At 61.9% G+C, this 46,599-nt stretch carries 41 protein-coding genes, 2 tRNA genes, 2 rRNA genes and 2 pseudogenes; 26 read left to right on the top strand and 21 right to left on the bottom strand.

Features of this window, described 5'->3' with window-relative positions; translation table 11 throughout:
• A partial coding sequence (locus BG842_RS22465) for a flippase-like domain-containing protein (RefSeq protein ID WP_139136242.1) occupies positions 1–584 on the top strand: 584 nt, incomplete at its 5' end.
• Positions 585–679: 95 nt separating this feature from the next.
• Here BG842_RS22465 and BG842_RS22460 read toward each other — a convergent pair.
• Together BG842_RS22460 and BG842_RS22455 are read right to left on the bottom strand one after the other, a co-directional pair.
• On the bottom strand, positions 680–1,576 hold the full coding sequence (locus BG842_RS22460) for a ketopantoate reductase family protein (RefSeq protein ID WP_069452540.1): 897 nt from the start codon (positions 1,574–1,576) through the stop codon (positions 680–682).
• Between the two features lie 52 nt (positions 1,577–1,628).
• Positions 1,629–1,952, bottom strand: coding sequence for a rubredoxin-like domain-containing protein (locus BG842_RS22455; protein WP_069452539.1), 324 nt, complete (start codon positions 1,950–1,952; stop codon positions 1,629–1,631).
• Positions 1,953–2,135: 183 nt separating this feature from the next.
• On the opposite strand from BG842_RS22455, the gene BG842_RS22450 reads away from it, so the two are divergent.
• The 4 genes from BG842_RS22450 to BG842_RS22435 all read left to right on the top strand — a co-directional run bounded on the left by BG842_RS22450 (position 2,136) and on the right by BG842_RS22435 (position 4,358).
• Positions 2,136–2,432: a hypothetical protein gene (locus BG842_RS22450; RefSeq protein ID WP_254663398.1), complete on the top strand. Its 297-nt coding sequence runs from the start codon at positions 2,136–2,138 to the stop codon at positions 2,430–2,432.
• A gap of 48 nt (positions 2,433–2,480) precedes the next feature.
• The gene (gene pheA / locus BG842_RS22445; protein WP_007982257.1) at positions 2,481–3,287 is read left to right on the top strand and encodes a prephenate dehydratase; all 807 of its coding nucleotides are present in this window, start codon (positions 2,481–2,483) and stop codon (positions 3,285–3,287) included.
• Positions 3,288–3,421: 134 nt separating this feature from the next.
• Positions 3,422–3,859 carry an Hsp20/alpha crystallin family protein gene (locus BG842_RS22440; protein ID WP_069452537.1) on the top strand — a complete coding sequence of 146 codons (438 nt, stop codon included), beginning with the start codon at positions 3,422–3,424 and terminating at the stop codon, positions 3,857–3,859.
• A gap of 46 nt (positions 3,860–3,905) precedes the next feature.
• The gene (locus BG842_RS22435; RefSeq protein WP_069452536.1) at positions 3,906–4,358 is read left to right on the top strand and encodes a peroxiredoxin; all 453 of its coding nucleotides are present in this window, start codon (positions 3,906–3,908) and stop codon (positions 4,356–4,358) included.
• A gap of 25 nt (positions 4,359–4,383) precedes the next feature.
• Here the strand turns inward: BG842_RS22435 and BG842_RS22430 are convergent, their stop codons facing one another.
• Complete coding sequence (locus tag BG842_RS22430; protein ID WP_069452535.1) at positions 4,384–4,851, bottom strand: hypothetical protein; 468 nt, start codon at positions 4,849–4,851, stop codon at positions 4,384–4,386.
• 54 nt (positions 4,852–4,905) lie between these two features.
• Positions 4,906–7,584 (bottom strand): annotated as a pseudogene (gene leuS / locus BG842_RS22425) (leucine--tRNA ligase).
• Positions 7,585–7,727: 143 nt separating this feature from the next.
• On the opposite strand from leuS (BG842_RS22425), the gene leuS (BG842_RS22420) reads away from it, so the two are divergent.
• A complete protein-coding gene (leuS, locus tag BG842_RS22420; RefSeq protein ID WP_069452534.1) occupies positions 7,728–10,724 on the top strand; it encodes a leucine--tRNA ligase in 2,997 nt (998 codons plus the stop codon).
• Positions 10,725–10,801: 77 nt separating this feature from the next.
• Entirely contained in the window at positions 10,802–11,077 is a 276-nt protein-coding gene (locus tag BG842_RS22415; protein WP_069452533.1) for a hypothetical protein, read from the top strand.
• 40 nt (positions 11,078–11,117) lie between these two features.
• Here BG842_RS22415 and BG842_RS22410 read toward each other — a convergent pair whose 3' ends face one another.
• Complete coding sequence (locus BG842_RS22410) at positions 11,118–11,330, bottom strand: hypothetical protein (RefSeq protein WP_069452532.1); 213 nt, start codon at positions 11,328–11,330, stop codon at positions 11,118–11,120.
• A 74-nt stretch (positions 11,331–11,404) separates the two neighbouring features.
• Between BG842_RS22410 and BG842_RS22405 the strand changes: the two genes are divergently transcribed.
• From BG842_RS22405 to BG842_RS22400, 3 genes are all read left to right on the top strand, one after another.
• Positions 11,405–11,629, top strand: a complete 225-nt coding sequence (locus BG842_RS22405) for a hypothetical protein (RefSeq protein ID WP_069452543.1) — start codon at positions 11,405–11,407, stop codon at positions 11,627–11,629.
• A 199-nt stretch (positions 11,630–11,828) separates the two neighbouring features.
• A complete protein-coding gene (locus tag BG842_RS32165) occupies positions 11,829–12,317 on the top strand; it encodes a hypothetical protein (RefSeq protein WP_254663397.1) in 489 nt (162 codons plus the stop codon).
• A 57-nt stretch (positions 12,318–12,374) separates the two neighbouring features.
• Positions 12,375–14,348: a right-handed parallel beta-helix repeat-containing protein gene (locus BG842_RS22400; protein WP_254663396.1), complete on the top strand. Its 1,974-nt coding sequence runs from the start codon at positions 12,375–12,377 to the stop codon at positions 14,346–14,348.
• Between the two features lie 30 nt (positions 14,349–14,378).
• On the opposite strand, the gene BG842_RS22395 is transcribed toward BG842_RS22400, so the two are convergent.
• The 6 genes from BG842_RS22395 to BG842_RS22370 form a co-directional block, all read right to left on the bottom strand.
• Complete coding sequence (locus BG842_RS22395; RefSeq protein WP_069452531.1) at positions 14,379–15,365, bottom strand: ornithine cyclodeaminase family protein; 987 nt, start codon at positions 15,363–15,365, stop codon at positions 14,379–14,381.
• A gap of 330 nt (positions 15,366–15,695) precedes the next feature.
• A complete protein-coding gene (locus BG842_RS29285) occupies positions 15,696–15,917 on the bottom strand; it encodes a hypothetical protein (RefSeq protein ID WP_139136241.1) in 222 nt (73 codons plus the stop codon).
• 290 nt (positions 15,918–16,207) lie between these two features.
• Complete coding sequence (gene thsB / locus BG842_RS22385) at positions 16,208–17,857, bottom strand: thermosome subunit beta (RefSeq protein WP_069452529.1); 1,650 nt, start codon at positions 17,855–17,857, stop codon at positions 16,208–16,210.
• A gap of 318 nt (positions 17,858–18,175) precedes the next feature.
• Complete coding sequence (locus tag BG842_RS22380; protein WP_069452528.1) at positions 18,176–18,736, bottom strand: hypothetical protein; 561 nt, start codon at positions 18,734–18,736, stop codon at positions 18,176–18,178.
• 73 nt (positions 18,737–18,809) lie between these two features.
• Positions 18,810–19,427 carry a CAP domain-containing protein gene (locus BG842_RS22375; RefSeq protein WP_069452527.1) on the bottom strand — a complete coding sequence of 206 codons (618 nt, stop codon included), beginning with the start codon at positions 19,425–19,427 and terminating at the stop codon, positions 18,810–18,812.
• Positions 19,428–19,505: 78 nt separating this feature from the next.
• Positions 19,506–20,462: an ABC transporter permease gene (locus tag BG842_RS22370; RefSeq protein ID WP_069452526.1), complete on the bottom strand. Its 957-nt coding sequence runs from the start codon at positions 20,460–20,462 to the stop codon at positions 19,506–19,508.
• 311 nt (positions 20,463–20,773) lie between these two features.
• On the opposite strand from BG842_RS22370, the gene BG842_RS22365 reads away from it, so the two are divergent.
• The 3 genes and pseudogenes from BG842_RS22365 (at position 20,774) to BG842_RS22355 (ending at position 24,427) form a co-directional block, all read left to right on the top strand.
• A complete protein-coding gene (locus tag BG842_RS22365; RefSeq protein ID WP_069452525.1) occupies positions 20,774–21,979 on the top strand; it encodes an ABC transporter permease in 1,206 nt (401 codons plus the stop codon).
• Positions 21,976–23,001 (top strand): ABC transporter ATP-binding protein, encoded by a 1,026-nt coding sequence (locus BG842_RS22360; RefSeq protein WP_069452524.1) that lies wholly within the window; start codon positions 21,976–21,978, stop codon positions 22,999–23,001. The genes BG842_RS22365 and BG842_RS22360 overlap by 4 nt, the downstream gene beginning before the upstream one ends.
• Positions 22,998–24,427 (top strand): annotated as a pseudogene (locus BG842_RS22355) (ABC transporter ATP-binding protein). Before BG842_RS22360 ends, BG842_RS22355 begins: the two are co-directional and overlap by 4 nt.
• Positions 24,428–24,638: 211 nt before the next feature.
• Here BG842_RS22355 and BG842_RS22350 read toward each other — a convergent pair.
• The 5 genes from BG842_RS22350 to BG842_RS22330 form a co-directional block, all read right to left on the bottom strand.
• Positions 24,639–24,720 (bottom strand) — tRNA-Ser (locus BG842_RS22350).
• A 42-nt stretch (positions 24,721–24,762) separates the two neighbouring features.
• Entirely contained in the window at positions 24,763–24,951 is a 189-nt protein-coding gene (locus tag BG842_RS22345; RefSeq protein WP_069452523.1) for a hypothetical protein, read from the bottom strand.
• Between the two features lie 2 nt (positions 24,952–24,953).
• Positions 24,954–25,334: a Rid family detoxifying hydrolase gene (locus BG842_RS22340; RefSeq protein WP_007982282.1), complete on the bottom strand. Its 381-nt coding sequence runs from the start codon at positions 25,332–25,334 to the stop codon at positions 24,954–24,956.
• Between the two features lie 69 nt (positions 25,335–25,403).
• Positions 25,404–26,615 (bottom strand): threonine ammonia-lyase, encoded by a 1,212-nt coding sequence (gene ilvA, locus BG842_RS22335; protein WP_069452522.1) that lies wholly within the window; start codon positions 26,613–26,615, stop codon positions 25,404–25,406.
• Between the two features lie 162 nt (positions 26,616–26,777).
• A complete protein-coding gene (locus BG842_RS22330; RefSeq protein ID WP_254663393.1) occupies positions 26,778–27,305 on the bottom strand; it encodes a hypothetical protein in 528 nt (175 codons plus the stop codon).
• 165 nt (positions 27,306–27,470) lie between these two features.
• Here BG842_RS22330 and BG842_RS22325 point away from each other — a divergent pair, with 165 nt between their 5' ends.
• Positions 27,471–29,813, top strand: coding sequence for a DEAD/DEAH box helicase (locus BG842_RS22325; protein WP_069452521.1), 2,343 nt, complete (start codon positions 27,471–27,473; stop codon positions 29,811–29,813).
• 290 nt (positions 29,814–30,103) lie between these two features.
• Complete coding sequence (locus BG842_RS22320; protein ID WP_083252702.1) at positions 30,104–31,087, top strand: hypothetical protein; 984 nt, start codon at positions 30,104–30,106, stop codon at positions 31,085–31,087.
• Positions 31,088–31,146: 59 nt separating this feature from the next.
• On the opposite strand, the gene BG842_RS22315 is transcribed toward BG842_RS22320, so the two are convergent.
• Positions 31,147–31,803, bottom strand: a complete 657-nt coding sequence (locus tag BG842_RS22315) for an HAD family phosphatase (RefSeq protein ID WP_069452519.1) — start codon at positions 31,801–31,803, stop codon at positions 31,147–31,149.
• An 81-nt stretch (positions 31,804–31,884) separates the two neighbouring features.
• On the opposite strand from BG842_RS22315, the gene BG842_RS22310 reads away from it, so the two are divergent.
• From BG842_RS22310 to BG842_RS22295, 4 genes are all read left to right on the top strand, one after another.
• Positions 31,885–32,634 carry an endonuclease NucS domain-containing protein gene (locus BG842_RS22310; protein WP_069452518.1) on the top strand — a complete coding sequence of 250 codons (750 nt, stop codon included), beginning with the start codon at positions 31,885–31,887 and terminating at the stop codon, positions 32,632–32,634.
• A 119-nt stretch (positions 32,635–32,753) separates the two neighbouring features.
• The gene (gene endA / locus BG842_RS22305) at positions 32,754–33,785 is read left to right on the top strand and encodes a tRNA-intron lyase (RefSeq protein ID WP_069452517.1); all 1,032 of its coding nucleotides are present in this window, start codon (positions 32,754–32,756) and stop codon (positions 33,783–33,785) included.
• Positions 33,782–35,344, top strand: a complete 1,563-nt coding sequence (locus BG842_RS22300) for a tryptophan--tRNA ligase (RefSeq protein ID WP_069452516.1) — start codon at positions 33,782–33,784, stop codon at positions 35,342–35,344. The genes endA and BG842_RS22300 overlap by 4 nt, the downstream gene beginning before the upstream one ends.
• Positions 35,345–35,403: 59 nt before the next feature.
• Positions 35,404–35,643 (top strand): hypothetical protein, encoded by a 240-nt coding sequence (locus tag BG842_RS22295; RefSeq protein ID WP_069452515.1) that lies wholly within the window; start codon positions 35,404–35,406, stop codon positions 35,641–35,643.
• 32 nt (positions 35,644–35,675) lie between these two features.
• Here BG842_RS22295 and BG842_RS22290 read toward each other — a convergent pair whose 3' ends face one another.
• The gene (locus BG842_RS22290) at positions 35,676–36,332 is read right to left on the bottom strand and encodes a trans-aconitate 2-methyltransferase (protein ID WP_254663392.1); all 657 of its coding nucleotides are present in this window, start codon (positions 36,330–36,332) and stop codon (positions 35,676–35,678) included.
• Between the two features lie 329 nt (positions 36,333–36,661).
• Between BG842_RS22290 and BG842_RS22285 the strand changes: the two genes are divergently transcribed.
• From BG842_RS22285 to BG842_RS22275, 3 genes are all read left to right on the top strand, one after another.
• Positions 36,662–38,170, top strand: coding sequence for a phenylalanine--tRNA ligase subunit alpha (locus BG842_RS22285; protein ID WP_069452513.1), 1,509 nt, complete (start codon positions 36,662–36,664; stop codon positions 38,168–38,170).
• On the top strand, positions 38,170–39,984 hold the full coding sequence (gene pheT, locus BG842_RS22280) for a phenylalanine--tRNA ligase subunit beta (RefSeq protein WP_069452512.1): 1,815 nt from the start codon (positions 38,170–38,172) through the stop codon (positions 39,982–39,984). Before BG842_RS22285 ends, pheT begins: the two co-directional genes overlap by 1 nt.
• 78 nt (positions 39,985–40,062) lie before the next feature.
• Complete coding sequence (locus BG842_RS22275) at positions 40,063–40,524, top strand: GNAT family N-acetyltransferase (protein ID WP_069452511.1); 462 nt, start codon at positions 40,063–40,065, stop codon at positions 40,522–40,524.
• Positions 40,525–40,544: 20 nt separating this feature from the next.
• On the opposite strand, the gene BG842_RS22270 is transcribed toward BG842_RS22275, so the two are convergent.
• From BG842_RS22270 to BG842_RS22260, 3 genes are all read right to left on the bottom strand, one after another.
• Positions 40,545–40,853, bottom strand: coding sequence for a hypothetical protein (locus tag BG842_RS22270; protein WP_069452510.1), 309 nt, complete (start codon positions 40,851–40,853; stop codon positions 40,545–40,547).
• Positions 40,854–40,986: 133 nt separating this feature from the next.
• Complete coding sequence (locus BG842_RS22265) at positions 40,987–42,045, bottom strand: quinone-dependent dihydroorotate dehydrogenase (protein WP_069452509.1); 1,059 nt, start codon at positions 42,043–42,045, stop codon at positions 40,987–40,989.
• 35 nt (positions 42,046–42,080) lie between these two features.
• Positions 42,081–42,278 carry a hypothetical protein gene (locus tag BG842_RS22260; RefSeq protein ID WP_007982308.1) on the bottom strand — a complete coding sequence of 66 codons (198 nt, stop codon included), beginning with the start codon at positions 42,276–42,278 and terminating at the stop codon, positions 42,081–42,083.
• Between the two features lie 242 nt (positions 42,279–42,520).
• Between BG842_RS22260 and BG842_RS22255 the strand changes: the two genes are divergently transcribed.
• From BG842_RS22255 to BG842_RS30725, 4 genes are all read left to right on the top strand, one after another.
• Positions 42,521–42,829, top strand: a complete 309-nt coding sequence (locus tag BG842_RS22255) for a non-histone chromosomal MC1 family protein (protein WP_069452541.1) — start codon at positions 42,521–42,523, stop codon at positions 42,827–42,829.
• 1,065 nt (positions 42,830–43,894) lie between these two features.
• Positions 43,895–45,367, top strand: a 16S ribosomal RNA gene (locus tag BG842_RS22250).
• A gap of 125 nt (positions 45,368–45,492) precedes the next feature.
• Positions 45,493–45,564 (top strand) — tRNA-Ala (locus BG842_RS22245).
• 216 nt (positions 45,565–45,780) lie between these two features.
• Positions 45,781–46,599 (top strand): 23S ribosomal RNA (locus BG842_RS30725); the annotation flags it as partial.

Genomic DNA, 46,599 nt, shown 5'->3' with positions numbered 1-46,599 from the left:
TCGGCCTGAGCTACCTGCTCATCCGCGCGTCGCTCCCCGACAATGCGAAGACGCTCGCGCAGGGACTCGTGTGGCTGGCGTTCGGCGTCCCGGCGATTGCATACGTCGGATGGCGGTATCGACAGCGCGTCGAGGACCTCGTGATTCGACTTGCGGCACCGATTGCGACTCGCACGTCTCGCATCACCGTCGAGGGGATTCGAAAACGCATCGACCGCTTCTACAATTCCCTCGAACGAATCGCGAACGAGCCGCGCGAACTGCTGTTCGCGCTCGTCTTCTCGTACACCGGTTGGATTTTCTTCGCTCTGCCGCTGTACTTCGCGGGGCGGGCGCTCGGCCTGCCGCTCCCGCTGGTGCTCGTGCTCTTCATCGTTCCGGCGAGCACGTTGGCCGGACTGACGCCGACGCCGGGCGGACTGGCGGGCGTCGAGGCGGCGCTGACCGTCCTCATCGTCGCGCTCGTTCCGGCGATCCCGTGGAGTTCGGGCGTGGCCGCCGCCATCGTCTATCGCGTGGCGAGTTACTGGTTCGTCCTCCTCATCGGCGGCATCGCGTCCCTGTTCGTCATCATGCGCTCATAAGACCCACCGCACTCCCTACGTTCTGCACCTCTCACGCTCTGCACCTCTTACGTTCCGCACTCCTCACGTTCTGTACCTCTCACGTTCTGTCCTCTCTACGGTCCGTTCTCCCGCTCCCACGCTTTCACGAGTCCGGCGAGCGTTCGGTTGACGGGCGTGTCGATATCCCGCTTTTCCCCGCGTGCGACGACGTAGCCGTTTATCGCGTCGATTTCGGTTCGGCGGCCCGCCTCGACGTCTTGGCGCATCGAGGAGGTGTTCGCGGCGGTCGCCTCGGCGACCGTCCGCACCGCCGCCACCGCGTCCTCGTCGGGTAGTTCGACGCCCTCCGCTCGGCCGACGGCGGCCGTTTCACGGGCTGCCGTCGCGGCGATTCCCTCTGCGTCGCCGGAGCGAAGCGCACCGTTTTCCACCTGTGCGAGGGCCGTCGTCGGGTTGATGCCCGCGTTCACGGCGAGCTTTTCCCACAGCCGTCGGGGCATGTCGTCCGCGACGGTCGTCTCGATTCCCGCCACGGAGAACGCGGTCCCGATGCGGTCGGCCGGGTCGGACTGCCCGCCGTCGCGTGCCCCGAGGACGACCTCGCCGATTCCGGTACATTCGACGCGGCCCGGTTCGGTCAGGACCGCACCGTAAGTCGCGGTTCCGGCGAGAACGGGGCAGTCGAGGTGCGCCGCAAGCAGGTCCTCGTTTCCCATCCCGTTCTGGAGCGACAGCACGGCGTCGAACTCGCCTGTCGCCAACTCGCGCGCGGCGGTTTCGGTGTGAAACGCTTTGACGGTCACGATGGCACAATCGGCGCGGCGGTCGGTTCCGTCGGTGGTCGCGTCCGCCCCCACGAGGAAGTCGAATTCGCCCGCGACGGAGAGCCCGGATTCGCGGACGGCGGTCGCGTGCGGGTCGCGGGCGACGAGCGTCACCGCGTGTTCGCGGGCGAGCAGGCCGCCGACCAGCGTTCCGAGGCTTCCCGCACCGAACACGACGAAGTTCATACTTGACCGAGGAAGCGGTGGGTGAAAAAGTAGGGCGTCTGCCGGTGTCGTCTCAGTCTTCCGTCCAGTAGTAGAGGTCCTCTTTCGGCGCGCCGCAGTTGGGACAGGTGTTCGGCAGGTTGTCGTCCAAGTTGCCCATCTCGCCGCAGTCCGAACAGCGCCACATCAGTTCCGCTTCACCGAAATCGTGGCCAGCGCGTGCGTGACCGATGGAGAGTGCTTCGTAGCCCTCTCGCATCGTGACGTAGAACCCGTCCTCGTCGAACCCACGGATGGTACCGAGTTTGTTTCCGTCCTCGTCGTGAACCGGCTGTCCGAGTTCGACTTCTTCCACGTCGATATCCTCGTCCGGCGTCTCTCCTGAATCACTCACCATGGTTGACTCTTCTCCGTTCTTCGCCTTAAATCCGACCGCCGTCTCGGGTTTCGTCGGCGTCTCGTTCCCCTCGATATCGGGGTCGGGAAGCGATAATAAACCGTCCCTGAATGTGCAACCACGGAACTCACGCCGAAATCGGCCGAATCAACGGTCGAACCGAGAACACTCATGTCGCGCGATGTGACCGATACGATTTACGGGCAGGTGACGACGAATCACGAGACGATAACGAAGTGGGTGGAAAAACACGACGGCAGTCCGGCAACGGCCGAGACGTGCGACCACAGCGTCGGGTATCTTCGAATCAAATTCCCGGACACGGACGACGACGAGCTATCGACCATCAGTTGGCGCGAATGGTTGCGGGAGTTCGAGGCCGAAGAACTCGCCTTCGTGTATCGGGACCGGGAGGACCGAGACGGGGCGAGCGGCTTCTACGAGTTGGTGGACCGGACGACCGCGGCGGAACACGCATAATCTACCGTCCCCGACGGGCTTTTGACCACCCGACCGAAATTCCACGGCATGCAAGCAGTTACCCTCGGACCGGCGGGCACGTACTCACACCGGGCCGCGAGCGCGGTCGCGGAGGACGTCGAGTTTCTGGAGTCCGTCACCGGCATCGTCGAGGCGGTCGCCGACGGCGACTATCCCCGCGGCGTCGTCCCCATCGAGAACAGCATCGAGGGAAGCGTTACGGGAACGCTGGACGCCCTCGCCGACAACGACGTCGCGGTCGTCCGCGAACTCGTGACGCCGATTCGCCACGCCCTGATGGCACAGAGCGCGGAGTTCGATACGGTCGCCAGCCACGCGCAGGCGCTCGCCCAGTGTCGGTCCTACCTCGAAACCGAGTACCCCGACGCGAAGCGGGAGGCGGTGACGAGCACCGCCCGCGGCGTCGAACACGCCCGCGCCGACTCGTCCGTCGCCGCCATCGCTCACCCCGACAACGCCGAGGAGTTGGAGGTTCTGGCGGAAGACATCCAGGAACGAACGTCGAACGCGACCCGTTTCTTCGTCGTCGCGCCCGCAGACGAGCGCTCACGCGCGGGAGGAAAATCCTCGCTGGTCGTCTATCCCGGCGCGAACTATCCGGGTCTGTTGCTCTCGCTCCTCGAACCGTTCGCAGAGCGCGCAATCAACCTCACTCGCGTCGAGTCGCGCCCGAGCGGCGAACGACTGGGCGACTACGTGTTCCACCTCGATTTCGAGGCGGGGCTGTACGAGGAGCGCGCGGAGGAAGCCCTCGCGGAGGTCGAACCCCTCGCCGAAAACGGGTGGGTGCGTCGCCTCGGCTCGTACGATACCCAACACGTTCTCGACGGCTAACGGCCGTCTGTCGGTCGCTGTGTGTCGGTAGTGGCGCTCGCTGTGACCCTGTGGTGGCGCTCGCTGTGGTCGCTGATGTCGGTCGGCGTGAATTTTTAAGCCGTCGCGCGTCGAACGTCCGACGAGGCGATACAATGGCCGGACGAAGAAATCCTTTCGACGAAATCGAAGAGTTGTTCGAACGAATGGGCCGCCAGTTCGAGACCATGGGTGACCAGTTCGGTTCCAAGGGAATGGGCTGGCAACCCGGCGGCATGTCCCTCGACGTGGCGGACCACGACGAGAAGTTCGTCGTAACCGCCGACCTGCCGGGCTTCGAGAAGGACGACATCGACATCTCGCTTCGGGGCGACCGCCTCCGAATCGCGGCCGAGAGCGGGGCCGAAACCGAGGAGGGCGACGAGGATTACCTCCGACGCGAGCGACGCCAGCAGTCGGTGAGTCGAACGCTGACGCTCCCCGAAGCGGTGGACGAATCGAGCGTCTCGGCGGAGTATCAAAATGGCGTGCTGACCGTGACGCTTCCGAAGGCGAGCGGCGGCGACGAGTCCCACGACATCGAAGTCCACTGATTCCGGGACCACAAACGGCTTGTCAATTCGGCCGCAATCGCCGTGTATGACGCTCGATGCAGGCGACGACGCACCCGAGATAACCGCGAAGAACCAGCACGGCGAGACGGTTTCCCCGTCCTTCGAGGAACCGACGGTCGTGTACTTCTATCCGCGCGACGACACGCCGGGATGCACCGTCGAGGCGAAGCAGTTCAACACGGAACTGGAGACCTACCACGACGCGGGCGTGACCGTGTACGGCGTCTCCACCGACGACGTGGAGAGCCACGAGGCGTTCGCCGAGAAGTTCGACCTCGATTTCGACCTGCTGGCCGACCCCGATGGCGACATCGCGGACGCATTCGGCGTCGAAGTCGAGAATGGCTTCACCCCGCGAACGACGTTCGTGGTCGCGGACGGCGAAGTGCAGGCGTTCTACCCCGGCGTGGACCCCGACGGGCACGCTCGGGACGTCCTGCAGGAGATGCTCGACGACGAACTCGTCGCCTTGGAATAAGCGCCGCTGATTTTCCCCGACCGACTCAGATATCTCGAACGATTTCTCGAACCGTCTCGTCCGCGACGGCCCGCCACCTGTCGGGCCACTCGCCACCTCGCTTCGGCGGTTCGAGTCCGAACGTCACGGGGGAAAACGAGACGTGCTCGAACGAATCGGCCGTGACGGTCCCGACGAACTCCGCGATTTCGCGCTTCGAGGAGACGCCGCCCGACGACAGGTCGTAGTACCCCGTGAACACCTGTACGACCGAAATTCGGTCGTATCCGTCCAATTCACCCGAATCGACGTAGTAGAACAGTTTCGCCGTGTTGTTCACGGGGTCGGCCCTGCGCCACTCCAGTTCGACGGCGACGAAGCGGTCGTCGGTTCGCCCGACGACATCGACGGGTGTTCGCCGGATGCGATGTTCGGTCTCCCAGTCGAACCGCGGCAGTCGCTCGGCGAGGGTATCGCGGACGTAATCGCGTACGGTCTCGGCGAACTCGCCCACGAGCTGGCCGACGGAGCGGGTCCCTAAAAACGTTACAGTCGAGAGACGGGTCGCTCAGTCGATGTGTATCGCGGGGCGACCCGGACGGGCCTTCGACGCCACGTCGCCGTCGGCCTCCTCGGCCGTCAGCAGACGAACGTCGGCGCCGAACTCGCGCTGGAACAGCCAGTTCGCCCGTCGAAGCGCGACCTGCTCTCGCTCCGGCGAGAGCGTTTCCGGGAGCGACTGTCGCTCCTGTTGGAGTTCCTGTCCGTACTTCGCGGCGGCGTCGCCCTGCTTTCGTATCTCGTCTTCCTGCATTATTTCGCCGATGACGTTGTTGGCATCGGACTCGCGGGCCAAATCGAGCGCCAGGAACTGCCACGGCGCGGCGACGACGATATCGATGCGTTCGGGGTCGTCGATGTCCGCGACGCTGATGATGTGCCGGACGTCCTCTTGCGTGTTCTCGACCAACTGTCGGGCGAGTTCGAGTTCGGTGGGGTCCGACTCCGGTTCGGGCCACTCAGCCTCGACGACGAAGCCCTCGCCGCCGAGGTCGCTCCACAGTTCCTCGCAGATGTGCGGGGTGACGGGTGCCAGCAGTTTGACGACGGTTCGCAGGCCGCGTTCGAGCGTCGGGCCGTGCGGCGACGTCTCCTCGCGGTAGCGTGCGAGCAGCGAAGTCAGTTCCTGCGTCTCGCGGAGCGCGCCGTTGAACGTCAGCGATTCGAACTCGTCGTTTGCGATGGCGACGGTGGCGTCGATTTCGCGCTCGACGTATTCGGCGATTTCGTCGCGGTCGCCGTCGAACGTCGAGTCGGCGAACGATTCGACCGCCCCGGCGAGGCGCTGGAGGAACTCGTAACTCGACTTGACGCCCTCTTCGGTCCAGTCGAAATCCTTCTCCGGTTGTGCGGCCTGCATCGTGAACAGGCGCGCCGTGTCCGCACCGTACTCCTCGACGATGCGCTGCGGCGAGACGACGTTGCCCTTGCTCTTCGACATCTTGTCGCCGTCGAGCAGGACCATCCCTGCGTGACGAGATTCGTGAACGGTTCGCGGTGGTCGAGCATGTCCATGTCCGAGATGACCTTCGTCACGAACCGCGAGTACAGCAGGTGCATGACGGCGTGTTCGATGCCGCCGACGTACCGGTCCACGGGCATCCAGTCGTCCGCCTGTTCGGTGTCGAACGGGGCGTCGTCGAGGTGCGGCGAGACGTACCGCAGGAAGTACCACGACGAGTCCATGAACGTGTCCATCGTGTCCGTTTCGCGCCGCGCATCGGCACCGCATTCGGGACAGTTCACGTGCTTCCACTCCTCGGCTGCATCCAGCGGGTTACCGGTCGTTTGCACGAACTCCGGCAGTTCAACCGGCAGGTCCTCGTCCGGGACGCTGACGGGGCCACACTCCTCGCAGTGGATGATGGGTATCGGCGTTCCCCAGTAGCGCTGGCGCGAGATTCCCCAGTCGCGGAGGCGATACTGCACGTCGTGGGCGGCGCTCTCGATGTCGCCCTCCAACCGTTCGCGGGCTTCGTCGCTGTCGAGGCCGTCGTAGTCGTCGCTGTTGACGAGCACGCCGTCCTCCGTGTAGGCCGCCTCGCTCACGTCCGGCACGTCGTCCTCGCTCGGCGCGACGACGGGAACGATGTCCACGTCCATCGACGTTGCAAAGGCGTGGTCGCGGGAGTCGTGACCCGGGACGCCCATCAGCGCGCCCGTTCCCACGTCCGAGAGCACGAAGTCGGCGACGAACACCGGAATCTCCTCCCCCGTCGCGGGGTTCGTCGCGGTCAGGTCGGTGGGGCCCTTGCGGTTCGTCACCCTCCGGGTCGGCGATCTCCTCCACGAAGTGTGCGATATCGTCGTCTTCCGCGGCCAGTTCCTCGGCGATGGGGTGGCCGGGTGCGAGCGCGAAGAACGTGACGCCGAAGATGGTGTCGAGTCGTGTGGTGAACACCTCGACGGGGCCGTAGTCTCGCGGCTCGCCCTGCTTGCCGCTCGACGTTTCCGAGGCGGCTGCCTCGCTCACCTCGAACTCGACGGTAGACCCGTGCTGGCGACCGATCCAGTTTCGCTGCATCTGGCGGACGTTGGACGGCCAGCCGTCGAGGTCGTCCAAGTCGTCGAGGAGTTCGTCCGCGTACTCGGTTATCTTGAGGAACCACTGGTCGAGTTCGCGCTGTTCGACCGGGGTATCACAGCGCCAGCAGAGTTCCGCGTCCCCTTCGACCTGCTCGTCGGCGAGCACCGTCTCGCACGACGGACACCAGTTGATTTCGGCGGCCTCGCGCTCGACGAGTCCTTCCTCGCGGAATTGGGTGAACAGCCACTGGTTCCAGCGGTAGTAGTCGGGTTTGCAGGTCGTGATTTCGCGCTCCCAGTCGTATCCGAAGCCCATCCCTTCCATCTGCTCGCGCATCGTGTCGATACACGAGAGCGTCCAGTCGCGCGGGTTCGTGTCGCGTTCGATGGCTGCGTTCTCGGCGGGGAGACCGAACGAGTCCCAGCCCATCGGGTGGAGGACGTTTTCGCCGTCCATGCGCTTGTATCGGGCGTAGGCGTCCGTTATCGTGTAGTTACGGACGTGGCCCATGTGGAGTTGGCCGGAGGTGTAGGGGAACATCCCGAGGACGTACGTCGGGTCGGTCGCCTCGTCCGGGATGTGGAAGACGTCGGCGTCGTCCCACGCCTCCTGCCAGCGATGCTCGATTTCCGTGTGGTCGAACTGTCGTCGTGTTTGCATGCGAGAATCCGGGTTGTTCACTATTTGTTCCGTTCGGCTTCTATACGTTGTCATCTGTGAGCGCCGTTTGCCCCCCACTCCGTCCGTTCACAATTATCTGTCAGGTAGACACTTCTTTTACCGTCGCACGTCTCCGATAGGGTATGAGTGACTACGAGCCACGGGAAATCGAGTCGAAGTGGCAGTCTCGATGGGCGGAAGATGGTCGATACGAGGTTGATCCATCCCAGTCTGAGGCCACCTTCGTCACGGTCCCCTACCCGTATCCGAGCGGGGGAATGCACATCGGCCACGCGCGAACCTACACCGTCCCGGACGTGTGGGCACGCTACCGTCGTCTGCAGGGCGACAACGTACTGTTCCCCATCGCGTGGCACGTCACCGGGACGCCAATCGTCGGCGCGGTGGAGCGCCTGAAAAAGCGGGAACCCGAACAGATGTCCGTGCTGCAGGACACCTACAATGTCTCCGACGAGGACCTGTCGGAGATGGAGACGCCGATGGGGTTCGCCCGACACTTCATCGAGGACAGTTACAAGAAGAACATGCAGTCGCTGGGACTGTCCATCGACTGGCGGCGCGAATTCACGACGAACGACGAGCGCTACTCGAAGTTCATCACGTGGCAGTACGAGACGCTGAAGGAGCGCGGCCTGTTGGAGAAGGGCCTGCACCCCGTCAAATACTGCACGAACGAGCAAAACCCCGTCACGACCCACGACCTGCTGGAGGGGGAGGAAGCCGAGTTTCAGGAGTACACGCTGGTCAAATTTGATTGGCACGCGGAACGGAGTTCCGCGAACCGTTCGAGCGGAGAGCGAAGCGAACCGCGAGCAATCACGGTCCCAATGGCGACCCTGCGCCCGGAGACGGTCCACGGCGTGACGAACGCCTACATCGACCCGGACGCGGAGTACGTCGAGGCTGCTGTCGATGGAGAGCCGTGGCTCGTCTCGGAATCCGCGGCGGAGAAACTGGAACTGCAGGCCCACGACGTCGAAATCCGAGACCACTTTAGCGGCGAGCGACTCGTCGGCGAGCACGTCACGAATCCCGTCACGGGCGACGACGTGCTGGTCTTGCCCGCGAACTTCGTGGACGCGGACAACGCGACTGGCGTCGTCATGTCCGTCCCGGCGCACAGCCCCGACGACTGGGTGGCTTTGCAGGAGGCCAAGAGCGCGGCGCGACGGGCCGCGGAACAGTCGAGCGGGCAGAGCCCGCGAGACGCCGACGACGCCCGGATGGAGAAGTACGGCATCGACCCCGAGGAAGTCGCGGAAATCGAACCGAAGGCCATCATCGACGTGGAAGGCTACGGCGAGTTCCCGGCGGAGGACGCCGTAGTGGAACACGGCATCGAGGATTCATCTGACCCCACGCTGGAGGACGCCACCCAAGAGGTGTACAACCGCGAGTTCCACAGCGGGAAACTTCGTGGGATGTACGGCGACTACGCCGGGGAAATCGTGGAAGACGTGCGCGACGACCTCAAAGAGGAGTTCCAGGAACAGGGGTCGTTCGACACGATGCACGAGTTCAGCGAGGAGGTCGTCTGTCGCTGCGGCGGGGCCGTCGAAGTCGCCGAACAGGACACGTGGTTTCTGCGGTACAACGACGAGGCGTGGAAGGCGAAGGCCCACGAGGTCGTCGCCGAACTGGACGCGATTCCCGAGAACACCCGCGAGCAGTACGACCACACCATCGACTGGTTGAACGAGTGGCCCTGCATCCGCAACTACGGACTGGGCACGCGCCTGCCGTGGGACGACGAGTTCGTCATCGAACCCCTGTCGGACTCGACCATCTACATGTCCTACTACACCATCGCCCACCGGATTTCGGACGTTCCGGTGGAGGAACTGGACAAGGAGTTCTTCGACACGTTGTTTTATGGAAGCGAGGCGCAACGCGCCTCGGAAAGCGCGCGCGGTGATGAACCGCGAGCGAGTGAAGCAGTGGACGACCCCAACGAAACCGCCCTCGCCCTGCGCGAGGAGTGGGATTACTGGTACCCCGTCGATTACCGCTGTTCCGCGAACGATTTGGTCAGCAACCACCTGACCTTTTTCCTGTTCCACCACGCCGAGCTGTTCGACCCGGCGAACTGGCCACAGGGAATCACGGTGATGGGCATGGGTCTGCTGGAGGGCGAGAAGATGTCCTCCTCGAAGGGCCACGTCGTTTTGCCCGAGAACGCCATCGAGAAGTACGGTGCCGACACCGTGCGATTCTTCCTGATGAACAGCGCGGAACCGTGGCAGGATTACGACTGGCGGAGCGAGCAGGTTGAGAGCACGGGGAACCAACTGCGGCGGTTCTGGAATCGCGCGAACGAGATTATCTCGGCCCCCGAGGGCGAACGCGACCTGCAACGCATCGACCGCTGGTTGCTGTCGAAACTGCAGAGAACCGTCCGCGAGGTCACCGACGCGATGGACCGGTTCGAGACGCGGACCGCCAGTCAGGCCGCCTTCTACGGCTTCGAGGAGCACCTGAAGTGGTACCGAAAGCGCACCGACACCGACCGGCCGGGCGCTCGCTGGACGCTCCGGACCGTGCTGAACGCCCGCCTGCGCCTGCTGGCTCCGTTCATCCCGTTCATGGCGACGGAACTGCACGAGCGCCTGACGGGGAACCCCATCGCGGAGGCCGAATGGCCCGACGTGGATTCGGACTTCGAGAGCACCGTCACCGAAATCGAGGAGTCGCTGGTCGAAGGATTGACCGACGACGTGCGCGACATCGTGAACGTGACCGACACCGACCCCGAGACGATTCGGGTGTACGTCGCCGCCGACTGGAAGCGACAAGTGCTCGCCGCCGTCGTCGATACCGGTTCGAATGTCGGTGCGGTGATGGGCGAGGTCATGCAGGACGAAGAGTTGCGCGAGAAGGGAGACGAGGTGAACCAACTCGTGCAGAAACTCGTCGAGGACGTGCGTGAACGTCCCGACGAACAGGTTGCGGTGCTGGCCGACCTGAACGAGGTCGAGGTGTACGAGGACGCGCGGGACTTCTTCGAACGCGAGTTCGAGGCCGACGTCGAGGTGTACCGCGAAGGTGAGGACGCGTCCGACCCCGAGGACAAGGCGCAACACGCCACCCCGCTCCGCCCGGCTATCCATCTGGAAGGCTGACGTCGTTCGTCCGTCTCCGTCCCCCCAGTCGGACGGCTACACAAGATTCATTGCGTAGCGATTTTCATCGTGAGGGTATGTCGTCCGACAGACCGTTTTTCACCGCTCCCGAGGAGGAACTCGATACGAATCAAATACTGTACGAAGCGCTCCCCCTCGCCAAACTCGTCGTGGCCGTCGGTGTGGTCGCGTTCATCCCGATACTCCTGCGAACCACCCTGTTTGAAATCCTCGGGTTGGCTTCCCTCTTCGAACTCCTATTCACGTTCCTGACACAGCTCGTCCTCGCCGTCGGGTCCGGTATCGTCCTGCTGTATATCATCGTCCGGGCCAACCAACTCGCCGACGAATAGATCACGACCCAACTACCCCACCGCCCGTCCGATTCTCCTGTCACGTCTCTATCGTCCGTGACACCCATCCAGTCGGCCCGTTCGGGTACGCGCTCCGGAACTCCTCGGGTTGGACTGTCCCGTTTTCGTCGGTCGACACCTCGACGCGACTGACGCCGACGAATCCCGGCGTTTTCCCCGCGACGGCGAACGAGGTGGCGACGGCCAGCGTCCCGCCGACGACTCCGACGAACGCGTCCCGACGGATATCCATCGTGTCGAATCTGACACCGAACGATCAAATCGGTTGTGCGAACGCTTATCATTCAGGCCGTTGCCGGTTTCCACATGAGTCAGGGGGACTCGGGGGACCACCCCGTCACGAAAGTTCTGCGAACCGTCACGCCGCCTTCCCGCGCCCACTCGGACAGCGAAATGAACACCATCGGCGTCGCGGTGTTTCTGGGCCTGCTCGTCCTGCTGGTTCCGCTCCTGCCGTTTTTGATCATCGCGTGGGTCATCTCGAAACTGACCGACGAACTCGCCGGACGGGCACCCATCGGGGAGGAGTAGCGACCGGGGACGAACGAGTCCTATACGGACCCGAACGGTGTTCTCGGACCCGTATTTTTCCACATCGCGGAATTATTTCACTCAATGCGTATATCACTCCGTACTGATATCACCCGATATGCGTCAGGACGCGCATTCGACGCGGAACTATCGAACGTCTGTCACCGAATCGCGTCACTGACGGTCGGAACGATATCTCATGACATGCGAACCAACGGACGCGGAGATGAAACGGCGACGGTTGCTGAAGACCATCGGTGCGGGAGCGCTCGCGAGCGGTCTCGCGGGGTGTAGTTCGGTTTCCACGGGGAACGAAGACGGAAACGAGACGTCGAAAGCGACCGCTTCCCCCACCTCTTCGAAAACGACCGCCAACGGGACGACTGCGGGAACCGACGCGCCGCCGTCGGACGGAAAACGGGTCGCGTTCGGCGACTGTATCGGCGTTCTCTCCGGAGAGTGTTCACCGCAGACGCTCACCGACGACATCACCGAAGACACGACGCTCGGGGGCGACTGCAATCGATACGTCGTCGAGGGAACCGTCGGCGTCACCGACGCGACGCTCACGGTGACGGCGGGAACCGAACTCGTCTTCGAACAGAACGCCGGACTCAAAATCGCCGCGGACGGGACGCTCGTCGCCGAGGGAACGTGCGAGCGTCCCGTCGTGTTCACCGGCCGGTAACGGACCCGCGGTTTCTGGCGCGGCATCTACTTCGAGGACTCCGACAACCCCAACGCGATGGCCTATTGCGTCGTCGAATACGCTGGCGGCGGGGACGAGTTCTGGCAGGCCGACGACAACGCGAACCTCGCGGTCGGCGGGAGTTCCCGACTCGCGGCCTCGAACTGCGCCGTCCGCGAGAGCGCGGCGTGGGGATTCACCTTCGGTCCCGAGGTGAACGTGGACGACTTCTCGAAGAACATCGTTACCGCGAACGCCGCGGGTGCGGGCTTCGTCCGCGACGCCTCCGCCCATCACGTCGATGGCTCCGGGACGTACACCGGGAACGACGACGACATCGTTCACGTGTGGGGCCGCGACGGACTCGGGGCCGGTTTCGACGCGACGTGGGACGCGCTCGACGCCCGCTATCGCGTGGCTAAACTCGTCGAACTGCGCAAGGACGCCCACCTCACCATCGCGCCCGGAGCGACGCTCTCGTTCGAACAGGAGGCGGGTCTCAAAGTCTCGGAGTCGTCCCAGTTGACGGCCGCGGGTATCGACCCCAACACCGAGGAATCCAAACCGATCACGTTCACGGGCGAGCAGAAGACCCGCGGATTCTGGCGCGGTCTCTACTTCGAGACGTCGGACCGCGTTCCAAGCGTGCTGGAAAACTGCGTGGTCGAGTACGGCGGCGGTGGCGACGAGTACTGGACCGCCGACGCGCACGCGAACGTCGCCGTGGGAGGCGGCGCTCGCGCTCGCGTCACTCACTCGACGCTCCGTGAGAGCGGGGGATACGGTTTCAACTTCGCCGAGGAAGTGACGATAGACTCGTTCGTGAACAACACCGTGACCCGCAACGCGACCGGGGCGGGCCACGTCCGCGACGACCGCGCGCAGTTCCTCTCCGACACCGGAACGTACACCGGCAACGACGTGGACAGGGTGTACGTCTGGCAGCGCGACGACATCGGAACGGACCTCGACGTGACGTGGGACGCCATCGACGTCCCCTACTTCGTCGATACCGGCGCGATAGAGACGTACGGCAACCTCACCATCGACCCCGGTACAACGGTCGAATTCGGGCAGGACGCCGGACTGAAACTGCTGGACGGCGGCACCCTCACGGCCGTCGGCATCGTGCCCGACACCGAGGAGTCCAAACCGATAACGTTCACGGGCGGCCAGAAGACGCGGGGCTACTGGCGCGGCATCTACTTCCAGCAGACCGACCGAACCGAGAACCAACTGCGGAACTGCGTGGTCGAGTACGGCGGCGGTGGCGACGAGTACTGGAGCGCGGACGCCAAGGCCAACGTCGCCGTTTCGAACGGCTCCCGGGCGCGAATCGACGGGTGTACCATCCGAGAAAGCGGCGCGTGGGGCTTCGACTTCTCGGACGACGTGTCCGTCGATTCGTTCACCCGCAACACCGTCACTGCGAACGCCGAGGGTGCGGGCCACGTCCGCGACGACACCGCTCACTTCCTCTCCGACACCGGGACCTACACCGGCAACGACGAAGACCGGGTGTACGTCTGGCAGCGCGACGACATCCGCGAATCGATGGCCGTGACGTGGGACGCCATCGACGTTCCCTACTTCATCGACACCGGCGCGGTGTCGGTGTACGGCGCGCTCACCATCGAACCGGGCGCGACCCTCGAATTCGGGCAGGACTCCGGCCTTCGGATGTACGACGGCGGCATCCTGTCCGCGGTCGGAACGGGAGACGAACCCATCACGTTCACGGGCGAGCAGAAGACGCGGGGTTACTGGCGCGGCATCTACTTCGACGATACGAACCGCACCGAAAACGAACTCCGCTACTGCGTGGTCGAGTACGGGGGCGGCGGAAACGAGTTCTGGAACGCGAAGGAACACGCGAACGTGGCCGTCACGAACGGCTCGCGGCTCTCGATACGACACTCCACGATTCGTAACTCCGCCGGATACGGCTACGAAGTCACCGCCGATTCGACGCTCACCGCCAGCACGAACTCCGTCGTGAGCAATGCGCTCGGCGCGAGCGTCAACACTTAAAAGCGAGTGTTCGCCGCTCGGCTCGCGTCGTTACAGTCCGAGGAGGTCGAACGGGTAGCCGTTGTCGTTCTCGTTCGCGTGCTCGTAGACGACGTGGGCGGCCGCGACGTCCTGAATCGCCAGTCCGGTGCTGTCGAAGACGGTCACGCCGTCATCCTCGGTGCGGCCGTCGAGGTCGCCGATAACGATGTCGCCGATATCGCCGTGGATGTCGTCGTCCGTGAGGGTGCCCTCGTTGTACGGGACGTTGATTTCGCCCGAGTGGGTGGTCTGGGCGTGGTCGTCGATGACCAGTTTCGCGTCCAGCAGGAGTTCGTCCGCGAGTTCGTGCTTGCCTTCCGCGTCGGCACCCATCGCGTTGATGTGGGTGTGGTCGCCGACGGCATCGGCGGAGACGATGGGCGTCTCGACGGGCGTCACGGTCGAGAGGATGTCACAGGACGCGGCTTCCGAAATCGATCCGGCACGAACGTCGAACTCGTCGTCGAAGTAGTCGATGAAGTCCGCGACCGCTTCCTCATCCAGGTCGCTGATGACGACTTCCTCGATGGGGCGAATCTTCGAGATGGCTTCCAACTGGGTGTAGGACTGGACGCCAGCGCCGACCAGTCCCATGCTCGTCGCGTCTTCGACGGCGAGGTGGTCGGTCGCCACGGCGGCGGCCGCGCCCGTGCGCTTCATCGTGAGTTCCGTCCCGTCCATGATGGCGAGCGGGAACGCCGTCTCGGGGTCGCTGTAAATCATCGTGCCCATGACCGTCGGCAGGTCGAACTCCTCGGGGTTGTCGGGGTGGACGTTGACCCACTTGATTCCGGCCGCGTCCCACCCGTCCGCGTCGAGGTAGGCGGGCATCGACCGGAAGTCGCCGTTGTACTGGGGAAGGTCGATGTACGATTTCGCGGGCATCTGTGCGTCGCCGAGCGCGTACGCCGCGAAGGCGTCCTCGATGGCCCGGATGAGTTCGGGCATCTGTGTGTTCTCGTCGACCGCATCCTGATTGAGCAGGAGTGTTTCCATAGTCGGAGGGATACGCGGTTCCCACTTAGTTCCATCTTTTACCGATTTTTGCTCCCTATCGCCGTCTCCTCTGGCGGTTTAGGGTCCATATCGGAGGAAATCGTGTGAATTCTTAATCTCGAAAATACTCGAAGGAAATTCATATTCGACGGTATGATTGCAGTAACATCCGGCAAACACGTCGTGATTCGACGTGGGTTCAAAAATCAGTTCGAGTTCAGTAGACGACTCCTCGGTTCGCTCGGGGTAGAAATCGAACGGTGGCCGATTTTCTATCTGCCTGATTACGGTTCACCGCCCCGCGACGACGAAACCGGATTCCGACCCGAATCAGCACGTCTTCTCGGCGAATTCCACGCTGTCTTCTCGTATCGTTATCGTGAGGTGATGGCAGTCCGTCGCGTGCCAGATTCGACTCCGGTTGGACATCCCATCGACGGCTATCGACAGGTCGTTCGCCTTCGGGTCGTTGGTGGAGAGTGGATTCGAACAGCCTGCGAGGGTGGCGACGGCGACCGGAGCCGATGTGGCGAGCAACGAGCGGCGGTGCACATGTAATTCAGTTATTAAATAGGAGATATAACTGTTGACCTAACCGACGGTCGTCAACGACCATCGTCCACACTATCCGCTACGCGCCGCTAATCGTTGTGAGTCCAAAAAATCGGTTCGAGTTCAATCGACGATACTTCGGGTGCGGTCGGGCTGAAATCGGCCGTTGACCGATTTCCGTCTCACGGGCTTCGCCCGTTCGACATTCGAGGTTTCTTCGAAACCTCGCTCACATAGCCTTGGCCGAGGGAACCTCAGCCGTGCAATGAAATTTCTCCTTTCGTCGAAATTTACATTGCGCCGCCCATACCGCCCATGCCGCCCATGCCACCCATGCCGCCAGGTGCGCCGCCTTCGTCGCCACCCTTGTCGGTGGAGAGTTCGCCGGCCGAGATGATGTCGTCTATTTTGAGGACGAGGTTCGCGGCCTCGGTGGCGCTGGAGAGCGCCTGCTCCTTGGCGTGTGCGGGTTCGACGATGCCCGCCTCGAACGTGTCTTCGACGTCGCTGCTGAAGACGTTCAGGCCAGCGCGCTTGTCGCCGTCCTCGTGGGCCGCACGGAGGTCGACGAGCGTGTCGATGGAGTCCAGTCCGGCGTTCTCGGCGAGAACGCGCGGGACGAGTTCGAGCGAGTCGGCGAACGCCTCGACGGCCAACTGCTCGCGGCCTTCCACGCTGTCGGAGTAGTCGCGGAGTCGGGAGGCGAGTTCGACTTCGATGGCACCGCCGCCGGAGACGACTCGTCCGTCGCTGACGGTCTGGGCCACGACGTCGAGCGCGTCTGTGATGCCGCGTTCGAGTTCGTCGACCACGTGGTCCGTGGAGCCGCGGAGGAGGAGCGTGACGCCGTGTGCGTTGTCGCCGCCGCTGACGTAGAACAGTTCGTCGCTCTCGTCGCGGGTGACGCTTCCTTCCGCCACGTCGTCCTCACTCGCACTGTCGAGGTCCGAGACGATGGTCGTGTTGAGAATCTCGCGGAGGAACTTGATGTCGCTCTTCTTCGTGCGACGGACGGCGAGGATGCCCTCCTTGGCGAGGTAGTGCTGTGCGAGGTCGTCGATGCCCTTCTGGCAGAAGACGACGTTCGCGCCGGTGTCCTTGATCTGCTCGACCTTCTCCTTCAGCTGGGCTTCCTCGCGGTCGAGGAAGTTCTTGAGCTGGTCGGGGTCGTTGATGGAGATTTCGGTGTCGACGTCGGTCTCCTCGACTTCGACGGCTTCGTTGAGGAGGAGAACCTTCGCGTCCTCGACCGAGGTCGGCATATTGTCGTGAACGGGGTCCTTGTCGATGACGCCGCCTTCGAGCAGTTCGGACTCGCCCGCGGAGCGGCCGGTCTGCGTCTCGATGTTGACGTATTCGAGGTCGACGGTGCCCTCGACGGTGACCGCCTGTACGGCGTCCACGATGATCTGGCTCAGGACTTCCTTGTTGAGTTCGGCCCCTTTGCCGGTCATGCTGGTTTCGGCGACTTTGCGGAGGAGTTCCTCGTCGTCGGTGTCCACTTCGTCGGCGATGTTGTCGACTTCCTCGCGGGCCTTCTCGCTCGCCAGGTGGAACCCTTTGATGACCGCCGTCGGGTGGATGTCCTGTTCGAGGAGGTCCTGTGCGTTCTTGAGGAGTTCGCCCGTGACCGCGACGGCCGTCGTCGTGCCGTCACCCGCTTCGTCCTCTTGGGTTTCGGCGACTTCGATGATCATCTCGGCCGTCGGATTGTCGATGTCCATCTCCTTGAGGATGGTCACGCCGTCGTTCGTGATGGTGACGTCGCCCATCGAATCGACGAGCATCTTGTCCATCCCTTTCGGGCCGAGTGTGGAGCGTACCGCGTCCGCAACCGCTCGCGCCGCGGTGATGTTGTGTTCCTGCGCGTCCTTGTCCTTGACTCGCTGGGAATCTTCGGACATTACGATCATCGGCTGACCTTGCATGCGCTGACTCATAGTACAAGAGCGACTATGTTTGTGCTTCTATATAAATCTTTATCCAGCCGTTCGTTAGGATACTGTATTCGATTTTCTCTCAACGTGGGAAATCGCTGTAAGGCGGCCGGGGACACCGAAAATCATGTCGGTAGTTAACACGACTCTTTTTCCTCGACGCTCGTCTCAAACATCTATTTATATACTCTGATGCTCGGTGGCTTTTCGCTCGAACGTTGCCACTTTTCTTCCTCCTTTCCTCGCTCGACGCATCCGCTGGTGAGTGCTTCGTTCCGTTTCTCATCCTCTCCCGTTTCCCTCGTCGTGGCTCGTCGCGGATTACTCGTCTTTCGGCACTTCCGTGTGGCCGAGCCTGAGGTTTCGATAGTAGTACATGTGTGTCGCCCCGGAGACGGTCACCAGTGCAGCGAGTCCGACCGCCCACCCGATGTCCGGGACGAGGCCGAGCGGTCCGGCGTCGAACCACGCTCCGGTCAGCAGTGCAAGACTGATACAGCCCAACACGAAATAGTACTCGGACCACGGGAGGTTGTTGTCAGGGATTATTTCGAGATACGTGTTCAGCGGTTCCGCCTGTTCCGTCAGCGTGACGTCGCCGTGTGCCGCATCGTAATCGATGAATCCCGTTTCGTCGAGTTTCGGAAGATGCGCTTGTTGCAGCGTGTTGTACACCCGCTTGCGTTGTTGTGAGGTCACTTCCTCGACGGTGACGTCGTTTTCCCACGCCGCGATTTGCGTCGCGAGCTCGCCGATTTCGACCGGTCCTTCGTTCCGTCGTAAGTAGTGAATCGCGTATCGTCGGCGTCGATTACTAAGTATCTGAAATATAATGTCTCTGGACAGCGGCGTCTTCTCCATCCCGTCGGCTCGTTTACTCATTAGATGTCGACCTGTCGACCGCGAATGTTTGTTTTCGAGAGGTGTCTCAAGCTATTTAATATTTTGCCCGGATTCAGCAGAAGTTCTCCGTTGCGTATACACGTCCGCTCTCGGTGTAGGTGATGCCGATTCCCTCTCGCTCCCAGTGTTTCGAAAGGATGTTTTTTCTGTGTTCGGGCGAATGCATCCACTGCGTCACGAGTCCGCGAGCCAACGCTCTCGCGGTTCGATACCGAACGACGTCTCCGGTATCGGTTCGTACTCGTAAATCGAAGTACGTGTACGCGATGTTTTCCCCCGCACCGCGAAGACAGTGGTAATCCTCTCGGCGATAGCGGTCGCCGGGGTCGACACCCGTCGGTGAGACGTGTTCGAAATACCCTTTCCGTCCCATATCGGCGCTGTGATTTCGCGCGATGTCGCGCAACGCGGCGTCGAATTCGAGCGGGTCGAGTCCGTGTTTCGTCCGCTCCTCGTTCACCGCGACGTGAACGTAGAACTCGACCCAGCGACGGAACCGCGTCGTGTTCGGGTTCGTGAGCCGTTCCGGTCGGTCGTGTGGCACGTCGATGACTCGTGCGCCTTGTGCGGAATCCAGCGTCCGTTCGCCGGGAACGTGATAGCCCGCGAAGTACGACCCGAAAAACAGCACTGTCAGGAGGACGAGGGCGACGGGAACGAGCGAGCGCATTCGTCTGCCTTTCGACCCCGGCGAAGATGAATGTCCGGGGGGCTCGAGTCGAACGCGCGGATGGCAGTGACCCTTGAATTAGTCGTAGTTGACCCGCGGGTCCACGAGCACGTAGGCCACGTCCTGTACGAAGTTACCGACCAGTCCGATGAGGATGGGTATCATCGTCGTCGCCAGAATCAGGCCCGCATCGCGGCTCTTGATGGCTTGGAACGCGAGCGACCCGAATCCGGGGATGCCGAACACCATCTCCACGACGAGGAGCGTGATGAACAGCATGGTGAGCGTCTCGGTGAAAAACAGCGAGACGAGCGGTAGCGCGGCGTTCCGGAGCACGTGCCGCGCCACGTCCCGCGCGGTTGCGCCGTTCGCCCGGAGCGTCTTCACGAACTCGGCGGGAACGTATTCGAGCGACGTGGACCGCGCGTACCGAATCTGCACGGTAAGCAGGTTTATCGTGACGACGAATATCGGGAGCAGCATGAACGGGAGGTTCTGGGGCGTCCAGAGTCCGTATCGACCGTCGAAGTACGACGCCTGAATGCTCACCCGTTCGAGGACGATAAGCGACGACCAACTCGCCAGCCAAAAGCCCGGCATCCCCAATCCGGGGTACGTGACTGCGGTGACGAGGCGGTCCACGTAGCCGTGCTGATGCACCGCCGAGTACAGCCCGATGTACGTTCCGAGGATGGTGGACAACACGACGGCGGGAATCAGATAGACGAGCGTGAGCGGAACCGCGTCGGCTAATAGCTTCGTTACCGGCGTGCCCCCGATGTTCGTCCCCCAGTCGAACGTCGTGTACGCGACGATCCACTTCACGTATCGGTCGAGTATCGGTTGGTCGTAGTTCCGCGCCGCACCGTAGGCGTGTTCGGCCTTCTCCACCGACCCACCACCCATCCCCGCTAAGAGTCCCGCGGTTCTCTGGTTGGGGTCGGGCGCGTACGCGTACACGAGAAAGATGGACGAGAGGAGGAGATACGCCGCGAATATCGTCCAGAGCGCCCGTTTGGCGATGTATCGACGCACGCTACGGCTCTCCGCCCACTCGCAATTCTTCGTCCTCGCTCGGCGCTATCGGTGCCGTTCCGCGTCGAGTCGGCGATGAACTCGTCCCCATGCTATTGATGCCCACAATTCGTCCCTTCCGAATAAATGTTTCCTGTGTTACAAACCCCACGTCGGCGTCGTCACCGGACATCCCGGCGGACGGCCCGCCTACCGATGACTATATTTTTTATACCCCTGTTGCATTGTTAGCGTTAGTCTGTCATTGAATTGTCTCGTCTGCGGGTGAGACTCCCGCCGTCACGAGACACGAGAGAAGGATTCGACCGCCCATGGCTACACGAAACGACACGTTCGATACGATAGAATGGAGCGAGTACACGACCGATTCGCGGTCGATAGCACGACGAACGGTGGCGTTTTCGCTCGTCGCGCTCGCGGTAGCTCTCGGGTTTTTCTACGACCTCTTTTTCCTTCCCGACACCGACCCCCTCGTTTTCGAGTGGAACCCGACCCCGCTGGATTGGATATTTACTCTTTCGCTCGCCATCTTCTTCTGTTACGTCCTCGTTCCGCTCGCCCAAAATCGAGAACTCACTCGCCGTCGCTGGGAGCAACTCAAAACGAATCCGGTTGCCGTCGCCAGTCTCGGCTATCTCGTCTTCTTCTTCGTTACCGGACTCGTCGCGCCGATGTTCCTCTCTCCCCTTCGGGACGCCATCGTGGCCGCGGACGGGTTCCGATACGATATCACGCCGTACCAGCCCCCGTTCGGGTTCACCGTCCCGTTCTACGGCATCGGTATCACGCGCTGTGTCGGCCAGTTAGCGAACAACGCGTGTCACGGAAGTCTCATTCACCCCCTCGGAACGACCGGCAGCGGGGAAGACCTGCTGATAGAAATCCTCCAAGGCATGCGCGTCGCGCTCGAAGTGACCCTCATCAGCGCGACGCTCATCGCGCCGCTTGCGACCGCCGTCGGAACCATCGCGGCCTACTTCGGCGGCAGGGTGGACGAAGTGCTGATGCGCTACGTGGACCTTCAACAGGCCATTCCGCCGCTGTTCGTCTTTCTCCTCCTCCAAGCCCTCTACGGCGGGAGCATCCTGCTCATGATCGCCGTGTTCGGGTTGCTCAGTTGGGGAAGCACCGCTCGACTCGTTCGGAGCGAGGCGCTCCAGAAGACCGAACTCGGATTCGTCCGCGCCGCGAAAGGTGCGGGAAGCGGCCATCTCCGGATCATCCGCGACCACCTCCTTCCAAACGTGTCGAGCACCGTTCTCGTCTCCGTGACGCTCCAGATTCCGACCCTCGTCCTCATCGAGGCAATGCTCGGCTACTTCAAACTCCACGGCGACGGGCAGAACTCGTGGGGGTATCTCATCTACGCCGCGTTCCACAACGACTTCCACCCGACGTTCCTCTGGTGGGCGGAAGTGATTCCGGTGGTCTTCATCGTCCTCACCGTCGCCTCGTTCAGCTTTTTGGGCGACGCGCTCCGCGAGATTCTCGACCCCAGAACGAGGGAGGGACTGTGACCGACCCGTTGCTTTCCGTGTCGGGACTCCGGACGACGTTCGAAACCGGCCGCGGGACCGTCAAGGCGGTCGATGGCGTTTCGTTCGACGTGAACCGCGGGGAGACGGTCTGTCTCGTCGGTGAAAGCGGCTCCGGGAAGACCGTCGCCTGCGAGTCGATAACGCGGCTGATTCCGACGCCGCCCGGCGAAATCACGGACGGTCGAATCGTCTTCGACGGCGAGGACGTCCTCGACTGCTCGTCGAGCGAACTCCGCGAGATTCGAGGCAACCGCATCGCGTACGTCTTTCAAAACCCACAGAACGCGCTCGACCCGGTGTACAGCGTCGGACGTCAAGTCGCCGAGTCGGTTCGCTATCATCGGGACGTGAGCAAGAGCGCGGCCCGTCGCCGCGCTGTCGAACTCCTCGACCGCGTCGGCATTCCGAAGGCCGAGGTTCGAGCGGACGACTATCCCCACGAATTCTCGGGCGGGATGCGCCAACGGGTCGTCATCGCCATGGCGCTGGCGGGCGAACCCGACCTGCTCATCGCGGACGAGCCGACGACGGCGCTCGACGTGACCATCGAAGCCCAGATTCTGGAGTTGCTCGCGGACTTGCAGGCCGAACGCGACATGGCGATTCTGTTCGTCACCCACGACCTCGGCGTCGTCGCCCAAATCGCCGACCGCGTGGTCGTGCTGTACGCCGGGAAGGTGATGGAACGAGGGAGCGTTCACGACATCTTCGACCATCCCGCCCATCCGTACACGCAAGCGTTGCTCGCGTGTCTCCCCGGTCGCGGCGGGAGTTTACAACCCATCGGCGGGTCGATGGCGGACCCGGTATCGCCGCCGTCGGGGTGCCGGTTCCATCCGCGGTGTCCGCACGCGACCGACGATTGCGAGCGGAGCGGACAACCGCCGTTGCAGGGCGTGACGGATTCACAACACGCGTCGTGTATCTTCTACCGCGAGGGCCGCGATTCGTCGGTCGTCCTCGGCGATGACCCCGAACCGATACAGGAGGAACAGCGATGAAATCGAATGAAGCGAACGACCCGACTGGAACGGACACGACGGCCGAACAGACTGGAACGGACGCGACGGCCGAACAGACTGAAACGGCCGCAACGGACGACCCGACCGAGGAGCACGATTCCGCGCTTCTCTCGGTCCGCGACCTGAAAAAGCAGTATCCGGTCACGGAGGGAATCACCCGAAAGGAGACGGGTCGCATCCGCGCGGTGGACGGCATCTCCTTCGACGTGTTCCCCGGCGAGACGGTCGGACTTATCGGCGAGTCGGGGAGCGGGAAATCGACTGCCGCGACGACGTTGTTGTCGCTCGAAGCGCCGACCGACGGAACGGTCGTGTTCGACGGTGACGACATCGGTACGTTCGACCGCGCCGAAACCAAGGCGTTCCGTCGTCGCGCCCAGATGGTGTTTCAGGACCCGACGACGACGTTCGACCCGCGGATGAAAATCGGCGAGTCGGTCGCAGAACCCCTCTCGATTCACGGCATGACCGACGCCGACCAGCGCCGGACGATAACCGAGGACTTACTCGGTCGCGTCGGCCTATCGGCGGAGGAGTTCGACCGCTACCCACACGAACTCTCCGGTGGGCAGAAACAGCGTGCGGCGTTGGCACGGGCGTTGATTCTGAACCCCGACTTGCTCGTCTTGGACGAACCCGTCTCGGCGCTGGACGTGTCGGTGCAGGCCGAGATTCTGTCCCTGCTTTCGGATTTGCAGTCGAAGTTCGACCTCTCGTTACTTCTCATCAGCCACGACATGGGCGTCGTCCGGGAAATCTGTGACCGCGTGGCGGTGATGTATCTCGGCGAAATCGTCGAACGCGGTTCGACCGAAGACCTGTTCCGCGACCCGCAACACCCCTACACGCGAGCCCTCGTCTCGGCGATTCCGACGCCGGACCCGGATGCGGCAACCCACCGAGTTACCCTCCGCGGCGACGTTCCCGACGCCGCCTCGCCGCCGTCCGGGTGTCGGTTCCACCCCCGATGTCCGTCGGTCATCCCCCCGAGCGGTACGACTTCGAGCAGGACGAGTGGCGGTCCGTCATGGACCTCCGCGTCGCGGTCGCGGACGACGACGTGAACCTCGACGCACTTCGAAACCTTGCAGTCGCACGTGGTGCCGCCGAGAACGAAGGAGCAGTAACCGATACCCACCTCCGCTCCGCGCTCCGCGAGGAGTACGACATTCCCGACGAGTTGACCGACGCTGACGCCGAATCGGTGCTGTCGGCCGTCCTCTCGGACGTCGTTTCGGGGACCATCGAAGATGCGGACGAACGACTTCGGGTGGAGTTCTCGACGATTTGCGAACGGAAGGCTCTCGAGGAACGGGCGACCGGTGCCGGACATCCGGCGGCGTGCCACCTCCACGATTCGGTGGCGGAACCGGACGAGGAGTGGGAATGGGCGTCGGTGGACTGATACCGAACGCCGAAACTGGGAATTGAACTCCTCCAGGCATTTCTGTTCGCTCGGTTCGATCACGGCGTCGCCGTTCGCATCGAGGCTCTCCGCGCCTCGCACTCTTTCCCGGGCATGCGACTCGTCTGCTCAAATCCATCGGCGATTTCTCGCTCAGATAGCCGTAAGCACACGCTACGCGGTGCTTACGGACTTGCTTCGCGGAGAAATACGCCGGGACTGGGATTTGAACCCAGAATCCCATAAGGGAACACGCTTTCCAGGCGTGCGCTTTGCCATTCGGCCATCCCGGCCTATCAATTCGTTACCCGGTGTAGCTTTTAAACCCTTCTCTTCTAGTTGAGTACCCCGTCGCCGACGTAACTGAGGACCGGCGCGCCGACCGCGACGACGAGCGTCGCCCCTGCCTTGACCGCTATCGAATATCGATAACCGGTGAGCAACTCGTAGCCTTGCAGGAGGACGAGAAACGAGAGGACGCCGATTGCGCCCCACAGCAGACTCGTCTTGACGCGGGGATTCACGGTTACTCGGTGCTGGCGATGGCCTCGATTTCGACACCGACGCCCTTGGGCAGGTTGGCGACCTCCACCGCGCTCCGCGCCGGTGGGTTGTCCTGGAAGTACTCCTGATACGACTCGTTCATCTCGTCGAAGTCCTCGATGTCGTCCATGAACACCGTCACCTTCAGCACGTCCTGCATGGTCAGGCCTTCCTCTTCGAGGATGCCCTTGACGTTCTCCAGACTCTGGCGGGTCTGCACCGCGATTTCCTCGTCGTCGAGGAGTTCGCCGTCGGGTGTCATCGGAATCTGTCCCGCAGTAAAGAGGATGTCACCGTTCGTCGTCGCTTGACTGTACGCACCGACCGCCTCGGGGGCGTCCTGCGTGCTGATAGTTCGCTTCATGTCGGTGTCTTCGGTCGCTAGAACTTAAACCTACGTCAAAAGGATGCGAAAAATCGAACGACCTGCAAGTCAGACGAGGACTTCCACGTCGAATCCGTTTTCGCGGAGCGAATCGAGGAGCGCCTCGACGTGCTCCGTCCCGCGGGTTTCGAGGTCGAGTTCGACCTCCGTCGCGTTCATGCCGATGTCGCGCGAGGTGCGGTCGTGCTGGATGGCGTAGATGTTGGCCTGCGCGTCGGCGATGACGTCGAGGAGCGTTCGGAGCGACCCCGGTCGGTCCTTGAGGACGGTTTTGAGTTTCACGTAGCGGCCGGTTTCGACCAGTCCGCGCATGATGACCGTCGTGAGGAGGTTCATGTCGATGTTGCCGCCGCTGAGGACGGGAACGACGACTTCCCCGTCCTCGTAGTCGAACGCGCCTTCGAGGATTGCGGCGAGCGACGTCGCACCCGCTCCCTCCACGAGCGTCTTGCCCCGTTCGAGCAGGTAGGCGAGCGCCACCGCGATTTCCGAATCCGAGACGGTGACCACCTCGTCCACGCGTGCGTCGATGACGTCGAAGGTCTGCTGGCCGACGCTCCGGGTGGCGATGCCGTCCGCGATGGTGTCCACGCTGTCGAGGGTCTGGACCGACCCCTTCTGGAGCGAGTCGGCGACGCTGGACGCGCCCTCCGCCTGTACGCCGACGACGCGAACGTCCGGGTTTCGACCCTTGACGGCGGTTGCGATGCCGCTGATGAGGCCGCCGCCGCCGATGGGAACGACGACGGTTTCCACCTCGGGAAGGTCGTCCATGATCTCCAGTCCGATGGTTCCCTGTCCGGCCATCACCTTCTCGTCGTCGAAGGCGTGGACGTAGGTTCGACCCTCAATCTCCTCGATTTCGTGGGCGTGCTCGGCGGCCTCGTCGTAGTCCTCGCCGTGGAGCACCGCCTCCGCGCCGTAGTTCTCCGTCGCGCGGACCTTCGAAATCGGCGCGTGTTTCGGCATGACGATTTTGGAATCGACCCCGCTCCGCGTAGCCGCCAGCGCGACGCCCTGTGCGTGGTTGCCCGCGCTGGCCGTGACGACGCCCGCGTCCTTTTCTTCCTCCGAGAGCGTCATGATGCGGTTGGTCGCGCCGCGAATCTTGAACGACCCCGTTCGCTGGAAGGTCTCCAGTTTCATGTGGACCTCCGCCCCGGTCATTCGAGTAAACGTGTGAGAATAGTCGAGCGGTGTGTGGCGGGACGTCTCGGCCACCCGGTCCCGCGCCGCCAGCACGTCTTCGAGCTCTAGCATGGTTGTCGGTAGTTTTTGCGGCGCTTTATCGTTTGGGAACCGAATCCGCGGATTTGTGTCCGTTTCAGCGCCGCTATCCCGATTTCGAGTGAGGGTTTGTAGAACCGAACGTCGTGGGTTCCCTGCTCTCTCGACCGACGTGCCAGACACTGGTTGCGCTGTCTAACAGGAGACCGATTTCGTTTCCCGGTTGGGTCCTCCGTCGAACACGAGCGTCTCGTCGAGTTGGTAGTGACCGCCGTCGGTCCCCAGTTCACTCCAATGGCGAATTCGAATCCGAGTCGGAGTATCCCCTTTCATCCGTACCGTCGCATCGTACCCGACGAGGGCCTCCTCCATCGTGCATCCCCGTGCTCCTTGCTTCTGTTCGTCAGCAACGATGAGGACGAGGGTATCGGACTCCTCGTCCATTCCGACCGTCTCTAACACGGTCTCCATACAACTCCGACCCCCGCTCTCGATTTGCCCGGAAACCTCGATTCGGCCGTTCGCGGGGATGCGTGTTACGGTGATAGCGTCCTTCCAGCATTCGAACAGCGGTTCTGTGTGGGTGTTCGCCTCGAATTCGGTACCTTCGATTCGGTCGGTTCGAAGCGACCTCCCGCCGTCGAATTCGGCGAGAACCCCGCCGCACCCCGAGAGGAGACACATCGACCCGACGACTGTCGTGCAAACAGTCCGTCGTTTCATACGGACTGTTGCACCGCTCGTGACAACTATTTTGTCATGACCCAAAGAATCATTTGAGAGATACCGGTTCGAAACTTCGGCGGTCGTATCCGACCTGCTACGTCCACCGAACTCATCGAACCGGTACAGAAACGCCTTTCTGTTCCCCACTCCCCCTACGAAACGATGCAGGTCTCCGAGGCGGTTCCACAGTTCGCGGAGGCGTTCGCCTTCGAGGAGTTCAACCGGATGCAACGCGAGATGCTTCCCGCACTGCTCGAAAGCGACGAGAACGTCGTCGCCAGCGCGCCGACGGCGAGCGGAAAGACGGCGCTCGCGGAACTCGCCATCTGCAAGGCGCTGCGCGACGACGGAACCGCGCTGTTCATCGCCCCGCTCCGGGCGCTGACGAACGAGAAGGAAAGCGACTGGGAGCGGTTCGAGGACCTCGGCTACTCCGTCTACGTCGTCACGGGCGAGCGCGATTTGAATCCCCGGCGCGCCGAGCGCGCCGACATCCTCGTGATGACGCCAGAGAAGACCGACTCGGCGACCAGAAAACACGATTCGGCCCGCTATTCGTTCATCACCGACATCGACTGCTGTGTCATCGACGAGGTGCACTTGCTCGATTCGGAAAAGCGCGGTGCCGTCCTCGAAGTCACCATCTCGCGCCTCCGCCGCCTCTGTGACCCCCGCGTCGTCGCGCTGTCCGCGACGATGCCGAACGTGGACGACGTGGCCGATTGGCTCGACGCGCCGCCGGAGGCCACCTTCGAGTTCGGGGACGACTACCGCCCCGTCGATTTGCACGCGGACGTGAAGACGTACACCCACGGGGACAACTCCTTCGCGGACAAGTACCGGCGACTCTACCGCGCCCTCGACCTCGCGGAGCCGCACATCCGCGAGGACGGGCAGGCGCTCGTCTTCGTCGCCTCCCGACAGGACACCGTACAGGCCGCGAAGAAGGCCCGCGACGAAATCGCCGAGCGCGACATCCCCATCGGCGCTCGCGGCGACTACGATTTCCACACCGAAACGCAAGAGTTGCGCAACGATACCCTCCGGAACTCCGTGCTCGACGGGGTGGCCTTCCATCACGCCGGACTGGCGAAGAACGACCGCGATAGGGTCGAGGAGTGGTTCAAGCAGGGGAAGATTCAGCTCCTCTTTTCTACCTCGACGCTCGCGTGGGGCGTCAACCTCCCCGCCCGATGCGTCGTCTTGCGCGACACCAAACTGCACGACCCGCTCGAAGGCGAAGTGGACATGAGTCCGCTCGACGTGCTCCAGATGCTCGGCCGGGCGGGTCGTCCCGGCTACGACGACGTGGGCTACGGGTGGGTCGTCTGTGACTTCAAAGATGCGGACAAATACCGGAAGCTCCTGCGCGACGGGAAGGAGATAGAATCCAGACTGGCGGAGGACTTGGACTCGCACCTCAACGCCGAAATCGCCATGGGGACCATATCGGACTTGGACGACGTGATGTCGTGGCTCAGGACGACGTTCTACTACGTCCGCGCCCAGAGCAAACCCGACGAGTACGATTTCGAGAACCACCGCGAACGCGTCAGAAACACCCTTCAGCGCCTCGTCTCGCGCGGCTTCGTCGAGCGAGGTGACGACCTCAAAATCGAGGGGACGGCGCTCGCCGTGCTCGCCTCGAAGTTCTACCTCGACCTCGATACGGCGGAACGGTTCCGCCGTCTCGCGGAAACCGAGGAGATAGACGCGTCGAAAATCCTCGAAGCGGTCGCCGGTGCGGCAGAGTTCGACAGCGTGAGTTCCCGCCAGTCCGAGCGCGACGCCATCAACTCCGTCCTCGTCGGGCAGGATTCGGGCGACCTCGAAGCGGGCGGGCGGAAGGTGCTCGCTATCCTCCGCTCCAGCATGACGGGTTCGACGCCGGGCGACCTCAGGAGCGACGCGTGGGTCATCCAGCAGAACGCGGTCCGGTTGTTCGCGGCGCTCCGGGCGTTCCTGAAGCGCCTCGACAGGCCGTTCGCCGCGAACCTCGTCACCAGAATCGAGGCCCGGGTGGAAAACGGCGTGGGGAAGAGTGCCGTCGGCCTCACCGCAATCGACGGCGTTGGTGCGGGGCGAGCCAGCAAACTGGCGACGGAGGGCCTCGAAACCCCCGCCGACGTGTGCGAGGCGGGCGTCGATGGACTGGTCGCTGCGGGCCTCTCGGAAGGCGTCGCGGAACAGGTTGAAGCGAGCGCCCGCAAACTCCCCGACGTCGAAATCGAGTGGGGGTCGTTCCCGACCCGAATCGGCCGCGGCGAGAACGACATGCGCGAGGTCACCGTGCGAAACCACGGCGACGGCGAGCAGGCCGCGATGGACGTGACCGTCAACGGGGTCGAGATGACGACGAAATCGACCTACCTCGACGGGGAAACGACCGTACCCGTCGGCGTCTTCGGCGGTACCGACGACGAGATGGAGTTCACCGTCAGCGTGGTGTTTCCCGACCTTCCCCTTCTTCCGGTTACCGACGCTCGGTCCGTTCGGGTCGAATAACCCAAACCGGGTTTTATCGTGTTCAACTCGTCTGTTGAGCGCCGATCTATGCTGTCGTGCTTCTCGTTGACGCTTGTTTCGATAGATGTCTGTTGTTATAATTCCAATTATGATTTAATAATATTATAACTAAAATTCAACGTGAAAACTCCATGTCAACAATATGGCCAATAAGATCAAGGTTAGCATTTAAATCTAACACAAGACATTTATCGTGTCCATACGATACAAATTTACTATACTTACTGCCAGGTCATATTGTGTCCCCAGATAAAACTTCCCGTCGATCCGTGCTCGCCGCCGGTGGTCTCGTCGCCAGCATCGGTATCGTTGCTGGCACCTCCTCCTTCGAGTTCCTGTCGGACGACGGGACACCCGGTGCACTCGGATTTACGGCTGGTACGGCACCCATCGGGAGTGACCCGCTCGTGCTGGTCAACACTGACGAGATTAGAGAGAACAACGCTGCGAAGCGTGTCACCAGCACGCTGTTCGCCGCCAGTCAGTTCAATGACGTTCCTACCGCACTCACCGGAATATTTTCGACCAACTCATCATCGCAAGTCGATATGAAACGTGTCGGGAAGTTGGTGTTGGTTGGTTCGAACCTATCCGACAATAGCGGTGGGGCCATCGTTTGGGCCGACTGGAACGACGACGATGTCGTTTCTGTCCTCAAACAAACGGACGAAGCGCAGGTTCGAACTGAATCCTACGGAGACCAAACGCTGTACACGTCTGGTGCGACGAGCGCGGCGGTACTCAGCGACATCGCGTTTGCGTTCGGCACGACCAAGGTCGTTCGTACCATCGTCGATATCTGGCACGGTGATCGCGCCCCTGTCGGTGGAGAGACGCTGGACTCTTTCGAACGCACACCGCTTCGGGCGACCGTCCGATTCTCGTTCGACACTCTGGGAGTACCGTGTAACGACGTATCTTCGTCGAACGTGTACGACAACGTCACTCAGATTTACGGCTCAGTTCCATCTGACGAAAACGCGGTGCGACTGCACTTGCGCGTCAAATCGAACGACGTTCGCCGCAAGGTCGCAACAGCAGCGATGGACGACCTCGAAACAGCTAGCGTCGAGAGTGAACAGAATCAGTCTAACACCGGCGGTGCGAAGCTACCGTACGATGCTGTCGAGAATATCTCGGTCGATGACAAACATGACACTGTCACGCTCACATACCGTCCAGACAACAAAGACGACGAGTACGTGCGTGCACTCGTTGAGACGCTCGTGTGCCTAGTCGGTCGTTCGCAGTAAGTCTATCTCTGCACTCCCGTTTTCGAACCACGTGGTTGTTTGGACCCTTCCAGTGGAATCTATTCCGTTTCTACAACCTTCGATAGCAGTTCCTCCCGCAATTCGGCGGGCGAGGAGACCACCACGTCCGCCATCGAGAGGTCGAGTTCCTTCGCGCCGTTCGGGTAGCCGACGCAGTACGTTCCGGCCCGAACCGCCGATTCGACGCCGTTTTCGGAGTCCTCGACCGCCGCACACTCGTCCGCTCTATAGTCGAGCAGTCCGGCCGCGTATTCGTAGATGGCGGGTTCCGGCTTGCCCGGCGCGTCGATGTCGTCCGCGCTGACGACCTCCTCGAACTCCAAATCGAATCGCTTGGTGACGATTTCTATCCAGTCGTGCGGGGACGACGAGACGAGGGCGACGTCCACGCCGTCCTCACGCAGGCCGTCGAGCAAATCGTGAAAGCCGTCCATCAGCGAGACGTGTTCGCCGTACAGGTCCTCGGCGATTTCGTTGTAGAGGGCGACGAACTCCTCTTTCGTCACGTCCGTTCCGTACTCCGCGTCCAGATAATCGTAGATTTCGCGGTAGTTCATCCCCGTTATCTCGTCGTCCTCGATGTCGTCGACGCCCACCTCCGGGAAGATGGTCTCCTCTTCGAGTTCCACCCAGAAGTCCTCGGAGTTCACGATGACGCCGTCCATGTCGAACAACACAGCGTTGGGTTCCTGCATTTCTGTCTTCCTCTGTTCTCCCGTTTCCCCCAAAACCCTTCGCCCGAAGATTTAAATCCGAACCCGCGACCAAACCGGCCCATGACCGACACGATTCGCGTGTTCGCCGGCGACTGTACGATTACCACGGACGGCGACGCGGAAGAACGGCGGCGCGGCGAGATGGTCGCCCTGCTCAAACCCGACGACACCCTCCTCGTCCACGACGTAGACGGCTACCAGCCCGTGGAGTGGCTCACCCGCGCCGAAACCGCTCACGCGTCGCTCGACGGGGATACCTTTACGCTCGTGGCAGCGACCGCCGACCGCCGCGTCCGCGTCGATTGTCACACCTGCCACGGAATTTCCCGCTATCCGGGGTCAGTCGTCGGGATTCCGGTCGGACCCTGTCCGCACTGCGACGGCACGCTGACGCGAGCGAAGGGGACGGTTTCCTGTCTCCGCTGTCGTCGGGCGTATCCGATTCCCCGCCACGCCAGTATCGGCGACGACACGTGCGACTGCGGTCTGCCGACCATGCACGTCGAACAGGGAGCGACGTTCGAACTCTGTATCGACCGTGACTGCGGGACGGTGTTGGACGCCGTTCGGGAGCGGTTCGACAGGAAATGGGACTGTCCCGAATGCGGAGCGGACATGCGGATTTTACGCCGCGGCGGTATTATCGCCGGATGCGACCGCTATCCCGACTGTGATACCGGTTTCGGCGTTCCGAACGGCCGAATCGTGGATTCGTGCGACTGTGGCCTTCCCGTCTTTCGAACCCGGTCCGGACGCCGATGTCTGAACACGAACTGCGAGGAGTTCCAAGAATCGCGGTCCGGAAAGTGAGTCCCCGGTCGAGTGTGACCGAGCGAAATCACGACCGACACCGGTGCTTCCCGGGCGTGGCGAGTCCTCGGCCGTGGAAAAGTCGCAGTGCCTTTGATGCCCCACGCTACAGAAGAGGTATGGATGGAACCCTACGCGACGACGAGGTACACGTCGGCGGCGACGCCCGCCAGCGGTACTACGATTCGCGTGGCTACGGTCGCCCGCTCGGTGGCAACGAGGTGGCCTTCTCGCGCGTCGAGGCCGCTCACCTGTTGCTCCGAGGTGACCTCGATTCGGTGGATGGCAACGGCTTTCGAGCGTTTCTACGGGAATCGACGGGTAACGGGTTCGCGTCTCGATTTCTCGTCTACGCCGACCTCCGGGAACGCGGGTTTTACCTCTCGCCCGACCGGGAGGGCTGGGTGTCGGACGCTCGGACCGATTCGGATTTCGTCGTCTATCCCCGCGGAAGCGGCCCGTGGGACGACGAGGTGCTGTATCGGATTCGCGTCGCAAGCGAGCGCGAGACGGTCCCCGTCTCGGAGTTGGGCGATACCGTCCTCGCAATCGTGGACGAAGAAAGCGAGATAACCTACTTCGAGACCGACCGCGTGGACGTTCGGGGAACGACTGACCACGAGGTCCCGACCGACCTGTCGGGGTCGCTCATCGCCGACCGCGTGTTGCTGTGGAATCCCCCGGACGAACTCCACGGGAAGTCGTTTTACGGCCAGCAGATGGGCGGCCGCGACGCGACCGGTATCCTGCAGTTGTCGCTCGTCGAGGCCGCACACCTCGTCGCGGAGGGGAACCTGTCGGTCGACGGTGGCTACGAGAAAATCGTTGAGCGCGGCGAGGAGGTCGAGGGCGACCGGTTCGACCGGCGGTTGCTGGTGTACCGAACCCTCCGAGAGCGGGGCGTGGTTCCGAAGACCGGCTTCAAGTTCGGAGCCGACTTTCGAACCTACGCCGACGTGGAGTCCGTGGAGAACCTCGGCCACTCCGAGTTCCTGATTCGGGTGCTTCAGGACGGCCACGAGTTTTCCCCGCGCGACCTCGCGCTGGACGTTCGATTGGCTCACGGGGTTCGAAAACGGATGGTTTTTGCACTCGTTACCGACAACGAACGAATAGACACTTGGCTGTCGGTGACACGACTTACACCATGACACGAGACGATTCATCCGAAAGGGGGACGGAACCCGTCCCTGACGGCGGCACCGCGACGGGAGAGGACGATGTTGTCCTCGACCCGTGGGGGTCGGCGACGGTCTCCGATTACCGCAAACTGTTCGAAGAGTTCGGCATCGAGGAGTTCGACGACGTGCTCCCCGACGTTCCGAACCCGCACTACCTGATGCGCCGGAGCGTCATCTTCGGCGACCGTGGTTACCGCCGCGTCACCGAAGCCATGCGGAACGACGAACCGTTCGCCGCGCTGTCCGGGTTCATGCCGACCGGAGACCCGCACATCGGGCACAAACTGGTGTTCGACGAACTCATCTGGCACCAACAGCAGGGCGGGGACACCTACGGTCTCATCGCCGACCTCGAAGCCCACAGCGCTCGCGGCCTGTCGTGGGAGGAAATCGACGAGCACGCGCGCGACTATCTCCTGTCGCTCATCGCGCTCGGATTCGACCCTGAGGAGGGGACGCTGTATCGCCAGTCAGAGAACCGCGAACTGCAGGATTTGGCGTTCGAACTCGGGTCGAAGGCGAACTTCTCGGAGTTCCAGTCCATCTACGGCTTCGACGGCGAAACCAACGTCTCGCACGTCCAGAGCGTCGTCACCCAGATGGCCGACATCCTCTACCCGCAACTTTCCGAGCCGAAACCGACCGTCATCCCCGTTGGACCCGACCAAGACCCGCACGTCAGGCTGGCGCGCGACTTGGCGGTTCGGATGCGGTACTTCGGCGTGACGAAGGCCTACGCGAGCTTCGAGGCGGACGAGGAGGAACTCTCGCACGTTGCGGCGGCGTACGAAGCGCGCAAGGAGTACGCGGACGACCCCGACATGCCGCGCTGTGAGGACGCGGCGGCGTGGCTCGCCGAAAACGGCGACCCCGACGTTCCGGCCGTCGAGACGACGATTTCGAAGCTCGAAAACGCCGGGATGGAACCGCTTCGTCCCCGCGTCCGGTTCCTCGACCGCAACGCGACCGAGGAAGCCTACGACGCCCTCATCGACGCCATCGAGGGCGAAAAGCGGGTCTTCGACGAGCACATCGACGTGTTCGACTACTCGCGCCAGGACGCGAAAGCGTTGGCCCGCGAGGTGGAGATGGACAACGGCGGCTACGGGTTCATCATGCCCTCGTCCATCTACCACCGGTTCATGACCGGTCTGACGGGCGGCAAGATGTCCTCGTCGATTCCGGCGAGCCACATCAGTCTGATGGACGACCCCGAGGACGGCTACGACAAGGTGAAGTCCGCGACGACGGGCGGGCGCGAGACAGCGGAAAAACAGCGCGAGTTGGGCGGGAAGGCCGACGAGTGTCCGGTGTACGAACTGTACGCCTACCTGCTCGCGGGGGACGACGACGAGTTCACGAAGCGGGTGTACGACGAGTGCGTCGGCGGCGAACGTCTCTGTGGCGACTGCAAGGAACAGGCCGCGCAGTTGATGCGCGAATTCTTGGAAGACCACCAGGAGAAGCGCGAGGAGGCGGAAGAACTGCTGGACGGACTCGACATCGAGTTGGAGTCCTCGCGCCGATAGCTCGAACCGGTTCGCACTTCGAAAAGCGCTTTGCTGACGGTTTTAAACGTAGTACCTAGATGAATCGCCTCCGTTTGCTGTTAGGACTCGGCGCGTTCGGCGTCGTCGGTGGTGGCCTCTCGATTTGGTACGGATTCCGAAACGAGATGTGTACCGTCGGTACCGGCGTCCAAAGCCAGTGCGGCCCGAACATCATCTTTCTGATCCCCGGCATCCTCCTCGCACTGGTCGGAATCGGACTCCTTCTGATGGCCTATCAGCGCGGTTCGTCCTCCCGGTCTCCTCCTATCGATGGTTAAAATCGGAACGCGTCAGTACCTCCTCGCCCCGGTCACTTCTCGACGACGACACACGGCGTAGCGGCGTCCACGAACGCCTCGTCCTCGGCATCGACCAGTTTCCAATAGTTCCGAGTGTCCGCCCCCGTCACTTCCCGAACGACCTCTTCGCTGATGATGTTCGCGCCGTCCAACACGAGTTCGAACGATTCGCGCTTTCTGCCCTCGAACTCCCTGTCGAACGTCTTCCTGCTCTCCTCGTTCGGGTAGTTTAGGATGAGATGGCCGCCCTCGCGGACGTGCGAATAGAGGCTCTCGATAGCCCGACGCGGTTCCTCGACGAAGTAGAGCGTGGCGACGCTGTACACCGCGTCGAACCGTCGGTCGGTGTCGAGGTCGGGCAGTGAATCGACGGCGAAGTGGAGGTTGTCGAGTTTCTCCTCGGTCGCTTTCTCCGCGTTGTCCCGAACCACCGTTTCGGAGATGTCGAACCCGAACACCTCGATGTCGGGGTGGCGCTCGGCGAGGAGGAACGGGACGACCCCGGGGCCACAGCCGACGGATGCGAACTCCTCGGGCGTTCCCTCACGCTCGAAAAGCCGCTCTACGAGGTCGGCCATCCGCTCGCCGCCGATGTAGGCACAGCGGTCGTAGTTCGCCCTGTCGTAGAACCGCTCCCAGTCCATCATGGAGTTCCCATGGCGGGGCACGGAATAAACTCCTCCGAATCGACCACACCGTTCCCGAGTCACGTGTCGCGCCCCGTGTTGCGCATCGACCTCTCCGAGTCGGGTATCCGTCCGTTCGCAACGTTTTTGTCGATTCTGTGCGACCCTTTACCCATGCCATCCGAATCCCATCGTGGCTGTGTCGCCGTTGACCACCGACCACCGACGGGATTCGACTTTTTCGTCGCGGCCTGAGCGACCGGTGGACTCCTCTCGCGGTAAGAGGACGAAACCGGCCGCGGCGGCCCGACTGGCTTCAGAAGGGCTAAACCGACGCAACGGGAGATACGACCAACGACTACCGAGTGTACATGAAACTACCAGAATCACAGGTCGCGGTGTTGGAAGCCGCGAGCGCGACCGACGAACGAACGATAGCGGACCTCGCCGAAGCGACCGGCCTGAAACCGGAGACGGTGACGGGTGCGGTCTTCGAACTCGAAGACGAGGACCTGCTGTCGGTGACCGAACGAACAGAGGAGTCCGTCTCGCTGACCGAGGAGGGAGAGGAGTACGCCGAGGGCGGCCTTCCCGAAATTGAACTGTACGAGGCGGCCGTCGAAGCCGGTGCGGGCGACGCGCCGATTCAGATGGGGCAAGCCATCGGCGCGTCCGGTCTCGGCGGACCGCAGGTCAACATCGCACTCTCGAACTACGCCCGGAAGGGCTACGGGACTATCGACAGCGGCGAAATCACGGCCGACCCCGACGCGAACCCCGACGAGGACGCGGAAGCGAATGCGCTTGCCCCGCTCGCGGCCGGTGAATCGGTGGACGACGCCGACGTTCTCGACCAACTGGAGAGTCGCGGTCTCGTCGAGCGCTCCGAATCGACGGTTCGCTCGGCGACGCTGACCGACGACGGCGTGACGGCGATGATGGAAGGTATCGAGGCGGCCGAGACGGTCGGTCAGTTGACGCCGGAGATGCTCACCAGCGGCGAGTGGCGCGACGTCGAGTTTGCGGAGTACAACGTCGCGGCCGACGCGGAGCGGATGGACGGCGGGAAGGTTCATATCCTCCGCCAGACGGCGAACCGCGTGAAGGACGTGCTCGTCGGGATGGGTTTCGAGGAGATGGACGGCCCGCACGCGGACGCGGACTTCTGGATAAACGACTGCCTGTTCATGCCCCAAGACCACCCGGCGCGGACCCACTGGGACCGCTTCGCGCTGTCGAACCCGACGGAAATCGGGGACCTGCCGGAGGACTTGGTGGACCGCGTTCACAGCGCGCACCTCGAAGGCGTGGGCGACCACGGCGAGGGCTATCACTCTCCGTGGGACGAGGACTTCGCGCGGGCCATCGCACTCCGCGGCCACACCACGTCGCTCTCGATGCGCTACCTCTCGGGCTACGCGCAGGGCGACCTGGAACCGCCACAGCGCTTCTTCAGCGTCGAGAAGGTGTACCGTAACGACACCCTCGACCCGACCCACCTGCTGGAGTTCTTCCAAATCGAGGGCTGGGTGATGGCCGAGGACCTCTCGGTCCGCGACCTGATGGGCACGTTCGAGGAGTTCTACGCCCAGTTCGGCATCACGGACATCCAGTTCAAGCCGCACTACAACCCGTACACGGAGCCGAGCTTCGAGCTGTTCGGCAACCACCCGGAGACGGGCGAACTCATCGAAATCGGCAACAGCGGGATGTTCCGTCCCGAGGTGCTCGAACCCCTCGGCGTCGAGTGCGACGTGATGGCGTGGGGCCTCGCCCTCGAACGCCTGTTAATGTTGATGTACGGCTTCGAGGACATCCGCGACGTGCACGGAACGCTGTGTGACCTCGAACTGCTCCGCGACGTGGAGGTGATTCACTGATGCCAACTGTCGATGTCAATCCCGACGAACTTCGCCGACTGACCGGCCACGACGAGAAGAGCGACGACGAACTGAAGGAAGATATGTTCGGCCTCGGGCTGGAGTTCGAAGGCGAAACCGAGGACGGCGACATGCAGTTGGAGTTCGCTCCGGATCGTCTGGACCGCCTCTCCATCGAAGGCGTGGCTCGGTCGCTTCGCTACCAGTACGGCGACGACACCGGCGTCTACGTGCCGAAGACGAACGACCCCGACTGGACTATCGAGGTGGACGAGAGCGTCCCCGACGAGCGACCCTACGTCACGGGTGCCATCGTCCGCGGCCTGAACCTGAACGAGGAGGCGCTCGATTCGCTCATCCAACTGCAGGAGAAGCTCCACGCGACGATGGGCCGCAAGCGCGCGAAAGGTGCCATCGGGATTCACGATTTGACGATGCTGAAAGGACGCGATGCGCGGAGCGCATCGGAACGGGCGAGCGGCGTCTCCGGGAGCGAAGCGACCGGAGGCTCGGAAGCGCGACGTGCTTCCGGCGAAGCCGCGAGCCAGCCTGCCTCCGAAGACGGGAGTAACTCCATCCGGTACGTCGGCGTTGACCCCGATGGAGATCGGTTCGTCCCGCTCGATTCGGATGCCGAGATGACGCCCGAGGAAGTCCTTCGCGCACACCCGACCGGCGAGAAGTACGCCGACCTCGTGTCCGAGTACGACCGGTATCCGGCCATCTACGACGACATCGGTCTGTTCTCGTTCCCGCCGGTCATCAACGGCCGCCGGACCGAGGTCGAAACGGAGTCGCGCGACCTGTTCATCGAACTCACCGGCACGGACCAGTGGACCATCGACAAGATGTGTGCCATCATCTGCTACGCGCTCGACGCCCGCGGCGGAACCATCGAGGAAGTCGCAGTCGAGTACGACGACCGGACGCTGGTGCGACCGGACTTCGAGGTGACGACGAAGACCGTCACGCACGACCGAATCGAGACGCTGCTCGGCATCGAGTTCACCCCGGACGAAGTGGTGGAACTGCTGGCACGCTCCGGCCTGTCCGGTGAGGCAGAGGAAGCAGAGGACGGAACCGTCACATACGAGGTCGAGATTCCGCCCTACCGCGTGGACGTGCTCCACCCGGTAGACATCGTGGACGACATCGGTCGCGCCTACGGCTTCAACGACCTCTCGCCGCGCTATCCCGACGTGGGGACGGTCGGCGGGAGACACGAGCGCTCGCAACTCGAAGACGCCGCCCGCGAAGTCCTCGTCGGCCTCGGCTTCGAGGACCTGCTCAACTTCCACATGATCAGCGAGGAGGAGAACTACGAGCGGATGCGCGTCGAACCCGGAACCGACGTGATTGGCGGCGGCACCCCGGCGGCCATCAAGAACCCCTACAGCGAGGATTACACCATGCTCCGAACGTGGGCGCTCCCCTCGCTCATGATGGTGCTGGAGAACAATACCCACCGCACCTACCCGCAGGACCTCACGGAAATCGGTCTGGCCGCGCGAGTGGACGAGAGCGAGAACACCGGTGTCGCGGAACACCGAACGGTCGCTGGCGTCCTCGCCCGTCACGACGCCTCCTACGAGGACGCGAAGGCCCGTCTGCAAGCCGTCGCGCGGAACTTCGACGTCGGCCTCGAAACGCCGCCAACGGAGCACCCGACGTTCATCACCGGGCGTGCGGCGTCCGTGGTCATCGACGGCGAGACCGTCGGCGTCATCGGTGAGATTCACCCCGAGGTGCTCGTGGAACACGACTTGGAAGTCCCCGTAACGGGATTCGAATTCCGGTTGGACGCACTGGAATAACCGCGAACGAGGGAACCGAGTGAGCGGGCGCGTCCCACAGTCGAACAACCTAACTTCGTTCTCTTCGACCGTTTCTCTATGATGTATGAATTCTCTCCCATTTCCGCTGACGACGTGGACGCTATCGTCTCGTGGCGGTACGACCCGCCATATGATTTCTACGACATGGACAGCGACCCGGAAGACCTCGCGCTGTTCACGAACCCCACCAACTGGGACGGCTACTACGCGGTTTTCGACGGGGATGGTGAGCGAGTGGGCTTCTTCTCCTTCGAAGTGGACGCCGACACGCTCGAAATCGGACTCGGCATGCGTCCCGACCTGACCGGGGACGGACACGGGCAGTCGTTCGTCGAGGCGGGGTTAGCGTTCGCCCGCGAGGAGTACGACCCAGCGGCGTTCTCGTTGTCAGTTGCGGCGTTCAACGAGCGGGCGAGTTCGGTCTACGAGGCGGTCGGTTTCGAGCGCGTCGAGACGTTCCTTCAAGCGACTAACGGCGGCGAGTATCCGTTCGTGAGAATGCGATCCGTCGTCGAGTAACCGTCCGTCGCGGTTCAGCCTCAGTCCGCGTCGTGTGCGTATCCCGATTGCTCGTCGCTCGTCGATGGAGTCCGAACGTATCGGCTGTGCGCCATCGTCTCCGTCATAGCGACCGCCAAGAGGTAGTACCACGGCTTCCGTGCGACGGTCGTACGGAGCGCGTGGCTCGGCGGTACGACCCAAATTGCGAGCGTGACACAGAGTAGGGCGTGTGACACGGGTCGGTACTCTCGCCGAAGGAGGACGACCAGCGTGCTCAACAGCAGTCCGAGCTCGAACGAATGAATCTCTGCCCACGTCGAAAACCACGTGCTGGGGACCGAAGCCATAGCCCGACAACAACGGGACGTCCCTTCAGTACGTGTTCCGTTCCATCCCGGAAGCCGGACGTTGTTTTCGAACGTCGATTCCACCGTTCCCCTTTCGACTTTCAAACGACCGTTTACTCCTTCGGTTCGATGGCTACTGGAGGTCCGCCCCGATGGCTTCCTCGATACTGTCGTAGCCGTCCCGGTCGAGGAGTTCGAGGAGTCCTTCGTTGATGTCGCGGGCGATGGACGGCCCACGGTAGATAAACCCGGTGTACAACTGGACGATGTGCGCTCCCGCGCGAATCTTTCGGTAGGCGTCTTCGGCGGTGAAGATTCCCCCGACACCGACTATCGGTACGTCCACCCGTTCGGCGGCAAAACGGATCATCTCGGTCGCACGCCCTTGGATGGGAACCCCCGACAGACCGCCCTCCTCGTGACGGTTCTCGCTTCGAAGCGAGTCCGGGCGATCGGTGGACGTGTTCGTGGCGATGACGCCGTCCAATCCGAGTTCGGTCACGAGGTCCAGTGCGTCCGTGACCGCCGGTTCTGGCAGGTCCGGCGAGAGTTTCACGAGCAGCGGACTCGCACCAGCGTCCTGCAACGTCGTCAAAATCCGTTCGAGGTTCTCGCGGTTTTGGAGTTCGCGGAGTCCCGGCGTGTTCGGACTGGAGACGTTTACGACGAAATAGTCCGCGTGCGACGAGACGCGCTCGTAACTGTACAAGTAGTCTTCCTCCGCCGTCTCCAACGGTGTCGATTTCGACTTACCGATGTTCGCGCCGACGGGGACGTCGGGGAGCGACTGCGTTGCCATGCGTGCCCCGATTCTGTCCGCCCCGTGGTTGTTGAATCCCATCCGGTTGATGATTCCTTCGTCCTCACGAAGGCGGAACATCCTCGGTTTGGGGTTCCCCGGTTGTGCTTCGGCAGTTACGCCCCCGATCTCGACGTGCCCGAAGCCGAGGCTCGCCAGTACGTGTGGTATCTCCGCGTTCTTATCGAACCCAGCGGCGACGCCGACCGGATTCGGGAACGATTGGCCGAACGCTTCGACCGTCAGTCGCGGGTCATCGACCCGATAATACAGTTCCAGCAATCGCTCGATAGGCGTTCTCTGTACCGTTTTCAACAGCGTGTGTCCCGTCCCGTGGGCACGTTCCGTCGGCAATTGAAATAAAAGCGGTCTAACGACGTCGTATCCCTTCATCGTTCTGAGAATCGTCTGCGGTTTGGCCGCAGCGACTAAAATTCGTGCTCGACCTCGTCTTTGTCCGCCTTCTGGATGATAATTTTGTCTTCCCGAACTCGTACGAAGACTTCGTCACCGATTTCCATGCCGGCGACGGCGAGTTCGTCTTCGTGTAGGTTGACGTGGACGTTGTGGTACTCCCCGTCTTCGTCTTTCGCGCCACTCGGGCTGAGCTTCTTTTTCCGTACCATCGCGGTATCTTATGCAGTCCTTCACCGTAGGATGTACTTAAGTGTTTTCTACCGTACTGTTCCGCTCCGCTTTCCTTAGAAATGCCCTATGAGCCGAGACCACTTACCTTGCTCGGCCTGTTTTCGACAGCAAAACCATGACACGGCGTAACTCTCGTATTTATGTCTATCGGCGAAAACCGCTCATATCGGCGATATATTTATAATGGCCCCTGTGCTGGGTTGGCATGGAGGAGAAAACCATGGTACGAGACGATGGTAAGCGAAACTTTGCACTGCGCCAATCGGACGGAGATGAATCGAGTGTCTTTTCGGGCAACACCCCACGACAGGCCGCGCTCAAAGCGGCGCGTCGACTCGACCCGGGTAGTTCCGAAGATGCTGCGGACAGAATCGAACTTCGGCTTCGGGAAAAGGGTACCGACAAGGTACACATCTACGAGGGTTGGGCGTGGCACGAGGAGGCTCCCGACGACAAACCTGACTGGATGCCCAGCGAAATAACTGAGGCAAACGTCTCCAAACAGGGCATCGAGCACCTGGACGAGTGAGTCGTACGTATTCAATCACGAGCGTTTTATCCGATTCGTACGTAATATATTGTACTTCGCATGCGTGTACTGCAGAAAGGTTTTTGCGTGTCTCGGCGAAACAGCAAGGTGCGCGAGGCACATCCGACCGGACTACACGCACGACGCGTGGGATGACGGTTTGGCCTCCGCTCGCGCAATAGATTTACTCACTGTCGACAACAGCGACCTGTTCGTGAGCTACCGCTGTGAGGGACGTCCTCCGTGAGTTAGTCGATATTCATGCGGACTCGTGTGATTCTCGGCAACCGCTGTCTACTGTTCTCAAACTCGTCCGATTCGTTTGCCCTCCCAGTGGCACGAGTTTCACGAGAAATTCCCTCGTATGCTTTCCCCGTTTTGTCCTCCCGACTCTCTAGTAATGCTAGTCAATATATGCCGATGAGCCTTTCATTCGACGGCCTTAAGTGTATCTCCCGATTTTGTGTGAATGCGAACGACGTCTCGTGGTTTGCCCCGCGAGGTGGCCGCCCAAATCCGGCGCATTTAAATATGCGATTAGCGGATTCGGGCGAACGAAAACCCAATCCAATGCCCTTAAGTGTATGGGGGCACTCGGATGTGATGTACACGGCGTCCCGCGGTTTGGGACGAACGGAACACACCCAATCCGATGCCCTTAAGTACAACAGGGCACTCGGATTGAATACGAAGCGCCTCCGGCCCACAACCGGCCGGGGGCGGGCGAAATCCGACGCCCTTATATGATAGGGTCGTCAGGATACAAACGCGAAGAAAGACACAGACGCGATCTGTGGGGCGTTCAACTCGTCTCACAATCTCGGACAAACGAGGTTCGAAGGGTTTAATACTCTTCCTCGCCTCTACTCAAGTCCGAAGGAAATGAGGATTCCACCCCTGCGGTCAGCCGTATATGATGGAATCTGATGTTAGCCCTGGCAGTTCGGTGACACCCGTCCAGTTACTTGGTTCGGGGTCGTCGAACTGACGGACCAACGTATATGCGACACTATACATGCATTAGCATGTCTCCGCCAGACCCACCGAGCATTGTGCTCGGCAACCATTCCGGTTGATCCTGCCGGAGGCCATTGCTATTGGAGTTCGATTTAGCCATGCTAGTTGCACGAGTTTAGACTCGTGGCGGAAAGCTCAGTAACACGTGGTCAAACTACCCTATAGACCAGGATAACCTCGGGAAACTGAGGCTAATCCTAGATAACGCTCCCCTGCTGGAATTGCAGGGAGCCGGAAATGCTCCGGCGCTATAGGATGTGACTGCGGCCGATTAGGTAGACGGTGGGGTAACGGCCCACCGTGCCGATAATCGGTACGGGTTGTGAGAGCAAGAGCCCGGAGATGGATTCTGAGACAAGAATCCAGGCCCTACGGGGCGCAGCAGGCGCGAAAACTTTACACTGCACGACAGTGCGATAAGGGAACTCCAAGTGCGAGGGCATAACGTCCTCGCTTTTGTGTATCGTAAGGTGGTACACGAATAAGAGCTGGGCAAGACCGGTGCCAGCCGCCGCGGTAATACCGGCAGCTCAAGTGATGGCCAATTTTATTGGGCCTAAAGCGTCCGTAGCCGGCCAGACAGGTCCGTCGGGAAATCTGCTCGCTCAACGAGCAGGCGTCCGACGGAAACCCGCTGGCTTGGGACCAGAAGACTCGAGGGGTACGTCTGGGGTAGGAGTGAAATCCTGTAATCCTAGACGGACCGCCGATGGCGAAAGCACCTCGAGAGGATGGATCCGACGGTGAGGGACGAAAGCTAGGGTCACGAACCGGATTAGATACCCGGGTAGTCCTAGCTGTAAACGATGCTCGCTAGGTGTGGCACAGGCTACGAGCCTGTGCTGTGCCGTAGGGAAGCCGAGAAGCGAGCCGCCTGGGAAGTACGTCCGCAAGGATGAAACTTAAAGGAATTGGCGGGGGAGCACTACAACCGGAGGAGCCTGCGGTTTAATTGGACTCAACGCCGGACATCTCACCAGCATCGACAATAGCTGTGACAGTCAGTGTGATGAGCTTACTAGAGCTTTTGAGAGGAGGTGCATGGCCGCCGTCAGCTCGTACCGTGAGGCGTCCTGTTAAGTCAGGCAACGAGCGAGACCCGCACTCCTAATTGCCAGCAGCACCCTTGTGGTGGCTGGGTACATTAGGAGGACTGCCGCTGCCAAAGCGGAGGAAGGAACGGGCAACGGTAGGTCAGCATGCCCCGAATGTGCTGGGCTACACGCGGGCTACAATGGTCGAGACAATGGGTTGCAACCCCGAGAGGGGGCGCTAATCTCCGAAACTCGATCGTAGTTCGGATTGAGGACTGAAACTCGTCCTCATGAAGCTGGATTCGGTAGTAATCGCGCTTCAGCAGAGCGCGGTGAATACGTCCCTGCTCCTTGCACACACCGCCCGTCAAAGCACCCGAGTGAGGTCCGGATGAGGCCATCAGGCGATGGTCGAATCTGGGCTTCGCAAGGGGGCTTAAGTCGTAACAAGGTAGCCGTAGGGGAATCTGCGGCTGGATCACCTCCTAACGAACGAGATCAGGCCGACGTGCCTGACTCACTTTGGGATTATCCTCGACGACCTCGACCACGCAACTGGTCGGGCACCTTTGAACTGCCAGGGTTAACATAGCCCTCGCCTCGTGGCGAGGCGGGCCCATAGCTCAGTGGTAGAGTGCCTCCTTTGCAAGGAGGATGCCCAGGGTTCGAATCCCTGTGGGTCCATGGCTTGGGACGGTTCGAATCGTGCCCCTTAAGTAGTGGGCGGCGAAACGAACTACTCCCAACAAACCGATGCACCAACCCGTGAAAACGCGGTTGGGAAGGGTTCGATACACGCACTCGGCGACCACCGTGTCGTGTAATGACAACCGTATGTACGTGCAATCCAGACGTCCACTGGACTCACATATCGTGAGTTAACAGTGAAACCAAGTTATTCCAACGTGGCTACTGTGCCACCTGGTGAATGGCTCGGCTCGAGCGCCGACGACGGACGTGCCAAGCTGCGAAAAGCTGTAGGAAGCCGCACGGAGGCCAAGAACTACAGATCTCCGAATGGGAATCCCCCCGCAATTGCCTCGCGCAATGGGGAACGCCGAGAACTGAAACATCTCAGTATCGGCAGGAACAAAAAGCAAACGCGATGTCGCTAGTAACGGCGAGTGAACACGACAAAGTCCAAACCGAAGCCCTCACGGGCAATGTGGTGTATGGACTGACATTCATCATCGGAACCGTCTCATGAAGTCTCCTGGAACGGAGCATGAAACAGGGTGACAATCCCGTAATGAGAATCAGTACGATGTGCGTCAGCTCCCGAGTAGCAGGGGTCGGAAATCCCTTGTGAATGTCGCGGGCAACGACCGCGAAGACTCAATACGACTCGAGACCGATAGCGAACAAGTAGTGTGAACGAACGCTGAAAAAGCACCCCGAAAAGGGAGGTGCAATAGGGCCTGAACTCAGGTGGCGATGGAGCGACAGGCACAAAAGGCCCACCGAAAAACGACCCGGGCGCAAGCCCGCAGTAGGAATCGGTGGGAGCCGGTGTTCTGTCGTACGTTTTGAAAAACGAGCCAGGGAGTGTATCTAATTGGCGAGCCTAACCCGAGTATCGGGGCAGGCATAGGGAAACCAATACGGCCGCAGCGCTTTGCGTGAGGGCCACCGTCTTCAAGGGCGGGGAGTCAACTGGATACGACCCGAAACCGGATGATCTACGCATGAGCAAGACGAAGCGTGGCGAAAGCCACGTGG

Source organism: Haladaptatus sp. W1 (genome assembly GCF_001723155.1).
Lineage (GTDB): Archaea > Halobacteriota > Halobacteria > Halobacteriales > Haladaptataceae > Haladaptatus > Haladaptatus paucihalophilus.
The sequence above is the reverse complement of the archived record's forward strand: the minus strand, read 5'-3'. Positions and strand labels throughout refer to the sequence as shown.

Bases quoted from the DNA above. Each gene is read 5' to 3' on its own strand.
- BG842_RS22265 (WP_069452509.1), bottom strand. From the start codon at position 42,045: ATGAAGGGATACGACGTCGTTAGACCGCTTTTATTTCAATTGCCGACG.
- BG842_RS22325 (WP_069452521.1), top strand. From the start codon at position 27,471: ATGCAGGTCTCCGAGGCGGTTCCACAGTTCGCGGAGGCGTTCGCCTTC.
- ilvA (WP_069452522.1), bottom strand. From the start codon at position 26,615: ATGCTAGAGCTCGAAGACGTGCTGGCGGCGCGGGACCGGGTGGCCGAG.
- BG842_RS22275 (WP_069452511.1), top strand. From the start codon at position 40,063: ATGATGTATGAATTCTCTCCCATTTCCGCTGACGACGTGGACGCTATC.
- leuS (WP_069452534.1), top strand. From the start codon at position 7,728: ATGAGTGACTACGAGCCACGGGAAATCGAGTCGAAGTGGCAGTCTCGA.
- BG842_RS22255 (WP_069452541.1), top strand. From the start codon at position 42,521: ATGGTACGAGACGATGGTAAGCGAAACTTTGCACTGCGCCAATCGGAC.
- BG842_RS22330 (WP_254663393.1), bottom strand. From the start codon at position 27,305: ATGAAACGACGGACTGTTTGCACGACAGTCGTCGGGTCGATGTGTCTC.
- BG842_RS22405 (WP_069452543.1), top strand. From the start codon at position 11,405: ATGAGTCAGGGGGACTCGGGGGACCACCCCGTCACGAAAGTTCTGCGA.
- BG842_RS22440 (WP_069452537.1), top strand. From the start codon at position 3,422: ATGGCCGGACGAAGAAATCCTTTCGACGAAATCGAAGAGTTGTTCGAA.
- BG842_RS22395 (WP_069452531.1), bottom strand. From the start codon at position 15,365: ATGGAAACACTCCTGCTCAATCAGGATGCGGTCGACGAGAACACACAG.
- thsB (WP_069452529.1), bottom strand. From the start codon at position 17,857: ATGAGTCAGCGCATGCAAGGTCAGCCGATGATCGTAATGTCCGAAGAT.
- BG842_RS22375 (WP_069452527.1), bottom strand. From the start codon at position 19,427: ATGCGCTCGCTCGTTCCCGTCGCCCTCGTCCTCCTGACAGTGCTGTTT.
- BG842_RS22315 (WP_069452519.1), bottom strand. From the start codon at position 31,803: ATGCAGGAACCCAACGCTGTGTTGTTCGACATGGACGGCGTCATCGTG.
- BG842_RS22285 (WP_069452513.1), top strand. From the start codon at position 36,662: ATGAAACTACCAGAATCACAGGTCGCGGTGTTGGAAGCCGCGAGCGCG.
- BG842_RS22340 (WP_007982282.1), bottom strand. From the start codon at position 25,334: ATGAAGCGAACTATCAGCACGCAGGACGCCCCCGAGGCGGTCGGTGCG.
- BG842_RS22410 (WP_069452532.1), bottom strand. From the start codon at position 11,330: ATGGATATCCGTCGGGACGCGTTCGTCGGAGTCGTCGGCGGGACGCTG.
- BG842_RS22260 (WP_007982308.1), bottom strand. From the start codon at position 42,278: ATGGTACGGAAAAAGAAGCTCAGCCCGAGTGGCGCGAAAGACGAAGAC.
- BG842_RS22270 (WP_069452510.1), bottom strand. From the start codon at position 40,853: ATGGCTTCGGTCCCCAGCACGTGGTTTTCGACGTGGGCAGAGATTCAT.
- BG842_RS22460 (WP_069452540.1), bottom strand. From the start codon at position 1,576: ATGAACTTCGTCGTGTTCGGTGCGGGAAGCCTCGGAACGCTGGTCGGC.
- BG842_RS22295 (WP_069452515.1), top strand. From the start codon at position 35,404: ATGAATCGCCTCCGTTTGCTGTTAGGACTCGGCGCGTTCGGCGTCGTC.
- BG842_RS22455 (WP_069452539.1), bottom strand. From the start codon at position 1,952: ATGGTGAGTGATTCAGGAGAGACGCCGGACGAGGATATCGACGTGGAA.
- pheT (WP_069452512.1), top strand. From the start codon at position 38,170: ATGCCAACTGTCGATGTCAATCCCGACGAACTTCGCCGACTGACCGGC.
- BG842_RS32165 (WP_254663397.1), top strand. From the start codon at position 11,829: ATGACATGCGAACCAACGGACGCGGAGATGAAACGGCGACGGTTGCTG.
- BG842_RS22400 (WP_254663396.1), top strand. From the start codon at position 12,375: ATGGCCTATTGCGTCGTCGAATACGCTGGCGGCGGGGACGAGTTCTGG.
- BG842_RS22380 (WP_069452528.1), bottom strand. From the start codon at position 18,736: ATGAGTAAACGAGCCGACGGGATGGAGAAGACGCCGCTGTCCAGAGAC.
- BG842_RS22365 (WP_069452525.1), top strand. From the start codon at position 20,774: ATGGCTACACGAAACGACACGTTCGATACGATAGAATGGAGCGAGTAC.
- pheA (WP_007982257.1), top strand. From the start codon at position 2,481: ATGCAAGCAGTTACCCTCGGACCGGCGGGCACGTACTCACACCGGGCC.
- BG842_RS22300 (WP_069452516.1), top strand. From the start codon at position 33,782: ATGACACGAGACGATTCATCCGAAAGGGGGACGGAACCCGTCCCTGAC.
- BG842_RS22435 (WP_069452536.1), top strand. From the start codon at position 3,906: ATGACGCTCGATGCAGGCGACGACGCACCCGAGATAACCGCGAAGAAC.
- endA (WP_069452517.1), top strand. From the start codon at position 32,754: ATGGATGGAACCCTACGCGACGACGAGGTACACGTCGGCGGCGACGCC.
- BG842_RS22415 (WP_069452533.1), top strand. From the start codon at position 10,802: ATGTCGTCCGACAGACCGTTTTTCACCGCTCCCGAGGAGGAACTCGAT.
- BG842_RS22310 (WP_069452518.1), top strand. From the start codon at position 31,885: ATGACCGACACGATTCGCGTGTTCGCCGGCGACTGTACGATTACCACG.